This is a genomic window from Acinetobacter corruptisaponis, from assembly GCF_030053775.1.
Lineage (GTDB): Bacteria > Pseudomonadota > Gammaproteobacteria > Pseudomonadales > Moraxellaceae > Acinetobacter > Acinetobacter corruptisaponis.
This window is the reverse complement of record NZ_CP125669.1, coordinates 3,631,783-3,689,219: the sequence shown is the minus strand read 5'-3', so window position 1 is coordinate 3,689,219 and position 57,437 is coordinate 3,631,783. Positions and strand designations below refer to the sequence as shown.

Annotated in this window: 65 protein-coding genes (2 of these 65 only partly in view); 31 read left to right on the top strand and 34 right to left on the bottom strand. The window is 42.0% G+C overall.

The features are described from left to right. From terL to QLH32_RS17470, 12 genes are all read right to left on the bottom strand, one after another. Nucleotides 1-900, bottom strand: partial view of a phage terminase large subunit gene (gene terL / locus QLH32_RS17525; RefSeq protein ID WP_283267320.1) — the 5' portion only. 714 nt of this gene lie to the left of the window's left edge; the window shows 900 of its 1,614 coding nt (coding positions 1-900); the start codon lies at nt 898-900; its stop codon lies beyond the left edge, outside the window. Then, on the bottom strand, nt 890-1,399 hold the full coding sequence (locus QLH32_RS17520) for a DUF2280 domain-containing protein (RefSeq protein ID WP_283267318.1): 510 nt from the start codon (nt 1,397-1,399) through the stop codon (nt 890-892). The genes terL and QLH32_RS17520 overlap by 11 nt, the downstream gene beginning before the upstream one ends. 35 nt (nt 1,400-1,434) lie before the next feature. After that, nucleotides 1,435-2,052: a putative metallopeptidase gene (locus QLH32_RS17515; protein WP_283267316.1), complete on the bottom strand. Its 618-nt coding sequence runs from the start codon at nt 2,050-2,052 to the stop codon at nt 1,435-1,437. Further along, entirely contained in the window at nt 2,049-2,456 is a 408-nt protein-coding gene (locus QLH32_RS17510) for a Mor transcription activator family protein (protein WP_283267315.1), read from the bottom strand. The genes QLH32_RS17515 and QLH32_RS17510 overlap by 4 nt, the downstream gene beginning before the upstream one ends. A 24-nt stretch (nt 2,457-2,480) precedes the next feature. Then, the gene (locus QLH32_RS17505; protein ID WP_283267314.1) at nt 2,481-2,909 is read right to left on the bottom strand and encodes a hypothetical protein; all 429 of its coding nucleotides are present in this window, start codon (nt 2,907-2,909) and stop codon (nt 2,481-2,483) included. Continuing rightward, nucleotides 2,906-3,316, bottom strand: coding sequence for a hypothetical protein (locus QLH32_RS17500; protein ID WP_283267312.1), 411 nt, complete (start codon nt 3,314-3,316; stop codon nt 2,906-2,908). The genes QLH32_RS17505 and QLH32_RS17500 overlap by 4 nt, the downstream gene beginning before the upstream one ends. Nucleotides 3,317-3,404: 88 nt before the next feature. After that, on the bottom strand, nt 3,405-4,799 hold the full coding sequence (locus QLH32_RS17495) for a replicative DNA helicase (RefSeq protein WP_283267311.1): 1,395 nt from the start codon (nt 4,797-4,799) through the stop codon (nt 3,405-3,407). Nucleotides 4,800-4,801: 2 nt separating this feature from the next. After that, on the bottom strand, nt 4,802-5,740 hold the full coding sequence (locus tag QLH32_RS17490; protein ID WP_283267310.1) for an LvrA C-terminal domain-related protein: 939 nt from the start codon (nt 5,738-5,740) through the stop codon (nt 4,802-4,804). 37 nt (nt 5,741-5,777) lie between these two features. After that, nucleotides 5,778-5,960 carry a hypothetical protein gene (locus QLH32_RS17485; protein ID WP_283267309.1) on the bottom strand — a complete coding sequence of 61 codons (183 nt, stop codon included), beginning with the start codon at nt 5,958-5,960 and terminating at the stop codon, nt 5,778-5,780. Continuing rightward, on the bottom strand, nt 5,957-6,229 hold the full coding sequence (locus QLH32_RS17480; protein ID WP_283267307.1) for a hypothetical protein: 273 nt from the start codon (nt 6,227-6,229) through the stop codon (nt 5,957-5,959). Before QLH32_RS17480 ends, QLH32_RS17485 begins: the two co-directional genes overlap by 4 nt. A 17-nt stretch (nt 6,230-6,246) precedes the next feature. Continuing rightward, nucleotides 6,247-6,549, bottom strand: a complete 303-nt coding sequence (locus QLH32_RS17475; RefSeq protein ID WP_283267305.1) for a ribbon-helix-helix domain-containing protein — start codon at nt 6,547-6,549, stop codon at nt 6,247-6,249. A 15-nt stretch (nt 6,550-6,564) separates the two neighbouring features. Beyond that, entirely contained in the window at nt 6,565-6,750 is a 186-nt protein-coding gene (locus tag QLH32_RS17470) for a Cro/CI family transcriptional regulator (protein ID WP_283267303.1), read from the bottom strand. Nucleotides 6,751-6,849: 99 nt separating this feature from the next. On the opposite strand from QLH32_RS17470, the gene QLH32_RS17465 reads away from it, so the two are divergent. The 11 genes from QLH32_RS17465 (at nt 6,850) to QLH32_RS17415 (ending at nt 13,251) form a co-directional block, all read left to right on the top strand. Next, on the top strand, nt 6,850-7,578 hold the full coding sequence (locus QLH32_RS17465; RefSeq protein WP_283267301.1) for an XRE family transcriptional regulator: 729 nt from the start codon (nt 6,850-6,852) through the stop codon (nt 7,576-7,578). A gap of 46 nt (nt 7,579-7,624) precedes the next feature. After that, entirely contained in the window at nt 7,625-8,089 is a 465-nt protein-coding gene (locus QLH32_RS17460; protein ID WP_283267300.1) for a hypothetical protein, read from the top strand. After that, nucleotides 8,086-9,126 (top strand): serine/threonine-protein kinase, encoded by a 1,041-nt coding sequence (locus tag QLH32_RS17455; RefSeq protein WP_283267298.1) that lies wholly within the window; start codon nt 8,086-8,088, stop codon nt 9,124-9,126. The genes QLH32_RS17460 and QLH32_RS17455 overlap by 4 nt, the downstream gene beginning before the upstream one ends. A gap of 368 nt (nt 9,127-9,494) precedes the next feature. Continuing rightward, nucleotides 9,495-9,950 carry a hypothetical protein gene (locus QLH32_RS17450; RefSeq protein ID WP_283267296.1) on the top strand — a complete coding sequence of 152 codons (456 nt, stop codon included), beginning with the start codon at nt 9,495-9,497 and terminating at the stop codon, nt 9,948-9,950. A 4-nt stretch (nt 9,951-9,954) separates the two neighbouring features. Further along, complete coding sequence (locus QLH32_RS17445; protein ID WP_283267294.1) at nt 9,955-10,137, top strand: DUF7706 family protein; 183 nt, start codon at nt 9,955-9,957, stop codon at nt 10,135-10,137. Nucleotides 10,138-10,197: 60 nt separating this feature from the next. Continuing rightward, a complete protein-coding gene (locus QLH32_RS17440; protein WP_283267293.1) occupies nt 10,198-10,854 on the top strand; it encodes an ATP-binding protein in 657 nt (218 codons plus the stop codon). An 18-nt stretch (nt 10,855-10,872) separates the two neighbouring features. Beyond that, a complete protein-coding gene (locus QLH32_RS17435) occupies nt 10,873-11,586 on the top strand; it encodes a hypothetical protein (RefSeq protein ID WP_283267291.1) in 714 nt (237 codons plus the stop codon). Nucleotides 11,587-11,744: 158 nt separating this feature from the next. Continuing rightward, entirely contained in the window at nt 11,745-12,023 is a 279-nt protein-coding gene (locus QLH32_RS17430) for a hypothetical protein (protein WP_283267290.1), read from the top strand. After that, on the top strand, nt 12,016-12,654 hold the full coding sequence (locus QLH32_RS17425; protein WP_283267289.1) for a hypothetical protein: 639 nt from the start codon (nt 12,016-12,018) through the stop codon (nt 12,652-12,654). The genes QLH32_RS17430 and QLH32_RS17425 overlap by 8 nt, the downstream gene beginning before the upstream one ends. Then, entirely contained in the window at nt 12,651-12,995 is a 345-nt protein-coding gene (locus tag QLH32_RS17420; RefSeq protein WP_283267288.1) for a hypothetical protein, read from the top strand. Before QLH32_RS17425 ends, QLH32_RS17420 begins: the two co-directional genes overlap by 4 nt. A gap of 1 nt (nt 12,996) precedes the next feature. After that, nucleotides 12,997-13,251 carry a hypothetical protein gene (locus QLH32_RS17415; protein WP_283267286.1) on the top strand — a complete coding sequence of 85 codons (255 nt, stop codon included), beginning with the start codon at nt 12,997-12,999 and terminating at the stop codon, nt 13,249-13,251. Here the strand turns inward: QLH32_RS17415 and QLH32_RS17410 are convergent. Further along, entirely contained in the window at nt 13,226-14,182 is a 957-nt protein-coding gene (locus QLH32_RS17410) for a tyrosine-type recombinase/integrase (RefSeq protein WP_283267284.1), read from the bottom strand. The genes QLH32_RS17415 and QLH32_RS17410 overlap by 26 nt on opposite strands. 271 nt (nt 14,183-14,453) lie before the next feature. Between QLH32_RS17410 and QLH32_RS17405 the strand changes: the two genes are divergently transcribed. Then, a complete protein-coding gene (locus QLH32_RS17405) occupies nt 14,454-15,455 on the top strand; it encodes an LLM class flavin-dependent oxidoreductase (RefSeq protein ID WP_283267283.1) in 1,002 nt (333 codons plus the stop codon). Nucleotides 15,456-15,497: 42 nt separating this feature from the next. Here QLH32_RS17405 and QLH32_RS17400 read toward each other — a convergent pair whose 3' ends face one another. Further along, the gene (locus QLH32_RS17400) at nt 15,498-16,214 is read right to left on the bottom strand and encodes a hypothetical protein (RefSeq protein ID WP_283267282.1); all 717 of its coding nucleotides are present in this window, start codon (nt 16,212-16,214) and stop codon (nt 15,498-15,500) included. 77 nt (nt 16,215-16,291) lie between these two features. After that, entirely contained in the window at nt 16,292-17,128 is an 837-nt protein-coding gene (ppsR, locus tag QLH32_RS17395; protein ID WP_283267280.1) for a posphoenolpyruvate synthetase regulatory kinase/phosphorylase PpsR, read from the bottom strand. 157 nt (nt 17,129-17,285) lie between these two features. Here ppsR and ppsA point away from each other — a divergent pair, with 157 nt between their 5' ends. From ppsA to alr, 14 genes are all read left to right on the top strand, one after another. Then, complete coding sequence (gene ppsA, locus QLH32_RS17390; protein ID WP_283267278.1) at nt 17,286-19,664, top strand: phosphoenolpyruvate synthase; 2,379 nt, start codon at nt 17,286-17,288, stop codon at nt 19,662-19,664. A 68-nt stretch (nt 19,665-19,732) separates the two neighbouring features. Then, nucleotides 19,733-20,506, top strand: a complete 774-nt coding sequence (locus QLH32_RS17385) for an RDD family protein (protein WP_283267277.1) — start codon at nt 19,733-19,735, stop codon at nt 20,504-20,506. 311 nt (nt 20,507-20,817) lie between these two features. After that, on the top strand, nt 20,818-21,870 hold the full coding sequence (gene cyoA / locus QLH32_RS17380; protein ID WP_267979045.1) for a ubiquinol oxidase subunit II: 1,053 nt from the start codon (nt 20,818-20,820) through the stop codon (nt 21,868-21,870). 3 nt (nt 21,871-21,873) lie between these two features. Next, a complete protein-coding gene (gene cyoB, locus QLH32_RS17375; RefSeq protein ID WP_283267276.1) occupies nt 21,874-23,865 on the top strand; it encodes a cytochrome o ubiquinol oxidase subunit I in 1,992 nt (663 codons plus the stop codon). Nucleotides 23,866-23,869: 4 nt separating this feature from the next. Next, nucleotides 23,870-24,490, top strand: a complete 621-nt coding sequence (gene cyoC / locus QLH32_RS17370; protein WP_283267274.1) for a cytochrome o ubiquinol oxidase subunit III — start codon at nt 23,870-23,872, stop codon at nt 24,488-24,490. After that, nucleotides 24,490-24,819 (top strand): cytochrome o ubiquinol oxidase subunit IV, encoded by a 330-nt coding sequence (locus tag QLH32_RS17365; RefSeq protein WP_267979042.1) that lies wholly within the window; start codon nt 24,490-24,492, stop codon nt 24,817-24,819. The genes cyoC and QLH32_RS17365 overlap by 1 nt, the downstream gene beginning before the upstream one ends. Nucleotides 24,820-24,829: 10 nt before the next feature. Beyond that, the gene (gene cyoE, locus QLH32_RS17360) at nt 24,830-25,708 is read left to right on the top strand and encodes a heme o synthase (protein WP_283267270.1); all 879 of its coding nucleotides are present in this window, start codon (nt 24,830-24,832) and stop codon (nt 25,706-25,708) included. Nucleotides 25,709-25,795: 87 nt separating this feature from the next. Then, nucleotides 25,796-27,910, top strand: coding sequence for a PA5441 family protein (locus QLH32_RS17355; RefSeq protein ID WP_283267269.1), 2,115 nt, complete (start codon nt 25,796-25,798; stop codon nt 27,908-27,910). A gap of 9 nt (nt 27,911-27,919) precedes the next feature. Then, entirely contained in the window at nt 27,920-28,654 is a 735-nt protein-coding gene (locus QLH32_RS17350) for a DUF3142 domain-containing protein (RefSeq protein WP_267979039.1), read from the top strand. 132 nt (nt 28,655-28,786) lie between these two features. Beyond that, a complete protein-coding gene (gene rpsF / locus QLH32_RS17345) occupies nt 28,787-29,170 on the top strand; it encodes a 30S ribosomal protein S6 (protein ID WP_004676984.1) in 384 nt (127 codons plus the stop codon). A gap of 11 nt (nt 29,171-29,181) precedes the next feature. After that, a complete protein-coding gene (gene rpsR, locus QLH32_RS17340) occupies nt 29,182-29,409 on the top strand; it encodes a 30S ribosomal protein S18 (RefSeq protein WP_004676982.1) in 228 nt (75 codons plus the stop codon). A 9-nt stretch (nt 29,410-29,418) separates the two neighbouring features. Then, nucleotides 29,419-29,865 (top strand): 50S ribosomal protein L9, encoded by a 447-nt coding sequence (gene rplI / locus QLH32_RS17335; RefSeq protein ID WP_004757753.1) that lies wholly within the window; start codon nt 29,419-29,421, stop codon nt 29,863-29,865. A 180-nt stretch (nt 29,866-30,045) separates the two neighbouring features. Continuing rightward, entirely contained in the window at nt 30,046-31,491 is a 1,446-nt protein-coding gene (gene dnaB / locus QLH32_RS17330; RefSeq protein WP_267979038.1) for a replicative DNA helicase, read from the top strand. 177 nt (nt 31,492-31,668) lie between these two features. Beyond that, a complete protein-coding gene (alr, locus tag QLH32_RS17325; protein ID WP_283267267.1) occupies nt 31,669-32,739 on the top strand; it encodes an alanine racemase in 1,071 nt (356 codons plus the stop codon). Nucleotides 32,740-32,752: 13 nt separating this feature from the next. Here alr and QLH32_RS17320 read toward each other — a convergent pair whose 3' ends face one another. From QLH32_RS17320 to QLH32_RS17290, 7 genes are all read right to left on the bottom strand, one after another. Next, nucleotides 32,753-33,076 carry a type II toxin-antitoxin system HicB family antitoxin gene (locus tag QLH32_RS17320; protein ID WP_267979036.1) on the bottom strand — a complete coding sequence of 108 codons (324 nt, stop codon included), beginning with the start codon at nt 33,074-33,076 and terminating at the stop codon, nt 32,753-32,755. Between the two features lie 8 nt (nt 33,077-33,084). Beyond that, a complete protein-coding gene (locus tag QLH32_RS17315; RefSeq protein WP_267979035.1) occupies nt 33,085-33,330 on the bottom strand; it encodes a toxin HicA in 246 nt (81 codons plus the stop codon). A 93-nt stretch (nt 33,331-33,423) separates the two neighbouring features. After that, entirely contained in the window at nt 33,424-33,852 is a 429-nt protein-coding gene (locus QLH32_RS17310) for a BLUF domain-containing protein (protein WP_283267265.1), read from the bottom strand. A gap of 51 nt (nt 33,853-33,903) precedes the next feature. Further along, nucleotides 33,904-34,638, bottom strand: a complete 735-nt coding sequence (locus QLH32_RS17305) for a proteasome-type protease (RefSeq protein ID WP_267979033.1) — start codon at nt 34,636-34,638, stop codon at nt 33,904-33,906. 16 nt (nt 34,639-34,654) lie between these two features. Continuing rightward, a complete protein-coding gene (locus QLH32_RS17300) occupies nt 34,655-35,434 on the bottom strand; it encodes a transglutaminase family protein (protein ID WP_267979032.1) in 780 nt (259 codons plus the stop codon). Next, nucleotides 35,431-36,033: an alpha-E domain-containing protein gene (locus QLH32_RS17295; protein WP_283267264.1), complete on the bottom strand. Its 603-nt coding sequence runs from the start codon at nt 36,031-36,033 to the stop codon at nt 35,431-35,433. Before QLH32_RS17295 ends, QLH32_RS17300 begins: the two co-directional genes overlap by 4 nt. Nucleotides 36,034-36,124: 91 nt before the next feature. Then, nucleotides 36,125-37,687 (bottom strand): circularly permuted type 2 ATP-grasp protein, encoded by a 1,563-nt coding sequence (locus QLH32_RS17290; RefSeq protein ID WP_283267263.1) that lies wholly within the window; start codon nt 37,685-37,687, stop codon nt 36,125-36,127. Nucleotides 37,688-38,165: 478 nt separating this feature from the next. On the opposite strand from QLH32_RS17290, the gene QLH32_RS17285 reads away from it, so the two are divergent. Then, nucleotides 38,166-39,167, top strand: a complete 1,002-nt coding sequence (locus tag QLH32_RS17285; protein ID WP_267979029.1) for a helix-turn-helix transcriptional regulator — start codon at nt 38,166-38,168, stop codon at nt 39,165-39,167. Between the two features lie 13 nt (nt 39,168-39,180). Here the strand turns inward: QLH32_RS17285 and QLH32_RS17280 are convergent, their stop codons facing one another. The 6 genes from QLH32_RS17280 to gap form a co-directional block, all read right to left on the bottom strand. Further along, the gene (locus QLH32_RS17280; RefSeq protein WP_279960341.1) at nt 39,181-39,456 is read right to left on the bottom strand and encodes a DksA/TraR family C4-type zinc finger protein; all 276 of its coding nucleotides are present in this window, start codon (nt 39,454-39,456) and stop codon (nt 39,181-39,183) included. A gap of 517 nt (nt 39,457-39,973) precedes the next feature. Continuing rightward, nucleotides 39,974-41,293 (bottom strand): adenylosuccinate synthase, encoded by a 1,320-nt coding sequence (locus tag QLH32_RS17275; RefSeq protein ID WP_283267262.1) that lies wholly within the window; start codon nt 41,291-41,293, stop codon nt 39,974-39,976. Between the two features lie 61 nt (nt 41,294-41,354). Then, nucleotides 41,355-42,521, bottom strand: coding sequence for an ATP phosphoribosyltransferase regulatory subunit (locus QLH32_RS17270; protein WP_283267260.1), 1,167 nt, complete (start codon nt 42,519-42,521; stop codon nt 41,355-41,357). Between the two features lie 196 nt (nt 42,522-42,717). Further along, nucleotides 42,718-43,773: a carboxypeptidase regulatory-like domain-containing protein gene (locus QLH32_RS17265; protein WP_283267259.1), complete on the bottom strand. Its 1,056-nt coding sequence runs from the start codon at nt 43,771-43,773 to the stop codon at nt 42,718-42,720. Nucleotides 43,774-44,043: 270 nt separating this feature from the next. Next, nucleotides 44,044-44,358, bottom strand: coding sequence for a hypothetical protein (locus QLH32_RS17260; RefSeq protein WP_283267258.1), 315 nt, complete (start codon nt 44,356-44,358; stop codon nt 44,044-44,046). A 24-nt stretch (nt 44,359-44,382) separates the two neighbouring features. Next, entirely contained in the window at nt 44,383-45,420 is a 1,038-nt protein-coding gene (gene gap / locus QLH32_RS17255; protein ID WP_283267256.1) for a type I glyceraldehyde-3-phosphate dehydrogenase, read from the bottom strand. A 182-nt stretch (nt 45,421-45,602) separates the two neighbouring features. On the opposite strand from gap, the gene alaS reads away from it, so the two are divergent. The 3 genes from alaS (at nt 45,603) to csrA (ending at nt 50,382) form a co-directional block, all read left to right on the top strand. Then, the gene (alaS, locus tag QLH32_RS17250; protein ID WP_283267255.1) at nt 45,603-48,251 is read left to right on the top strand and encodes an alanine--tRNA ligase; all 2,649 of its coding nucleotides are present in this window, start codon (nt 45,603-45,605) and stop codon (nt 48,249-48,251) included. A gap of 67 nt (nt 48,252-48,318) precedes the next feature. Beyond that, entirely contained in the window at nt 48,319-49,599 is a 1,281-nt protein-coding gene (locus QLH32_RS17245; RefSeq protein ID WP_283267254.1) for an aspartate kinase, read from the top strand. A 519-nt stretch (nt 49,600-50,118) separates the two neighbouring features. Beyond that, nucleotides 50,119-50,382 (top strand): carbon storage regulator CsrA, encoded by a 264-nt coding sequence (gene csrA, locus QLH32_RS17240; protein WP_004799412.1) that lies wholly within the window; start codon nt 50,119-50,121, stop codon nt 50,380-50,382. 80 nt (nt 50,383-50,462) lie between these two features. Here the strand turns inward: csrA and rnhB are convergent, their stop codons facing one another. Together rnhB and QLH32_RS17230 are read right to left on the bottom strand one after the other, a co-directional pair. After that, a complete protein-coding gene (gene rnhB, locus QLH32_RS17235; protein ID WP_333660929.1) occupies nt 50,463-51,029 on the bottom strand; it encodes a ribonuclease HII in 567 nt (188 codons plus the stop codon). A gap of 40 nt (nt 51,030-51,069) precedes the next feature. Next, nucleotides 51,070-51,453, bottom strand: coding sequence for a hypothetical protein (locus QLH32_RS17230; RefSeq protein ID WP_267979021.1), 384 nt, complete (start codon nt 51,451-51,453; stop codon nt 51,070-51,072). Nucleotides 51,454-51,668: 215 nt separating this feature from the next. On the opposite strand from QLH32_RS17230, the gene QLH32_RS17225 reads away from it, so the two are divergent. Then, nucleotides 51,669-52,223, top strand: coding sequence for a cytochrome b (locus QLH32_RS17225; protein ID WP_267979020.1), 555 nt, complete (start codon nt 51,669-51,671; stop codon nt 52,221-52,223). A gap of 44 nt (nt 52,224-52,267) precedes the next feature. Here QLH32_RS17225 and QLH32_RS17220 read toward each other — a convergent pair whose 3' ends face one another. From QLH32_RS17220 to QLH32_RS17205, 4 genes are all read right to left on the bottom strand, one after another. Next, nucleotides 52,268-53,266: an adenosine deaminase gene (locus tag QLH32_RS17220; protein WP_283267251.1), complete on the bottom strand. Its 999-nt coding sequence runs from the start codon at nt 53,264-53,266 to the stop codon at nt 52,268-52,270. Between the two features lie 64 nt (nt 53,267-53,330). Continuing rightward, nucleotides 53,331-54,650: an NCS2 family permease gene (locus QLH32_RS17215; RefSeq protein WP_004676959.1), complete on the bottom strand. Its 1,320-nt coding sequence runs from the start codon at nt 54,648-54,650 to the stop codon at nt 53,331-53,333. A gap of 330 nt (nt 54,651-54,980) precedes the next feature. Next, a complete protein-coding gene (locus QLH32_RS17210; protein WP_267979018.1) occupies nt 54,981-55,178 on the bottom strand; it encodes a hypothetical protein in 198 nt (65 codons plus the stop codon). 337 nt (nt 55,179-55,515) lie between these two features. Beyond that, nucleotides 55,516-57,437, bottom strand: the 3' portion of a protein-coding gene (locus QLH32_RS17205; protein WP_283267250.1) for a TonB-dependent receptor. Its footprint extends 271 nt past the window's final position; only the last 1,922 of its 2,193 coding nucleotides appear in the window; its start codon lies off the right edge, out of view; its stop codon occupies nt 55,516-55,518.

The window sequence follows — 57,437 nt, the reverse complement described above, 5'->3', positions numbered from 1 at the left end:
TTGGGTAATCTTTTCCTGTTTCCAATGTTCAGGGCTAAACCATTCTGTCCAAAGCCATTCACCGATCTGCCGCCCTAATGGATCATTTTCGTGTTCGCACTGTGCCTGTAGGCAAACTACATACCACCACTCGCCATCCTTTGCCTGTATCCAGCCTGATTCGCCATCATAATTGGCGGGTAAAATACGGCCAGATAAATCGTCCTCATGCCAGCGGGTCTGGATAATTGCAATAAAGCCGTTCGGTTTTAAACGGGTACGCAATGAACTCTTATATTCATCCCAAGTTCTTTCCCTGATTGTTGGTGAGTCTGCATCTGCCCGTCCCTTAATCGGGTCATCAATGATTAGGCCGTCTGCGCGGTTCCCTGTGATACCAGACAAAATACCACCAGCCATGTATGTACTGCCGTTGGTAATGGCCCAGTCATGGGCTGCGCGGTTGTCTGCCACAAGATCAGCGTCAAATATCTGTTTGTATTTTGCACTTCTGGTGATGGATCGACACTTACGCCCGAATTTTGTAGCCAATTCATCGTTATAGCTTACACTGATAATATTCTTTCTTTTAAACTGGCCCATGAACCACGTAGGGAAAACCACAGTGGCATAGGTGGACTTTGCACTACCTGGTGGCATAAAGAACATGACACGCTTTTTAATCCGTCCCTGCTCATCTGGCGTTTTATACGCCATTTCCATAAGTGTTTGATTGATCAGGTCATGGTGCTTGGCTGGCGTGATATTGTCAGGGTAAAACTCGTCACAATCGTCATTGTCGTTGAGTGGTGCGCCTGGTATTTCGATTGCACGGCAAAACTTATGCAGGTCATCACGGCACTGCCGCAATAACTTTTGCTCAAGTAGTGCGATATATTCCGCCTTTGCATTACTGACCATGTTTAGCGTCCAGTTTGGACTGTAACTCGGCAATGCGCCTGTCTGCCTCCTCCTCTGTCATGTTCAGATTGACATTGAGGTTTTCAGTCTGGATTGCTCCGCCGTTGGGTCCTGAATGTACATGAATACGGCGATTGTCATACATTCCGCCCTGTTCCTTGGCAATCTGTTCCAAAAGCTGGGCAGCAAGTACCAGGTTGCCGCTTTGCTCGGCCATATCCACATACCGCTGCAAACGCCGTAAGCGAACCGCACGTAAAGCCACAGGGATTTTAGAGATTTCCGCCTCAAAATCCTCTCGTGTCTTATTGAATATCGCCGCCCATTTTTGCGCCGTATTCTTTCCCGCTGCCCGTGTGCAGTTATAGCTTTCAACCTGCTGGCGGGTCACAGTGATCTTAAATTCATCTTTGACGGCGGCAACCACCTGCGATGGGGTGTCATGGCACGCCAATGCTTGCACAATAAAGAGTTTATGCTCATCGGTTAATACTGCCATCTACTCCATCCGTCTATATTCTGTCTATATTCTGACTATGCAATTCGTAGTGATGAGCATGTGCCGCATGCATGTCGCAGGGCAACCCGCGATACTTCTGGTTTCTGCATTGCCGCGTCAATAAGACGCTGTATATCATCCTGACTGGCACCGTAACGGCGCACCACACCAACAAACTCCTCAACGTCATGGGACTGAATCGCCAATATGGGTTTACCTGTGTCCCTGCTGTATTTCGGCATACCAAACTCGTTCTTGGCGTGTGCGATATGGTAAAGCTCATGCTCAACCAGGGCACAAAACTCCACGTCAGAATGATCCCGACAAAAACTTGCGCTCAATGTGATGAGAAAATTAGGAACAAAGCCAAACCATTCCACCATCTGTGCTTCCTGCCGTTCCTTTTTCCAGCCACCCGCATTAAACATTACCTTTTCAGTCGTTCCTATTACCGTTTTACCACCTCTTTTATAGCCACACTCAGCCCATACAATTGCAATATCACCCCAGTGCTGGGGTAATAGGTGCTTATGATCAGGGTTAAATATTTTATGGTCAGGATTGAGTATTGTTAGTTTCAGCCAGTCCCAAACCTCCTTTGCGGGCGCAAATGCTGGCATATCATCTGGTGGCATTGGTCGCTTTATTTTCATGGGCCGTTCACCCAGTCAATCTGGTTATTATTGGCATCGGCTGGCGTTGCCTCTCGTAATCCTGACTTGTCCAGAATCGTTTGTACAAGCTTACGGTCCACGCCGTAACGCTTGGCAATGCTTGAGATCGACTCGCCCGCCGTGAACTCATCCGCTATCGCCTGATTGCGCAATTGAAGCAGAGCATTTACCTCAATTGGCAGTTTTAGCGATTCGCCCCTAAACTCCTTACACATTGTAATGGCATTGTCCATACCGACCTCTACAACAAGCCAGTGCAGGTAATGCAGATTCCCCACCAGTGGAAAGGTAATATCCTGCCCACCCTTTAAACGAACAAGCCTGATTGCCGCATGGACACCGATTAAATCAATCACTTTTTGAAATACATGACTATGTGACATTCAAACCTCCATCACTATTTTTTCTCATTTTGTCCGTCCATAAACCAACATTGCTGCATCGCGGCTGTGTTCATTGGTTCTACCAGACCATCCTGTTATTTTTTTAAAATAATCGCTTTTGGTTTTGGTGGCGTTGGCTGCTGGGTGAACAAGATCATACTTAATGCCCTGCTCAATACAGAACTGCTCCCAAATAGAACAATCCCTTTTGACTGACCCCACACCCTCACGTATTCCAGCACCCGACCTAGCCTGACGTGTATCAGCATTACCAAACCATGTGCGCTTGCGTGCATCCTCAATGCGTACAACAATATTTTTATATTTACTGTGCAGGTCCTTAACAGCCTCCATTGCTTTCGTGATGGTCAGTGACTCAACGCGCAGCAAAGCCCCATTTTCGGCCACAGCAAAACCTGTATTAACACCGCAGTCTATACCGATACGAATCATTGGTTTTGCTCCTTAGGACGTTGTTCAAGTGACTCGCGCCAATCACCACGGAAATGGTTTAAATAATTATTCCTACGGTTGATGTAAAAATATGCAGAAAAATGTGCCTGATGTCTCCATGCATCACCCAAGATTTTTGGCTCAACCAACCAACCGCAAGCTATACCATCCTCATCAGTCGCCATGAATTGCACATGCTCTGGAATTAATGACCAGTTGTATTTAGATACTGACTTCACAACATCACCAACCATACAGGTGAATGGCTGACCATCGTCTAAACGTCCATACACACGGCCATCTTCAACACGATCTAAAATACCCTCTCCATAAAAATGTATTTCAGGTCCGTTTTTCTCTAACTGGTGAATAAAATCAACTTTCACCTGGTCGCCTTTTTTGATCATGCGCCACACCCTCTTACAGCCACGCAAAACAGCACCAATAAGACAAACAACAAAACTTTATTAATCGACTTTGAAACATCATGTTCAATCATGCTGCACCATCCATTTTTTCAAGACTTGCCAGTTGATGACTAGCGACATTAGAGAAGCGGCTATATTCAAGTTCAGCGCAAAGGAATGTTTTACCAGTCACACCGTCACGACACTTGGCTGTGTCAACTTCTAAAAGACCAATGAATTTAGATTTATCCTTGTTGTAATATTCATCCCGATATAGGAATAAAATCACATCGGCATCCTGCTCCAATGCACCAGAACCGCGTAGATCGGACATGACAGGACGTTTATTAGGGCGCTTCTCCACATCACGGCTTAACTGCGACAAAGCGAATAGTGGGCAATCAAACTCCATTGCAATATTTTTCAAGCCTTTTGACACATAGGTTAAACGGGCATGTTCGGATGTGTTCTCAGGTAAATTTGGTGTATTGATTAATTGCAGGTAATCAACAAAGATTGCCCCAAGTGATCCATATTTCTTTTTTGCCTGACGTGCATGACGGCGAATGTCTGAAAGGGTTACATCCCCATCGTGTAATTCAATGGGTGCCTTTTCTAAAATCATTGTGGCGGTCTGGATGCCCTGCCAGTCCTCTGAACGCAGTTCCGCCGTATGTAAGCGCTTCAATTCAACATTGCCCATCGCAGCCATGAAACGGCGTGCAATCTTAGCTTTCTTCATTTCGCATGATTCAAACAGTATTGGCTTTGCCAAATTGGTCGATATATGCGCAGCAATATTTTGGGCAAAAGCTGTTTTCCCCATTGAGGGCCGTGCAGCAATCAAAATAAGATCACCTGGCGCCGCCTCAATAAGTTTTGTGTCCAGACCAAAGAAACCAGTGGTTACACCACGTACCTTATAAATGCCCTTTTCTTTTTCTTCCTGAATCTTGGCAACTTCACTAAAAACATCAATCGTGGCATGAACAATATGTTCAATACTGTCTGACTCATTGCCTGTGCCAATATCTCCCAAAAGGCTTGTAGCTTTCGCAATCGCCTCGTCAGCATTGCCATTGCTAAGATCATTTGCTAATACTTTGGTTTTCTCCGCAGCATCGCGTAATGCCCTACGTGCCGCCAATTCCTGCAATTTTCTTACATAGTCAGGAAAGTGATGCAACCATGCTGGGGCCTCTGCCAATAAATCTATGACGTATTGCTCATTCACACCAAAGGCATCACCGCCAAGCGATTTAATACTGTCAAGAAGCATCACACCATCAACGGCAGAACCAGCATCATGTAATTTTTTAATCGCACGAAACATAATTCTATGGGTATGCATCGTAAACAGGCTTTCATTAAGCTGGTCAATATCCTCACGCGCCGCAACGTATGTAATGATTGCAGCCAACACCCCGACTTCACACTGGATGTTTTTCAGGCGGTCATCAAATAAGTTCTCTACTGCACCCATGATTACACCAACCCTTGCCCAAACCGCATAGGTTCAGGCGTAAAACGTTGTGGTTGTTGCTGGTCTTGTTGTTGTTCAGGGGTTGAATTGTTTTGAGTCTGGTTGATGCGATTAATCCAAAATTCATTTTCCCAATGTTTCTTGTTCAACCATGAACTTGGGGCTGGGATAAAATCGCCGTCCTGTTTTATCCAGTCTTGATCCAACTTGAACAATTCAAGAATTTTGTTGATCAGATCAGCATGGGATTTATATTTTTGAAAAATTTTAAATGCATCGGCTTTTGATCCTTTGCGCTTGGTGGTCGGATAGGCTTTCCAGAAAATATCAAATTCTTCCGAATACACAGGTTGTTTTTTCTCTGTAGTAATCTCTGTATGTATTCTCTGTATATGTCCCTCGTTTGAACATGGGAGGTCATCAGTTTGAACATGGGAGGGTGGCACGTTTGAACTAGGGAGGTCCCCCGTTTCATCGTGGGAGGGTGTTACGTTTGAACGTGGGAGGGTGTCCCCTGAGTCCACTGATTTAATGCTTGAAAATTCAAGTAATTTAATCGGTATAAGTTCTATAAATAGAACGTTGGATAAATTGCCCACTGTCCTGAAATGTTTCTTAATGACTTGGCACTTCTCCAAACGATCAGTCGCCTCTTTTACCTGCAACTTAGATAGTCCAAACTGATCTGAAAAACTCTCATATGAGCGCTGCAACATATCGTATTTAAAACGTTTTTTTATGCCCAACTGTCTGCCAGTATTTTCACAGCGTATAACTGCTGGACGATACCAGTACACAATTTCAGACAATATGATTATCGCATTGAGATCAGGCTTGCCATTTTCCATTTTGAATGCCTGATACCAATTGACAGGAATAACATTACCCTCAATATTAATATCAGCCATTTGGTCTACTGCTGGATGTCCTGTGCTATGCATAGCCCACCTCCAATAAATAGCTTCTGAGAACCGTATCTCATACTTCACCCACCATTATCGGTCTACGTGTATCTAAAAAATTCTGGTTGACTAAACCGACATAGGTACGCCACCTTTCAAAATGATGATCGTAAAAAAACCATTGGTTCTTTTCGGTTTTCCAGAATGTGCCATCTGATTCAGTATGGGTCGCACCCACAGGAATATTTTGATTACTCATGAAACCTCCTGTTGAGCTTTTAACGCATTGGCAAGATGTGCAGCCTCATCACTGGTTAGACGTTTGCCCGCATAAAGCTCAATGGTCGTGGCGGGGCGAATATCATTTTTATAGGCAAGAGATTCACAATCCAGCCAATAATGATCTGTTGGTTGGTATGCCTTGATAGTGAACAATTTATCGCTGTGACGCTCTGATACACACACCACCACGTCACCCACAACAAAATCACTGTTGTTGGCTGCCACTGGTTTTGATATATTTATCATGTTCTTGATCCCTAAAATTAATGAACATTGCCAAAAGCTCGAATCACTACTTCGGGCTTTTTGCTTATCTGGAATACAGAAAAAATACTTTTGAATACATTCATGTATTCGCTTGAATACGCTGTATTCATTGAGTTTTTGATCAATTGAGTTGATGATTGGCCCAATTCCACTTCTAGCTTTAGCTCTATGGCCTCACGTATCCACTTGCCTCTGGTGCTTCCATTTGACTTGGCCAACTCATCAATCAAATCTTTGATTTCCATTGGCACCCTTGCGCTTACTGACTCCAAAAGCTTAGGTTTAACTGCACTGTGCATCTGTCTCCATTCCTACTATGAAATTGCCGAGTTTCGTTGAATGGGCTGTTTGCCATTTGCCAAATCAAGAATTTGATACTCGCGGGCTATAGGGATTCGTTTCTCATCCCATTGACTAACAGCGTTATGTGAAATTCCAAGCTTTTCGGCTAATTGTGTGACTGAGCAATTAAGCATTGCTAAAGCTTCAGACTTTGTCATTTAACTTACCATTAAGTAATTTAACTTACTTAATTAAATAGCATAAAACTTACCTTGTCAATTGGTAAGATAACTTACGTGTCAGATTGAGTGTTTGTAATGGAAACTCTAGGAATTCGCCTTAAACAATTGCGAAAGAATTTAAAGCTAACTCAACAACAGTTAGCAGATAAGGTTGGTGTTTCAAAGACTTCTATTATTTATTGGGAAAAAGATGAAAATGTACCTAAGCATGAAAGTCTTATGGCTCTTTCCAATGCATTAGAGACAACACCAGATTGGCTCCTGTCTGGTAAAAACGAGGCTTCATTAGTTTCACCGCCCTCTAAAGATGAGGTCTATATGTCGCCCTTAAGATTCAAATCATCTTATGAAAACAAAAACACAGTAAGAATTCCTATACATAAAGATGTAAAAGCATCCTGTGGTGATGGTGCGGTTAATTTTCTGGAAGAAATTACTGGTTATGCAGAGATTGATCCAGATTTATTAAAAATGCTGGGAGTAAAAACCAAACCTGAAAAGTTGAGAATAATTTACTCAACAGATTATAGTATGTGGCCTACTGTCGCGCCCGATAGCCCGTTATTTGTTGATACCACTCCAGTTGATACAACAGCGATGATTAGTGGGGATGTTTATATTTTTCTTCACAGTAACTTTCTACGCATGAAACGAGTTTTCGTCAGTTATGGTGATGAAAAAACTGTACGCTTACAAAGCGACAATCCTGATAAGAAAAAGTATCCAGATGAAGTAATAACCAAAGAACAGTTAAATGAATTGAGCTTCGTTGGTCGATTAGAATCTGCATTAGTTAAGCCATGAAAATTAAAATTGCAAACCCACACCACTGTATTATATGGAGCATATAGTGAGATCTTTAGGTATTAGAGTTGAACCCAAAAAAGTTACCTTTGTTGTGATTAATTATAATGATAATAAAGTAGACATTCTGAATGTTGAAAATATAAAGATACCTGTATCTTTGGATTTTCCATCGAAACTAAAATATGTCAGAAATACCGTTCTTGATATTATTCGAGAATACAATGTGTGTGTTGCAGGAATTAGGATTGCTGAAAGCAGTTCTCAGAATATTGATACTGATAGATTACACATTGAAGGTGTGATTCAAGAGGCATTTTCAAGCAGTACGGTAAGTAATTATTTTACTGGTAGGCTGCAAACTATCTCAAAAAAATTATCCATAACAAACAGCCAATATAAAGATTTTTTAAAACCTAACTCTGTATACGAAAATGTGGGCAATTGGGAACTTTGCACTAACAAGGAAAGTAAAGAGGCTGCATTGGTGGGATATGGAGCATTACTATGATTTATCCTTGTCAAAAAGCTCAAGTATCATTTGAGTATCGCAATGAAATTGGTCAAGAGGGGCGAAATTCTAAGGTCTATCTCGCTAAAGACAGTAATCTTGATGGTGAAATTGTTATAAAAGAAATTACAAAAGCCAGTTTTGATCAACCAGAATCATATTTCGATGAAGCACGCAAACTTTATAAAAGTACTCACCCTAATGTTGTTCAGGTTTCTTATGCTTGTGAGGATGATGAAAACATATACATTGCAATGCCACATTATAAAAATGGCTCTTTAAAAAAATTGCTAGAATCCAGAAACTTAACTGTTCGGGAAATTATTAAATATGCAACAGAGTTTTTAAGTGGATTACATAATATTCATTCAAAAAATTTAATTCATATGGATATCAAGCCAGATAATATTCTTTTGTCAGATAGATGGGAGGCTCTATTGTCTGACTTTGGCTTATCCCAACACTTAAATCCAGATGGCTTGACTGAAATCGAGAGTGCTTATCCTAAAATTTTACCTCCCGAATATTTTTCTGCTGATCGAATTGCGGACAGAGCCTATGATATTTATCAGGCTGGTTTAGTCTTGTATGTGATGTGTGTGGGTTTGCAAAGCTTCAATGAACAATTTTTTTCACACTGGCATGAAGATAAAAGCATTTTAGCCAGAGCAATAACCTCTGGTAGATTTCCAGTTAGAGACTCACACCCTCCTCATATCCCTAAAAAGTTGATTAGAATCATTAACAAATGTCTAAACATACAACCGCAAAGTAGACCTAAATCAGCATTAGAGATTATTAATGTATTGGCTGATATAGACGGGAATATACTTGATTGGGAATACTTTATTGATATTACTGATGGCTCTAAAGTATGGCAGAAACAAGTAGATAATAAGCTCTTGCAGTTACGTGTTATGACTGACCATTCATCAAAGGCAACAAAAACTACCAATGACAAGACAACACGTATTAACGCATACTGTAAAGACCGAATAAGTGTTGAGGATATCCTTAACTTTTTGGAAAACTATTAAATGCGTAAGGTGAGAAAAGATAAAGATATGTTGTCTAGAGAGAAATTGTTACCCCCCACAAGACAATCAAGTGTTGTGTTTCTCTCAGAGGATGAAATTCGAAATAAATTTAAAGATGTAGATTTTTTTGCATCCAAACATATATCTTTGCCTAAAAAATAGCTCTATCTTTCACATCAACCCACCCCTACGGTGGGTTTTCTTTTGCCTATTAAAACATAAAAAGTAGGTTATATATAAAAATAAGTAATTTTTATTACCATAACTATTGACCAAAAAAGTAAGTTAGCTTACTATTTTCTCATACACAGCAAAAAGCCCCGCCGACTCTCACATCAAACAGGGCTTTTCACAACATGAGGTCCATTATGGAACAAAACACCTTAAATCACAACCGCAGTTATACGCTAGGCAAATCTTTATTTGTCGGTAGCGTATTTTCAGTAGCGACCTTAGCTGGCTTATCTGGCGCTTATGCACTTGTAACCAAGCCTATTCAAATCAACCCTGTTTACACGTATGCCAATACAAATTCTTTGTACGGCGTTTTATCAGTTCAAATCACTTCTGATTCTACTGGTGAAGCTGTTATTAATCTTAATGGTTACCACGTTTTTACCAGCTTCGATTTTGAGTTGGTTCCTGATTATAACAGCGCGTTGGGTAGCGATACAAAGGCCGTATTCATTACAAACTTGGCTGTAGACCGTGTCCTGAAATCAAACGGCGGCTTTTATAACGATTTCACCAATGCTGATGACATTCGCAACATGATCTCAGTCATCACAGCCCACATCGAACGTAACCATATGGTTAAGTGGTGATGTTATGGAATTAGAACTACAAAATCTTTCAGAAGCGCAGGCAATGGCTTTGGCTCAATTCGTTAAACGTGTTGGATGGAACGAAATCCGTGTAAATGCTGTAAACGATGATGAGGCGTATCTCATGCGTGATGCAATTTCAAAACTTCAAGACGCATTGGCTCGCCAGGGCTATGCGCCACGTTAACTATACATATAACCAACAGCCAATATTGATTACTGCTAACTGAGAAATGAGGACTGAGAAATGAGTATTGCCACTTTTATTTTAGGCCAGTCTGGTACTGGCAAATCATCAAGTTTAAGAAACTTGGACCCAAGACACGTTTTGTTGATTCAAGCAATCAAGAAACCCCTGCCTTTTCGCTCTGCTGACTGGTCTTACATTTCACCAGATAACCGTATTGGTTCAATTCTGGTGACGGATCAGCCTCAGGACATTATTAATGCAATTCGGGCAACAAAACGCCCTATCGTTATCGTTGATGACTTCCAGTATGTCATGGCAAATGAATTTATGCGCCGCAGTATTGAACGCGGTTTTGACAAGTTCACAGAGATTGGCCGCCATGCCTGGGATGTTTTAAATGCCGCTATCACAGCGCAGCCACATAAGCGCATCTACATACTCAGTCACACTGAGGAAAATGACGGGCGAACAAAAATTAAAACCATTGGAAAAATGCTGGATGAAAAAATCACCTTGGAGGGCATGGTAACAATCTGCCTGCAAACCGCAGTCATTAACGAGCAATACGTTTTTGTGACCAAAAACAACGGTAACACAACAGTTAAATCCCCAATGGACCTTTTCAAAACCGATCACATTGAAAATGACCTGAACGTAGTAGACCAGGATATTTGCGAATACTACAACATCCCATCACACCGTACACAAGCTTAACTTTTGAGGTAAACAATCATGAATTATCAAACTTTTAATTTCAATCAGGATTCAGCTAAACAGGCAGACAATGGTGGCCGTATTGAACAGGCTGGCAAATACATTGGGGTTATCAAATCAATGGAATTTGTCACATCCAGAAATACTGGGACAACAGGTTTCGAAATCAATTTTGAAACTGACAGCAAAGAGTCAGCGACAATATCAATATGGACCCAAAAAAATGATGGTACACCCTTATCAGGCTCACACAAAATTAATGCATTACTAGCCTGTGCTGGTGTACGTGCCTTGACCCCAACCGATCAACCGTTAGAGAAATATGATTACGATACCAAGCAACGGATCAACCAGCGTTGTGTGGTCGCACCCGAAATGACTGGCAAGCGCATTGGTCTATTGCTACAACGTGAAAACTATAAAAATGGTAATGGTCAATCCCGTCATAGAATGAATTTTTTTGCGGCCTTTCATGCGGGTTCAGAGCTAATGGCGAAAGAATTAATTGACAAGAAAACCGTGCCAGAAGCCCTACCAAAAGCATTAGAACGACTGATGCAGAACCCAGTTACTGATAATACGTCCAACTCCAATAATTCAAATGGTCAGGGCGGCTACCAGCAACAAAGCAATGGTTATGGTCAAAATAACCACCATTCACAAAACAATGGGTTTGCTGAACCAGCCTATATGAATCAGGGTCCTAGTTACGATGACGGTTATCCATTTTGAGGCAACTGCCCTATGGGATTTAGGTACTCCACCCTGACCCGAACACTGACCGTGTTTGGGTCCAAAATGACTCATATTTTTGAAAATGTTGGGATTGGTGAGATAGATGCACTCATCCTAAATGCAAAGTTTAAGGAAGCACATTGGAGGCGGTAAGCATGAATACAGCAGCAGATTTACGCAGATTCAATGACAACCAGGCTTTAGAAAAAGCGATAACAAATGTCATGGCAGCTTTAGAAAAAGAACCACTAGGCTTGGAAATCTCACAACTGATGACAGTGTGCAGACTAAGCAACAAAACAACAAAAATTGTTTTGGGTGTTATCAGGGCTGAATGTTCGGATGGTATCTGGTTTTTGGACCCCAAAAGAAAGTTAGAAGCTGAAAGCTCACTTAAAGCCCAAACTATTTTAGCAGGTGATCAAAATGTCTAAAGAACATGAAGCCTTTAATATATTTTTCACAGAACGGCACGGCGAAATGCCACTTGATACTACATCAGAAGAATTTGCGAATAAATCATATTTAAGACATGAGATGCTTAAGGCATGGCAAACAAAATCTGATGTGCTTGAAACCCAAATTACCCAGTTAAAAGCAAAACTGGCAGAAAGCGAACGTGGCATAAGCAATGAGTATGATGAGAAAGAATACTACCAAGGTCTATGCGATAAATTTGTTCAATATACAGCCGATTTATTCCAAAAAGATTTTGGTGAGCATAGCAATGCTAACTGCCCTTATCGCAATGCATTAGATGAGCTTAACGCAATTGTTCATCATGAAACTTTTGGGAAGCTGCATAGCGGCAAAGCTGTTTTATTTCCAACCGAAATCACACCAGAGCTAGACGAAATCTTAGGGATGCAGTGTTTTGTGTTTATTCGCCCTGCCCAGATTTACCGTCACATTGGTATCGACATACCACCTAAGGCTGAAAAAGAGCAGGCTTTCTTTATGTTTAAGCTTTTGCATTTAGCACTGGTACACGGCGAAAAATGCTTTGATGTGTTTGAGGATGAAATAAATGCAATGATTAAATCAATACGGGAGAAAGATCAATGATCAAGCAATTAAAACCTGTATCAGTGCCAGATAATTTTTATTGCTGGTCACATCCTGACATGCATCTTGTTGATCCGCGCTGGAATGATGGTGACGAACGCCCATATTCAGATGAGGAATTTGAGTTATTACAAGCCAATGCAGGTGTAAATATTCAAATTGAAACATTTGACCCATTCGATGAGATTTCAGAAATATCAAAAATTGATTATTCCGACTGGTCAAAGTGGAAACCCCAACCTCCAACACCCGCCCATTTTCTAATTGGCGCCTATGACACTGAAGATGGTCCAGTTTTGTGGTGGGCTAAAGAAGCAAAAACAGATAATGTGGAGAACTGATATGTCACAAGTAGCAAGAGTAGCTATGATTGATGAGTTTGAGCTACGAGCAATTATGCGTGAAGAAGCTGCAAATGCTTATCGTGAAGTGCTTGCAGAACAACAAGATGAGTTGCTAACAATCGGCCAGCTTTGCGAAAAGATACCAGGTATGACACGTTATGTTTTTTCGAAGTTGCAAAAAACCGCGCATTTAAAAAATGTGCGCGGTAAGTATTCATTAAAGACAGTCAAAGCCGCGATGCAATCTCAGTAGCGGTTGCATTGTAATAGACCATCGCCTGTTTAGGATTAGACCATCCAAACATTCTACATAAATCTAGCACCTGAATCTTCTGAGCAATGCGCGTAGCGGCAGTGTGACGCGCATCGTGGAATGTAAATCCAGACATTTTCCCCTTTTCCTTTGCCTCAATGAAATCATTACAAATTTCAGCAGGATCATCATAACTAAATACACGCCCTGTTTTTTTAGCCACCTTATACCGTTTAAGGATTTCTTTAGCCGCATTACTTAAGGGTACTTCCCTAGCCTTGCCATTTTTAGTGACTTCCAGCCTTAAAAAACTTCTCTCAATAAATACACGGTCCCATGTAAGTCTACATATTTCCGACTGTCTCATACCTGTTTCGAGTGCAAGCAAAAATATATCTTTTAACTCATTGCTCATGTACTTAGTTACCTCGCTCACCTCCTCATCTGAAATCACACGTTCACGATGGTTTGATGCCTTTGGTAGCTGCATACCCTTTACTGGGTTTTCACCCAACCACGATTTCACATCTATGCACCATGTAAAAAAGCCCTGCAATAACTTAAGTTCACGGCGGGCTGTCGCACCCTGAACTTTTTCTAGCCTGACTTCACGCCACTTTATTAAAAAATCCTTAGTCACATCCTTTAAAGGAATATCGCATTTCATAATCCTTAAGAGATTATTGATTTTATATGTTTCATACTTAGCTCCTTTTTTCTTGATCGTAACTGTATCTCTATACTCGATTAGAGCATCTTTAAAGATGATATGATCAAAAACTTGTATTTTTTCATTTCTTAATTTGACTTCTAACTTTTGCGCCCAAGCCTTAGCATCACGCATAGTGTCAAATGTTTTTGATTTAACTGGATGCGGCTTAATTCGCACCATTGCAGTTATTCTGCCGTTTCTTTTTTGATAAGTAGCCATATTAAAAACCCGTTGCACTCTTGTTACACCAGCTTTTTAAATCCTTTTAAAAACAGTTGCAATACTTTTAAAATATTGTTAATAATTAACAACTTAGTAAAATTCATTATATGAAAAAAACTATAATTTGACAATAAAAAGGCACTTTCGAGTGCCTTTTTTTATTTATACATTTTCATCTACAAATATAGAAACATTAAATCGAATAAAAACGATATACAAAACCAAACTTATATCGTATTATTTCGATATATAGTTTTGAGAATCAGCAATGAAAGTATTAAAAGATATAAAGTTCTCCATTCTAGAGTTGGCGCCTGTTAGAGAGGATAAAAATATTGAGTTTTCTCTACGCCACGCACTTGAATTGGCTCAACATGCTGAAAAGCTGGGATATGAACGTTTTTGGCTAGCTGAGCATCACAACATGGATGGCATCGCCAGTTCGGCAACTGCCGTTCTCTTGGGCTTCATTGCCGCCCACACCCAGAAGATTCGCCTGGGTTCAGGTGGTGTCATGCTTCCAAACCATGCACCTTTGGTGGTGGCTGAGCAATTTGGTACACTGGCGACACTTTACCAAAACCGTTTTGAGCTTGGCTTAGGCCGCGCCCCTGGAACTGATCCACTGACCATGCGGGCCTTACGCCGTGGCCGTCAGGAAACTGAAGATCAGTTCCCGCAGGATGTGCTGGAAATTCTGCAATATTTTAAAGACCCGCAACCCAACCAGAAAATCATTGCCACTCCAGGCCAGGGCACCCATGTACCCGTCTGGTTACTAGGTTCAAGCCTGTTTAGTGCGCAGCTTGCCGCAAAATTGGGACTTCCCTATTCCTTTGCCTCACATTTTGCGCCAAGAATGCTGGGACAGGCCATCCAGATTTATCGGGATAATTTCCAGCCATCTGAATATTTGGATCAACCTTATGTTTCAATGGGTGTACCCACCGTTGTTGCCGCTACAGATGAAGAGGCACAATATTTAGCCACCAGTTCTTATCAGCGTATTTTAAACCTGATTCGGGGGCACAGTCTAAAACTCAAACCGCCAATTGAATCAACACAAGGGCTGGCAAGCAGTGCTGAGCAACTTGCCATTCAGAATTTCTATGCAATGGCTCAAATTGGCTCGCGAGAAACCGTCAAAGCAGGACTGGAAAAAATTGCCACGCAATATGATGTGGATGAGTTTATCTTTACCTGTGATATTTACGACACACCTAAACGTCTGGAAAACTTTAGCCTGCTCATGGAGCTAAAAAACCAGTAGGCAATCCTATTTTGAAATAAGTATTGCCTTGTTCCACAATGCTTATTTCACCACGCCCATGTATTGATAGTAGGTATTCTTCTTGCTGTAACGTAAATACTTGCCTTGCGGTTTATAGTTTTTATCCAGCAACATAATATCAATATTATTCAAGTTTTTATCTGTACGGATGTAATCAGGTGCCTCATCCGAGCTTTCATTGTTTTTACAGTCAAAATCGACCTGAATGGCATCAAGCTGCACCTTTTTGGTTTGGAAAACCTTGAACGTCTGAACTGCACCTGTTGGTGTTGGCTTAAAGGCATTCATTGCATAGGCTCCCATACAACTGCTGGCTTTATAATAATTTTCCACAAGATAAACAGGTTGTTGAGATAACTGGATTTGTTTGACATCCAGAATGAAACCTGTGTCAATTGGGGTTAAAACCGTTTTGCCTGCCTTTTGAGTCTGTACATAGGAAGAAAATTCTCCCATTGTGCCGCCACTGCCAATATCGAATGTATAAAACTTTAGACTTTTGTCAGGGGAAAAATGAATGCGTAAATTATAATGGTCCTGAAAAGCAGGAAAGGAATAATTAAAACTGGATGGATCTTGCTTAATCTTGTTCACCACAGCCGATTCAATCTCCTGATTGACTTCATAAAAAGCTTTCTGGTCGTATTGTTTTACCAGTTGCTTCTCAAATTGGGCCAGTGTCTCGGCATAAGCTTGTGACATGAAAATAAATGGCAATAACAAAACAAGTTTTTTCATTATGATGTTCCCAGTTTTATTTCTTCAAAATAAAAAAGCGTAGCCCATCACCCACGCTTCTCATTTGAATATCATATTTAGCCAATACGACGTTTTAAACCTGTCATTTGTAAAATACGGGTTGAGATTTCCTCAATCGACATTTCAGTGACATTTAAATATTTAATGCCTTCTGAAATATAAATCCCCTCAATCGCCCGCAGTTCCATCTGACACTGGCTAAAACTTGCATAGCGGCTATTGGCTTTACGTTCATTACGAATCGCAACCAGACGCTCCGCATCGATCATCAGACCAAACAACTTGTTTTTATGCTCTTTTAGAACTTTTGGTAAACGGTTGTCGTCCAGGTCTTCTTCGGTAAGCGGGTAGTTTGCCACGCGGATACCAAACTGTAATGACAGGTAGATCGAGGTTGGCGTTTTACCCGAACGTGACACACCAATCAGGATAATATCGGCTTTATCGTAGTGACGTGTTCGGGCACCATCGTCATTGTCCAGCGCAAAATGCACCGCATCAATACGTGCCTTATAATATTCAGAGTCAGTCACCGCATGGGTCTGCCCAACCAATGTAGTTGGCGGTGTTCCCAACTCTTCTGCAAGTTTACTAATTAAGCCCTCAAATACATCCAAATTAACGGCTTTGGCGGTATTGATAATGTCGCGTACTAATGGATCGACCAAAGTATCAAAAACCAGTGGCAAAGAACCATCACGGGACTGGCATGCGTTGATCTCTGCAACCGCGACCATAGCAGCTTCTTCAGTGGCAATATAAGGCATGATATGAATGTCAAAATCCACGTTTGGAAATTGCGCAAGTAGTGAATGTCCAAGGGTTTCTGCGGTAATTGCCGTACCATCTGATATAAAAAATACGCTCCGTTTAATTTGTTTACTTTCGGGCATCAAAATTCTCCTTAAACATTTGTCTTAGTGCACTATAATCTTTATAGTAAACTCATCTAACATGACTGTCGCTTAGTAAACACTATATCTAGGCACTTTCGTATAATTTCATACCAATGATAGTCATTCATACTGCAAAAAAAGTGGAGTAAATACTTTGGAAGCGCGCGTAATCGGTCTGGAAAAATTAGGGAAACACGATGTCGAACTCGTAGGTGGGAAAAACTCATCTCTGGGTGAAATGATCAGTCATTTATCCAATGCTGGTGTATCGGTACCAGGTGGTTTTGCAACAACTGCGGCTGCCTATCGTGAGTTCCTGGATCAAAGCGGCTTAAATGCTCGAATTCAGGCTGAACTGGCTCAACTGAATGTTGAGGATGTGCTTGCACTTGCTGAAACAGGTGCAAAAATCCGTAAATGGATTGTTGATACTCCACTGACTGCCGCATTAGAACAAGAAATTCGTGAAGCATTTGCAGCACTTTCAAACGGTAATCCAGACATTGCCGTGGCGGTACGCTCTTCTGCAACCGCTGAAGATTTACCAGATGCCTCATTTGCAGGCCAACAGGAAACATTCCTCAATATTCGTGGTATTGACAACATCCTGATTGCAATTAAGGAAGTTTTTGCCTCCCTTTATAATGACCGTGCCATTGCTTACCGTGTCCACCAAGGTTTCGAACACAGTGTGGTTGCCCTTTCTGCGGGTGTGCAACGCATGGTTCGCTCTGAAACTGGCGCTGCGGGTGTGATGTTTACCCTTGACACAGAATCGGGTTTCCGTGATGTGGTGTTTATTACCGCATCTTATGGCTTGGGTGAAATGGTGGTGCAAGGTGCCGTCAACCCTGACGAATTCTATCTGTCAAAACCACTTTTAAAGGGTGGTAAACACGCTGTACTACGCCGTAACCTGGGTTCCAAGCACCAGAAAATGATTTATGGTGAAGAAGGTGCCGCGGGTAAATCTGTTGTTGTGGTTGATGTTGAAAAGCCAGAACGTCAGCAGTTTGCATTGAACGACCATGAACTGCACGAACTTGCAAAACAGGCAATGATCATTGAAGAACATTATGGCTCCCCAATGGACATCGAATGGGCGAAAGATGGCGATGATGGTCAAATCTATATCGTTCAGGCACGCCCAGAAACAGTGAAAAGCCGTCAGAATGTCGGCACGATGGAACGTTACCTGCTTAAGCAAAAAGGTACTGTGCTTTGTGAAGGCCGCTCAATTGGTCAGCGCATTGGTTCTGGTAAGGTTCGTGTGGTGACCTCAATTAAAGAAATGGACAAGGTTCAGGACGGTGACGTACTTGTATCCGACATGACCGATCCAGACTGGGAACCAGTGATGAAACGTGCCGCTGCGATTGTCACCAATCGTGGTGGTCGTACCTGTCACGCGGCAATCATTGCGCGTGAGCTGGGTGTTCCTGCAATTGTGGGCTGTGGTAATGCCACTGAACTGTTAACGGATGGTCAGGAAGTGACTGTTTCCTGTGCCGAAGGTGATACGGGCTTCATCTATGAGGGTGCACTAGACTTTGAGGTTCAACGTAACTCGATCAACTCGATGCCGAAGCTTCCGTTCAAGATCATGATGAACGTGGGTAACCCTGACCGTGCATTTGATTTTGCCCAGATTCCAAATGAAGGAATTGGTCTTGCCCGTCTTGAGTTCATTATCAACCGTATGATCGGTGTGCATCCAAAAGCCTTATTGAACATTGAGAGCCTGCCGCGTGAAACTCGCGCTGCGGTAATGACACGTACTACAGGTTACTCTTCCCCAATCGAATTCTATGTTGAAAAACTGGTTGAAGGCATTTCAACGCTGGCAGCCGCATTTGCTGAAAAACCCGTGATTGTGCGTATGTCTGACTTCAAGTCAAATGAATACGCAAACCTGATTGGTGGTAAGTTATACGAACCAGAAGAAGAAAACCCAATGTTGGGCTTCCGTGGTGCCAGCCGTTACGTTTCTGACAACTTCCGTGACTGTTTCGAACTTGAATGCCGTGCGCTGAAAAAAGTCCGTGATGAAATGGGTCTCACCAATATTCAAATTATGATCCCTTTCGTTCGTACGGTTTCCGAAGCAAAGCGTGTGATTGAACTGCTTGCCCAAAATGGCTTGAAACGTGGTGAGAACGGCTTGAAAATCATCATGATGTGTGAATTGCCAACCAATGCATTATTGGCTGAGCAATTCCTTGAGCACTTTGATGGCTTCTCTATCGGTTCAAATGACTTAACACAACTTACACTGGGTCTGGACCGTGACTCTGGTATCGTATCTCACTTGTTTGATGAGCGTGATCCAGCGGTTAAGGCACTTCTTTCCATGGCAATTCATGCCTGCCGTAAAGCGGGCAAATACGTGGGTATCTGTGGTCAGGGCCCATCTGACCACCCTGACCTGGCTAAATGGCTCATGGAACAGGGTATTGAATCTGTGTCACTGAATCCTGACTCAGTGCTTGATACCTGGTTCTTCCTTGCTGAAGAACAAATCAAGAAAGCCTAGTCTTTTTTTAGAAAAAGGCCCTCTTTCGCAGGGTCTTTTTTATCTTTAGTCATTGAGATTTTAAAATTATGCAAATTTACTTGGCTCGTAACAACCAACAAGCTGGACCTTATAGTTTAGAACAAGTGAACCAAATGCTTGCCAGTCAACAAGTTCTACTCACAGATTTGGCCTGGCATAAGGGTATGGCAGAATGGAAAACGCTTGGTGAACTCACACAAGGTAAACTGGTATACGAACCTGTAGGTTACGCTCCCTTTAATGCCCAGATTAAAACTGAGACTCATCCTAACTCAGCATTTAATATCAAAGTCGAACAAAAGACATCTCAGTTGGCCCCGATCCATTCACGTTTTTTTGCAAAACTGATTGATGTATTTTTGTGGTTTCCCGCAACATTCCTACTCACCGCTTTTTTTACACCCGAACAGGCACAAAAGTTTACCCAGTTGAATGAACAACTATTTCGACTAATGGCAGACCGCTCATCAGACATTGCCCTAGCCCAGAAAGTCCAGACTGAAATTCTTGCGATTATTCCCACCCAAGCCTGGATGGCCATGTGTGTCTATATTATTGCAATGCTCATGGTACAGGCTTTCCTGATTGGAAAATCAGGTCAAAGCATTGGTAAGAAATTTCTAAAAATCAAGATTGTGGATGCTGAAACCTCTGCTCCTGTCAGCTCAGTAAGGGCATTCTGGCTCAGAAGTATGGTTTTTGTTATTTTAAACATGATCATTGTGCCGCTGATTTCCGTGATTGAATCGCTGTTTGCCTTGGGGAAAAATCGTCAGGCATTACATGACAAATTGGCAAAGACCAAGGTGGTTCAGAAATAAGCCTCATCAATTATTTGAATAAAGCTGTATATAAAATACATTTTATACAGCCTTTTAATATAGCGTGTTGATATATAAAAAAAAGATAGGGCTTTAATCCAATCCCTACAAAATAAATCGGGTTTTAAAACAAGTATTTCAGGCTACTTTATCAGTAGCTTAGTTTTTCAATATGAGGCATAATGCCCTACAACGTAGCGGTGTCGCATGATTGCTAAGCAATTCACAATTATTTCTTATCAATCATGCGACACTTTAATCGCTATCCCATAATTTATTTAGGGAATGGGACTCTTCACCGAGGTTGTAAAATGAGACAAACGATTTTAGCTGTATTGTCTTTATCAACGATGGCTGCGCTCTTGACAGGGTGTGGCGGTGATATGGTACTTCTAAACAATAAAGGTCCAGTAGGTCAAGGTCAAAGTAGCCTGATGATGACTGCGATCTATTTAATGCTGTTGGTGGTGATTCCGTCAATCGTGATGGCATTATGGTTTAGTTGGAAATATCGCGCATCGAATAAAGATGCAGACTATAAACCTACTTGGGCACACTCTACGACAATTGAGATCGTTGTTTGGGGTGTACCTGTCATTATTATTGGTATTTTAGCTTGGTTAACTTGGTGGGGTTCCCACAAGTACGACCCTTACCGTCCGTTAGATTCAGACAAAGCCCCATTAACTATTCAAGCCATCGCTGAACAGTTTAAATGGATCTTTATCTATCCTGAGCAAGAAATTGCAACGGTAAACGAAGTACGCTTCCCAGAAAAAACACCTATTAGCTTCAAGATCACCTCTAACTTCACAATGAACTCATTCTTCATTCCACAGTTAGGCGGTCAAATCTATGCTATGGCGGGTATGCAGACTCACCTTCACTTATTGGCAGATGAACCTGGTGTATTCCGTGGTTTCTCAGCAAACTATTCAGGTTACGGTTTCTCTCAAATGCGCTTCAAGGCACATAGCGTGACTGAGCCAGAATTTGCACAATGGGTGGAAGCAGTTAAAGCTGGCAATGGTACAAGCATTAACCCTGAAGCTGTGCAGAAAGGTACGCTTGACCAGGCTGAGCTAGCAACGCTTAAAGATGGTGATCGTTCTAAACACCAGATCGAACACTTGGTTAACCGTGCCAAGGCTGCTGGTGATGAAGAAGCACTTGCCAAGGCTGAAGCGATGAAACCGTTCCCAACCAAGCCTCACCCTGTGACGTATTACTCTTCAGTTGAGCCAAAATTGTTTGAAACAATCATCAACCACTATATGAGTAACTATCACGGTGCTGACCACTCTGCTGGACATGCGACAGCAGAAACTCATGGCGCGGCAGAACATGCTGCTCAAGGGGAATAAGACATGGATATGATTTTTGGTAAACTTGGTTGGGACTCTATCCCAACAGAGCCAATCGTACTTGTCACCATGGTCTTTATGGCACTTGGTGGAATTGCAGTGCTTGGCGGTATCACCTATTTCAAAAAATGGGGATATTTGTGGAATGAATGGTTTACCTCTGTAGACCATAAAAAAATTGGTATCATGTATATCCTCGTATCTGTGGTCATGCTTTTGCGTGGTTTCGCCGATGCGATCATGATGCGTCTACAGCTTTTCCTCGCCAAAGGCGGCGGTGAAGGTTACCTGCATCCAGACCACTACGACCAGATCTTCACCGCGCACGGTGTGATCATGATCTTCTTCGTGGGGATGGGTCTTGTTGTAGGTATGATGAACATCTCTGTACCTTTGCAGATTGGTGCACGTGACGTTGCATTCCCATTGTTGAACTCTTTAAGCTTCTGGTTATTCGCTGGCGCTGCTGGTTTGATGATGGCATCACTGGTATTAGGTGAGTTTGCTGCGACAGGCTGGATGGCTTATCCTCCTCTGTCTGGTATTCAGTACTCTCCTGGTGTTGGTGTTGACTACTACATCTGGGCACTTCAGATTTCTGGCCTTGGTACGCTATTAACGGGTGTTAACTTCTTTGTTACCATCATCAAGATGCGTACTCCTGGCATGAAACTGATGGACATGCCAATCTTTACCTGGACTTCACTTTGTACGGCAGTACTGATCATTGCATCATTCCCTGTATTAACAGGTACGCTTGCAATGTTGACGCTAGACCGCTACTTCGGCTTCCATTTCTTCACCAATGAGCTTGGCGGTAGCCCAATGCTTTACGTGAACCTGATCTGGACATGGGGTCACCCAGAAGTATACATCCTGGTATTACCAGCATTTGGTCTATACTCTGAAATCGTGGCGACGTTCTCTCGTAAAGCGTTGTTCGGTTACAAGTCTATGGTGTATGCAACAATTGCGATTACTGTACTTGCGTTTGTTGTATGGCTTCACCACTTCTTCACCATGGGTGCTGGTGCGAACGTGAATGCGTTCTTCGGTATCATGACCATGATTATTGCGATTCCTACAGGTGTGAAAATCTTCTCCTGGTTATTCACCATGTATAAAGGTCGCATTAGTTTCACCACACCAATGTTATGGACAATTGGCTTCCTTGTAACATTCGGTATCGGTGGTTTAACTGGTGTACTTATGGCTGTTCCACCTGCGGACTTCCTTGTACACAACTCACTCTTCTTGATCGCTCACTTCCATAACGTGATTATCGGTGGTGTGGTGTTCGGTATGTTTGCTGGCATCATCTTCTACTGGCCAAAAATGTTTGGCTGGAAGCTCAATGAAGCATGGGGTAAAGCTGCGTTCTGGTTCTGGTTCTTCGGTTTCTATTTTGCATTCATGCCACTTTATATCCTTGGTTTCATGGGTATGACTCGTCGTTTGAATACATATGACAACCCAGAATGGGACCCATATTTGGCAATCGCATTGTTCGGTGCAGTTCTTGTTGCAATCGGTATTGCATGTTTCCTTATGCAAATCATCGTTGGTTTCCTACAACGCAAGGACAACATGGACTATACAGGCGATCCTTGGGATAGCCGTACAGTTGAATGGGCAACGTCTTCCCCTGCTCCGTTCTATAACTTTGCGCATCTTCCAGCAGGTGACGGTGTTGACCGTTTCTGGACTGACAAAGAAAATGGTGTAGCATACGCTCGCAACACGAAATATGAAGACATCCATATGCCGACAAACCGTGCTGCTGGTGTCATCATTGCAATGTTCATTACTGTTATGGGCTTTGCACTGATCTGGCATATTTGGTGGCTGGTCGTTGTTTCATTCCTTGCTGCTGTCATCAGCCTGATCGTAAGCTCATTCACCAAGAATGTTGACTACTACGTTCCTGCCGCTGAAGTGGAGCGTATTGAGAATGAACGCTATGCGTTACTTGAAAAACACTTGAAGAAGGACTAAGGAAATGGCTGAAGTACTTCATCACGACAACCACGGTCATGACGATCATCATGAACATGATGATACCGACTTAACGGTCTTCGGTTTCTGGACATACCTGATGAGTGACTTGATTCTTTTCGGATCACTCTTCATCGCGTTTGCCGTACTAAGCAGTCATGTTCCGCCTGGCACACCAAGTGCAAAAGACCTATTCAGTGAATCATTGGGTTATGTATTAGGTGAAACCTTTGCACTCTTGATTTCTTCTGTGACTTTTGGTTTTGCAGTGCTTGCATCATATAAAAAGAATGTCAATCAGGTGATTACCTGGTTATTCATTACTTTCCTTTTTGGTGCAACGTTCATCGGTATGGAAATCAACGAATTCCATCACCTTGTACATGAAGGTCATGGTCCAACGCACAGTGCATTCCTATCGTCGTTCTTCACTTTGGTTGGTACACACGGTATCCACGTAACCTCTGGTTTAGTGTGGATGCTGGTATTGATGTACCAGATCAAGAAGAATGGTTTGACTCTACCGAATACACGTCGTCTGGCTTGTCTAAGCTTGTTCTGGCACTTCCTTGACATCGTTTGGATCTGTGTATTCAGCGTCGTTTACTTACTGGGAGTTCTCTAATGAGTAGTCATGACCATAATGCTGCTGGTGCATCACACGGTAACTTTAAGCAATACACGGTTGGATTTATCCTATCTGTCATCCTTACCATCATCCCATTCGGGATGGTGATGGCAGGTGGTTTCGGTCGTGGCATTTTAGTTACTGTGATTGCAATCACTGCTGTTGCTCAGGTTATTGTACAGCTTGTGTATTTCCTACACATGAATACCTCATCTGAACAACGCTGGAACCTGATTGCATTTATCTATACGATTCTTTGTATTGCGGTACTTTTAGTCGGTTCTGTGTGGGTAATGAACTACTTACACTACAACATGATGATCTAAACTGGTCGTCATGTTTAAAAAGTATTTATTCCTGACTAAGCCAGGAATTCTCTTCGGTAATTTTATTACCACCTTGGGCGGCTTTTTCCTAGCCGCCCAAGGCTCCATAGACTGCCTCTTATTATTACTTACACTGATTGGAACGACTTTTGTGGTTGCGTCTGGTTGTGTCGTAAATAATGTAATTGATCAAGACATCGATCAAAAAATGCAACGCACCATGAACCGTGCCCTTGTTAAGAGAACCATCTCCCCGACCATTGCACTGCTTTATGCATTTGTGTTGGGTATGATTGGCTTTGGCATGCTTTGGTTCTATGTCAATGCGTATGCGTTTTTATTCGCTGTGATTGGTTTTGTCGTCTATGTCGGTTTCTATAGCTTGTGGACCAAACGTACCACAATCCATCAAACCGTCATTGGTAGTATTTCTGGAGCGAGTCCACCTGTCATTGGTTATACGGCTGTAAGCCACCATTTCGATATGGCGGCCCTACTGATTTTTGTAGCCTATGCCTTATGGCAAATGCCACATTCATGGGGAATTGCAATCTATCGTTTTGATGATTATAAAAATGCAGGAGTGCCGATCTTACCTGTAGCTCGCTCTATCCATAGAACGAAAATAGAATCACTGATCTATGTGGTTTTATTTACCTTTGCCATGAATGCGCTATATGTTTATGGATACACCAATGTTGTTTTTCTGGTGATCTGTAACCTGCTTTGTGCCTACTGGTTCTACATTGGTATTTTAGGATTCAAGGCTGAGGATGATCAGCTTTGGGCAAAACGCTTTTTCTTATTCTCCGTGATTCTCATCACTGTCATTAGTCTGAGCTTTAGCTTTACCTTTAAAAGCCCTGCACCATTCCTCCCTATTTTTTAAAAAGATAGAGAACGCTCTATCTTTTTATTCTCTTCCCTGCTTGTTATCATTTCCCACCATAAAAATATTTAATCCCTTGTCATTCAAATGAAACTGCACAATATTTTATCCATTAAGCCAATTTTTTATTCCAGTTTACTCATCATCTGTGGTTATGGTTCAAACATATATGCAGGTGTTGAGAATATCTGCGAACCCAACCTTGCAATGGATGATCGCAGCCTGAGTAGTTGTAGCAATCTGCCTGTCCTGGTTCCACTCAATGATAGTCAAACCAATATGCTGTTGCTGCTCAGTGATCTGGGACTTGCCACACTCAAGCCTATGACAGCAGATAACAATTTATGGGACGCAAGCTACGGTACGGTGCCTTTTGATGCCGCAAATATTTCCGCTTTGACTGAAAACAGGATTTTAAATCAGCGAGAAAAATTATCGCAAAAAGATGAAATCATTTTTGATGAACGTTGCTACAGTTTTAATTCTGGCAATGCTGCTTTTATTAGTCAGGTTAAAATCAATAAGAATATTCCAGCAAATGAAAAACAATTGCTGATCAATGAACGTCAAAAAATGAATCAATGTGGTGATAAAATTGCATTGATTGCTGTTGATCCCAATTGGTCAGCCACAACACGTCAATACGCCTCTTACTTAAACGCCAGTATCCTGTTTTATAATGCAAACTATACTGCCGCGACCAAAATTTATACGGTGTTAAGCACTGTTGAGGACACATGGCTAAAAGAAACTGCATTGTATATGTTGATTCGCACCAGCCTCAATTCAGCTTATGCAACAGGTGTGGATCAGTATGGTGATGTGTATCTGGACAATATCAACCAAAATCTACTAAAACAATTTTTAGATCATATCACGGTTTATTTAAAAGCCTATCCAAATGGGCAATATATCGCGAGCGCACGCGGCCTTATGCGTCGGGGACTATGGCTTTCAAAACGTCAGGATTTACTGGTCAATGAAATCATTTGGCAAATCCAGAATCCTAAATCAAAATTTTATAATCTGGAGATGAGTCAATTACCTGCCGAAATTGACCGTCGGGTATTTAACAGCCAATATTTCAATGTTAAAAATTTAACAGATCCATTTTTTCTGACGACTTATGACTTGATGTATATGCGAATGCCTGCATCTGACCCTTATCGTCCCATAACATGGGCACAACTGACAGCTCAAAAAGAATTTTTTAAGGCCCAGCCTGAGTTATTCCAATATTTACAGGCAGCTCATTTGGTGTTTGTCCAAAATAAGCCACAGGAAGCCTTGAGCTATTTACCTAAGGACAATATCAAAACCAGCAATTATTTGCAGCTAAGCCAAAGCTTTTTAAAAGGACAAATTTTAGAGAAAACTGGACAGAAACAGGCGGCCGAACAATATTGGAACCAACAGTGTGCCCAAGCAAGAGATAGTTTTCAAAAAGGCCTGTTTGAAACGGCTTTATCCAATCATCTCGCTGCCAAACAGGACTATTCAGCTTTTATCGGTAAAAAAGCCAAAATCAGCCAGTTAAATTTGCAACGAAATTTTATTACCCAAGTGGCAAATGCAGACAGTTTACAAAAAATCATCCAGTCGAATGACAGTACCCTTGATCAAAAACAGGCAGCCACCTATACCCTGTTAAGCAAAAGTTTAGTTCATCAAAATTTTGACTTATTTAAACAAAGCTTTGCTTTTTTACCTAAAAATGCAGATCAATATCAAGGTTATAGTAGTAAAGATGAACAATTAAAAAATAAGCCTGATTTCTCCAATTTTATCTGGAATGGCGCAACTATTACCTCGCAGTTTAAATGTGCAAATTTACAAACTTTAGTCAGCCAATTGTCACAAGCTCCTCAAGACCCTTTATTGAATGTCTGTTTAGGTGAATATTTCCGTAGTGAACAAGGTTATTCACTACAACAGTTGGCTTATGCTGAACAGCAAAAATCCAGTTTTTCGGGAAAAATATTTGCCCGTGGTCAGGTGTATAAAGACATTCTAAAATCATCCAGTAAAGATGATTTACACGCCTATGCCTTATATCGTTCAATTCAGTGTTATGCACCCAGTGGAATCAATGATTGTGGTGATGCAGAAGTGGGTAAGCCAGTTCGTAAACAATGGTATGACCAGATCAAAAGAGACTATCCAAATAGTACTTGGGCAAAATCACTTAAATATTATTGGTAACTTTTAGCCATGAAGTTGCTTAAAACGGTTTTCTGTATTTTTCTGGTTTTTAGCCTGAATGCCTGCCAACCGACACAATCAGCAACTTCAAAAGTTGATGCCAATGATTTTGCTTCTTTCTGGATTTGGGGTGATATTCAGACAGCCCCTTATCTGGTTCATGCACAGGAATTGTATATTTTACAGGGTGAAATCCATTATTCCAAAACAAAACAGACTTTAACTTTCACACCGCAAGGTGTATCCATACTGAAGTTACCCCATCAAAAAATATGGCTGGTTTTCCGAACCCATCATTTGGCGTGGAATGAACAAAATTACCAAACCATTCTCAATCGATTGGAACATTGGAGAAATCAGGGCAATCAGGTTCAAGGCATTCAAATTGATTTTGATAGTAAAACCAACAGTTTGAAAGACTATGCCATTTTTCTGCAAAAACTCAGGCAGAAATTACCCCAACAATATCGGCTCAGTATTACAGGCTTACTGGACTGGACCAATTTTAAAGACCAGAACACCTTAACCCTTTTTAGGCAAAATATTGATGAACTGGTGATCCAGACTTATCAGGGCACGGCCACAATCCCGAATTATCCTGAATATTTAAAACGTATCTCTGCCCTGCGCTTGCCCTATAAAGTTGGGCTGGTACAACATGGAACATGGTTCGGGAATAGTACAAAACAAAAAGATCCCTATTTTAAAGGCTATGTGGTGTTTTTACTTCGATCAAAAGCGTGAATTTGCTTGCGATTTAAGCCAAACATGACTAGAATTGTCGCTTCGCAATTTGCGACATAACTAAATTAGTTATGACTCCTTGCTTCTGGCTTTATACAAGTTAGGGGCTGCTTAAACCGTAAGGAGCTGACAATGCGTCACTACGAAATCGTACTATTGGTACACCCAGACCAAAGCGATCAAGTTGTAGGTATGGTTGAACGCTATATCTCTCAGATCAAAGAAGCTGAAGGTCAAATTCACCGTTTAGAAGATTGGGGCCGTCGCCAATTGGCTTACCCAATTAACAAGATTCATAAAGCACACTACATTCTTATGAATGTTGAATGTGGTCAAACGACTCTTGATGAACTCGAAGAATTGTTCCGTTATAACGACGCGATCATTCGCAACATCATCATCCGTCGTGAACACGCAATCACTGAAGAATCTCTACTTGCGAAAAGTGCTGAAGAAAAACGTGCCCGTAAGGCGCAACGTGAAGAAGCACAACACGCAGTTCAAGAAGCTGAATAAGGAGAACATCAATGGCACGTTTTTACCGTCGTCGCAAGTTCTGCCGCTTTACAGCTGAGAAAGTTGCGTACATCGACTACAAAGATATCGACACTTTAAAACAGTACATCACTGAAAACGGCAAGATTGTTCCTAGCCGTATTACAGGTACTAAAGCTCGTTATCAACGTCAATTAGCGTTAGCGATTAAACAAGCGCGCTATTTAGCGTTGATTCCTTACACTGACAATCATAAGTGAGGTTGAGCCGTGGATATTATCTTATTACAACGCATTAAGAACCTTGGTAAATTAGGCGACAAAGTATCAGTTAAAGCTGGTTACGGTCGTAACTTCCTGATCCCTCAAGGTAAAGCTGTAGCTGCAACTGAAGCAAACACTGCTGCTTTTGAAGCTCGTCGTGCTGAACTTGAAAAACAGGAAGCTGCTATTTTGGCTGCTGCAAATGCACGTGCTGACCAATTGAACGAAGTGAATATCGTGATCACAGCTAAAGCTGGTGATGAAGGTAAACTATTCGGTTCGATCGGTACTCGTGATATCGCTGATGCCTTGACCAATGCTGGTCTTGCTGTAGACCGCGCAGAAGTTCGTTTACCGAACGGTGCGCTTCGTCACACTGGTGAATTCAACATCGCAATCCAATTGCACCATGATGTTGTTGCTGAAGTTCTCGTTACTATCGTATCTGAGTAATTTTTGCAAAGAAAAGGGCATGTTTTTACATGCCCTTTTTTACGTCTAGAGTTTGCCAAAACCATCAAGCTGTATTTTCACCACTTACACAATTTTCTTCCAATTAAACCCTCCTGTCTGCATCCATTTGGATTAAGATAGTCACTCTTTTACGGTTTCATCTTTTTATTGGGTCTTGTTATGTCACAGGCAAATGCCAGTTTTGCGAAAAATACTCCAAAAACAGAGAGTAACGTGAATGACTCAGGTCAATTGAAAGAATTTAGAACGCCACCGCATAATCTTGCGATTGAACAGGCGGTGTTGGCGGCATTAATGACGGTTGCCGAGTCATTTGAACAGGTCGGTGACCTGCTTAAGGAAAATGATTTTTACGCCACACGCCATAAATATATTTACCGTGCCATTGAAAAACTGGCACAGGAAAACTCCCCTTATGATGCCGTCTTGGTCAATGACTGGCTACTCAAACAGAACCTGCTGGATGCGATTGGTGGTGAAGAATATTTAATGCAATTAATGGCGGATTCTCCATCAAGCTTCTATAACCTCGAAATCTATGCCAGTAAAATTAAGGAATTTTCAACCTTACGCAGTATGATCAAGGTCAGCAGCGACATCTTACAAAATGCCTATGACACCAAAGGTCGCCCTGTCAGTGAAATTCTGGATCTGGCTGAAACCAATATTTTCTCTTTGGCAGAACAGCATAACAACAATAAAAAAGATTCAGGCCCGAAATCAATCAGTTCAGTCACCGCAGATGTAATTAGCAAACTGGATGAGCTGTCTAAAATGGATGGCAATATCACAGGTCTTTCCACAGGTTTCCTTGAGCTGGACAATAAAACCTATGGAATGCAGGCTGGTGATTTAATTATTGTGGCGGCCCGTCCCTCTATGGGTAAAACCACATTCGCCATGAATCTGGTTGAGAGCGTTTTATTTAACAGCAATCTCCCTGCCCTTGTTTACTCAATGGAGATGCCAGCAGATTCCATCGCCATGCGTTTGATTTCCTCTTATGGCAAAGTGCATCAGGGCCATCTGCGTTCAGGTAAGCTGGATGGTGATGAATGGTCAAAGGTTACAGGCACGATTTTGCAGTTACAGGAAAAACATCTTTATATTGATGATTCCTCTGCCCTGCCACCAACGGAGGTTCGGGCACGTGCCAGACGTATTGCTAAAATGCATGATGGCAAAATTGGCTGCATCATGGTCGATTACTTACAGTTGATGAAAGTGCCAGGTATGGGTGATAACCGTGTTGGCGAGATCTCGGAAATTTCCCGAAGCCTGAAAGCATTGGCAAAAGAAATGCAATGTCCAGTGATTGCCCTGTCACAGCTTAACCGTAGTCTGGAAAACCGTCCCAATAAACGCCCTGTTATGTCTGACTTACGTGAATCGGGTGCGATTGAGCAGGATGCTGACTTGATCATGTTTATTTACCGTGATGAGGTTTATAACAAAGAGTCTAAAGAAGCAGGGACGGCTGAAATTATTATCGGTAAACAGCGTAACGGCCCAATTGGTACTGTGCGACTTGCATTTGAAGGGCAATATACCCGTTTTAGTAATCTCTCACCTGAGTTCTATGCACAGTATGATGATGAGGAATAAGATTCAAATCTACCATTGCAAGACGACAACAGGTCATTCCTTGCCAAGGCTGATCCTTAACTACATTTTGAATAAAGGCGAACATAGTTCGCCCCTACGTTGATATCATCTTTCATGTAGGGGCGAACTGTGTTCGCCCTATAAGAGGATGGAGGTTTTTTCAAAGGAGATCTTCTGGTGCGCCAAGCAACAGTTTATATTGACAGTGAAGCGCTGCAATATAATTTAAATCGTGTCAAACAACTTGCACCACATTCAAAAATTGTAAGCATGGTTAAAGCCAATGCCTACGGACATGGAGTCAAGGACTGTTTAGCGGCCTTAAGTGCCACGGATGCCTTTGGAGTCGCCTGTCTGGAAGAAGCGCTGGAAATTCGGCAATTGGGGTATACCCAACCCATCACATTAATTGAGGGTGTTTTTTCTGAAGATGAAATGACTCAGGTGATTGAACAAAAACTTGAATGTGTCGTTCATCAAAACCAACAGATTGAATGGTTAATTACCCATAAAGAACGCTATAACGCTTTAGGTCTAAAAGTGTGGGTCAAACTAAATAGCGGTATGAATCGCTTGGGTTTTAAAGCGACAGAAATTATTGAAGTGATTCAACGCTTAAAATCACATGATTTTACCTGTGTACTCACCATGCACTTTGCCAATGCAGATTCAGATCATCCATTAAATGAACAACAAAAAAACCAGTTTCTACAAGTAAAACAAGCCTGTGAACCGATTCTGGCATCTTGCTGTAATTCTGCCGCGATTTATAAATATCCTGAACTACATTTCGACTTTGTCCGTCCAGGTATCATGCTTTATGGCGCGACACCTTTTGCAGATCAAAACGTTCACGCACTTGACCTCAAACCCGTCATGAGCTTTGAGGCAGAGATTATTGCCTTAAACAAGATTCAGGCAAATGAATGTGTAGGCTATGGATCGACCTTTACTGCCACACAGCCTATGAATATTGCCATTGTCTCAATTGGCTATGGTGATGGTTATCCAAGAGCTTATATCAAACCAAATTTTGTGGCGATTAATCAACAGTTAGTTCCTATGATCGGACGTGTCAGCATGGATATGATTGCAATTGATGTCACTCATATTCAGGCAGAGATCGGCACTAAAGTCGAGCTTTGGGGCAAATCTCGTTTGGTCGATGATGTCGCTGCCGCAAATGGCACCATTGGCTATGAACTGCTATGTCGCTTGAGTCAGAGACCAAAACGGCAAGTCACCTAATAAGATGACGTTACTACATAGCCAGTTTTGCCGATACTAAACGATTCATGCTTACGCCTCGCTCTGCTGCTTCCAATGCCAGTTTTTGATGAACCATTGATGGAACACGAACAGCAAACCGTCCGCTATACTTTCTTTCAGAGAGTGGTGTAGGCACTTTCTCACTATTGCTGCTCATCTCTGCTACAACCTCGGCAACAAGATCAACAATTCCTGAAAACGCTTTCAGTTGATCGGCATCAAGCCAAGATAATGATGGGAATTCTGCACATAAACCAACATATTCATTATCTTCAACCGACCATATAACACGGTAAGTATATTGTTTACTATCCATTTGACACCTCACAATGCTTTAAGTTTATCCAGTGCAGCCAATACTTGCTTCACCTGATATGGTTTGGCTTTTCCACTATCATCTTGAATATTAATACGAGGGTCGCCTTGCCACGGTGTTTTAAATACAGTGTGACTACCACCTGTTTGCCTTGGTTCACCAAAATATTGCTTACAAACCCTGACTAAATCAGCATAACGAACATTTTTAGGATTATTCCGCATTTGCTCGATGAGTTGATCAAGGTTTGCCATTCGGATACTCAATTATACCAATAAATTTATAGTATCAATATTAATACTACCGATCAAGACGATGCAAGTAGATAAAAATAGCAAAAATAACTTCTAGGCAACCTCATCCATTTGTATATCCGCAAGCAATGGAATCAATGCTGCAATCGAACCCTCATTTAACAAGTAGGGATTAAACTCGGCCTGTTGTAGATGCTGCTGGAAAAATTCTGAAACCTGACTATTTTTACGTACAAATTTCATTGACCAATCTTTAAAATGACCTTGTGAGATGTGTTGAGGATTAAAAACATAAATCTGCTGATGGCGAGGATCTTGCTTGATTTTATCAAGCAGTTCCAAAATAGCCTCCTGCTCCCCCTCCAGACACTGGAAAAAATAACCATCTGCAAAGTACAGCACACCATGTATATTATTCACATAATTAAAATGGTGTGCCTCATTTAAAACTTCTCTTAAATCAAGTGGCAAATGTGATTTTTCAGAAGTACTGGTGCTGGCATAACAAAGTTGAAATATCATTTTTTCTTACACTTATAAAGTATATCAATTCATTATGCCTGTCTTTGCTGACTAGACCCAATAATCTTCTGTTGGTTTTGGTAATTCCTGCAAACCACGGCGCAAGGTATCAGACCACTGTTTACTAATTTGGGTAAAGTAAGGATCTTCCTCACTGATACGCTTGCCCCCTGGAATCACAAAACTGTCTTTATGGTAGACCACCACATCCAGAGGCAACCCAACTGAAACATTTGAACGTAAGGTGGAATCAAAGGAAATGAGCGTGCAACGCAAGGCATCATCAAGCGGCATGGTGTAATGCAGAGCACGGTCTAAAATTGGCTTGCCATATTTACTTTCACCAATCTGGAAATATGGGGTATCTGTTGTCGCACAGATAAAATTGCCTTGTGGATAGACATTATAAAGCTGCATTTCCTCACCCTGAATCTGCCCACACACCAGAATACTACACGAGTAGTTCATCTGTTCCTGCGTATCCGTCGTGATGTCTTCCAATACCTTACGCAAGGTTTTACCCACCAGTTCAGCAACTTCAAACATGGTATTCGCACTATACAAATTCGGTTCTTGATGCAGAGCCAACGCATTTTGCAAATGTCCAATCACCGCCTGTGTGGTGGCTAAATTGCCCGCAGTCTGCAAGGCGATAAAACGCTCGTTTTCAACACCAAATGTATGCAGTTTACGGAATACAGAAATATGATCGACCCCAGCATTGGTTCGTGTATCACTAATCAATACCAAACCCTGCTCCAATCTTAATGCACAACAATAGGTCATCTTTCTCTCTTCACACTCAACAAGCCAAAACCTGAACACTGGATGTCATACTTTCAACACCACCCTGTTCACGCACCCCCCGTACGGGTGCAACATCCAGATAATCACGACCGATTGCGACATAGATATGACTTTTGGGCGTAAATATCTGGTTACTGATATCAAAACAATACCATTCATTTTCCACAAAAACTTCTGCCCATGCATGACTGGCAAGGTGTGGCTGGTTTTGGTCATATAAATAACCAGACACATAACGGGCTGGTAATTGTAACGCACGACACATGGCGATGAACACATGCGCATGGTCCTGACACACCCCCTGCCCAGCATAAAATGAATCTATTGCAGAAGTCGTTACAGATGTACTTTCAGGCTGGTAAGGGATGTGCTGTAAAATCTGCTCTGCTAATAAAATAAGGTGGTGGCGGTCTTTCACTTTTACAATCGTCTGGGCAAAATCCCGCATCATCAAATCACAACAGGTCATTTTTGTGCCCTGTAAAAACAATATTGGTGAAACACCAGTGTCCACATAACCTAGCTCAGTATCATACAAATCAACAACACCCTGCGCCATAATGGTGAGGTAATGGTAATCATGTCGCTGGGTTGCCGTGATCCATAGGTTATTAAAGGCATCACGTTTGCTGGCATGTTGTCCTGGAACGCTAATATGCCAGGACTCAACCAACTGGTGCCGTGAACTTTGCGGTATCATTTTAATCGACTGCACACTATTTCGTGCAGCCTGCGTATAATGATAATGCGTTTGGTGATTCACCATCAGTTTCATGCGAACGCCTCAAATTGATTTTCCAGTTTATAGGTAAATGCATAAAACTGGTTCAAGTCAGGTTGAGTTTTCAATATTTTCCAACTTGGTTGCAAGTCCTCCCAACCTAAATGAAATAACCGTTCAATCACTGGATCAATCGTATCCAGCACATCATGAATATTATGCTGAAACCGAAAATAGGTATCGATTTGCTCCATACCCTGTCCAATATGGAAAAATAAGGAAATATCCTCTTGCTCTGTTTTCAGGGTTGAACAACTTTCCTTTACGATGTTCTGGATAGTTGCCACATCAGGTATAACATTTTTTATTAGATGGTTCAGTTCGGCATAAGTTTCAGAACTCAATAGTCCCCTCAGTTCCTGAATATTATCCCGAGCAATCTCAAGCTGGCTCATCAAGGAATATGGCTGCTGCCGATCCAGCATAAATTGGTTCAAACTTTCGGCATCATCAATATGCAGACACAATGCCTGTGCAAATCCTGCCGCCTGTTGGTCATCTGTAAAGGGTAAATGACTCACCATATACTCAATACGAAATAAATAACGACCTAACCAATATATATGTTGAGCACTTGAGCTAAGTAAAAGCATAAATATCCTCCCTTATTAATCATAAATTCCTGTGAAATACCCCACTACACACAAAGGATATGTGCAGTGTTATCGCTGCTTAGGAAAGATGTTAGGAGTGCAGCGATTCCACCACCCAGGTATCCTTAATGCCACCACCCTGAGAAGAGTTGACCACCAGCGAACCTGCCTGCATGGCCACACGTGTTAATCCCCCTGGCACAATTTCAGTACGGTAAGGTGAACTCAATACAAATGGGCGTAAATCAATATGTCGCTCAGCAACGCCCTCTATGGTCAATGTCGGTGCAACTGACAGTGCCAAGGTTGGCTGTGCAATATATAAATGTGGGGTCTGCATGATTTTCTGCCTGAATTGCTCAATTTGCTGTTGATCTGCCTGAGGGCCAATCAACATGCCATATCCACCAGAACCCTGCGCCTCCTTAACCACCAGTTTTTCCAGATTGTTGAGCACATAATCCAGTTGTTCACTGTCTCGGCATTGATAGGTTGGCACATTGCTCAAGATAGGGTTTTCACCCAGATAATACTGAATCATTTGGTCAACATAAGGGTAGATCGACTTGTCATCGGCAACCCCTGTTCCTGGTGCATTGGCAATCACCACATTGTTCTGTAGATAGGCTGACATCAAACCCGCCACACCAAGCGTACTGTCAGCACGGAATACCAGTGGGTCTAGAAAGTCATCATCCACACGGCGATAGATCACATCCACCTGCTGGCGGCCGCGAATGGTTTTTGCAAAGACCTGGTCATTCTCAACAAAAAGATCACGGCTTGTCACCAGCGGCACATCCATTTCACGCGCCAAAAAGGCGTGTTCATAGTAGGCACTGTTAAAACGGCCTGGGGTCAGCACCACAATAAAGGGCTGGTCAACATAGGCATTCTCTTCCAGAATTGCCCTTAATAAAGTTGGGTATTGTTCAATCCCCTGTAAATTATTGCTGCTGCACAAATCAGGCATCAGTTTTTGGCTGATTTTTCGGCTTTCCAGCATATAAGATACCCCTGATGGCGTTCTTAAATTGTCCTCAAGCACAAAGAAATCACCCCGCCCATCCCGAATAATGTCGATGCCACTGATTTGTGAATAAACCTTGCCTTTAAGATGATGCCTGAGCATATGCGGCTGAAAGGCTTCATGTGCCATCACCTGATGTGCGGGAATCAACCCATCCTTAAGAATGTTTTGTTCATGGTAAATGTCATCCAGAAATAGATTCAGCGCCTTAACACGTTGTGCACAGCCTGATGATATTTTCTCCCATTGTTTTTTCTCAATGACACGCGGGATTAAGTCATAAGGAATGGTCCGCTCTGTTCCTTCCTGATCCCCATACACATTAAAGGTGATGCCCTGATACAAAAAATGCTGCTTTGCCTGAGCACCCAGAACTTTTAACTCATCAAGGCTACGGATACTTAACCATTGTTCAATCTTTTTTGATGCCTCTCCGTTAAAGCTTTTATCATCCAGCATTTCATTAAAAAACTGTGATTTGAGTTGTTCAAACAGATTGGTGGTAATACTGCTCAGCTCTGGAATATCTGGAATAAATGTGGACGAATGTACCGAAACCGCTGCCGTTTGATCTGGAGAATAATAATCTGTACTGATATTTAGATTGTGTTCTTGTTCTGACATAGAAACCTCATCTCATCATTTATCTATTAGGGTCTGTTGACGTTTCAGCGATGCATTGCGTTATCGGCTAAAATAACGCAAACAAGGCATGAAACGCAGGCAATGGCGACTCCCTTGTCAAGTTTCATAACGAAGTTTGGGGCAGTTTTAGCCATAACCCTTTGGGACAGGGACATTTTTTGCTGCTACTGCGTTATGTCTTGCTCATTTAGAATGGCTAAATTTCGCAAAACATGCCTTGTATCAGCTAAAAAATGTCCTCTGTCGCAAGCACCCATGAAATGTCACCAGACCCTATGAATAAGCAATTTCAATGCCACTTATATAAAATGATCATTTTTGAAGCAGTTTTAAAAGTTTTAAGCAAATCTGCATTGGTTTCAGTCGTAAATACGTAATCTAAATGTGATGTACTTGCTAAATAACGGGAGTTTTTTTATTGTGTCAGCTCTAGCTCATTGAATTGCATATTACGCCTATGTCATCCATACAAGAAAAAGAAACGTCAAATAGCCTTTATCGTCAATGGCAAATCTTGTCCCGCCTTTCTACGGGTAAATGGATGGGTACACGTGAATTGCAGGAAATTCTGGAGCGTGAGGGTATTGAGATTAGTCTGCGTACCATTCAGCGTGATTTAAACCAGATTGCACAACGCTTTCCCATTGAAAGCAATAAAACGGTTCCGCAAGGCTGGCGCTGGCGTTCAGACGCGCCCATCCAGAGTTTGCCGCACATGACGAGCTCACAGGCGGTCACCTTTATGATGGTGGAAGAACATTTACGCCATTTGCTTCCACCCAGCTTGCTTGAAGAAATGATGCCGTGGTTCGACTTGGCAAAACGTAGTCTTTCCACACAAAACAATGTCAGACAATGGATCAACCGTGTGCGTATTGTTCCAGCGACACAGCCGCTCATTCCACCAATTGTGGATAAACATGCACAACAGGCAATTTATGAGGGACTGTTACAGGACAAGCAAATTGAGTGTATCTATCGTGCCAGAACCCATCAGGGAGAAGATAAAACCTATATCCTCAATCCTCTGGCACTGGTACAAAAAGGTGCAGTGATTTATTTAATCTGTACCAGAAATGATAAAACTGAAGTGCAAACTTTTGCCCTGCACCGTTTTAAGGCAGCCACGGTTCTGGATAGTCGGGCACTGCATCCTGTCAATTTTGATATTGATCATTACATTGACTCAGGCGCACTGGGTTTCCGTGTGGATTACAGCAAACCAACTGAACAAATTCAATTAAAGCTGACCATGACGGAAAATACAGCCAAAAGCTTTTATGAAAGTCAGCTCAGTAAAGACCAGACCATTACGGCACTAGAGGAAAATATTGTTGAAGTGAGCGCAACTGTTCCCTTTACGTCTCAACTGGTGTGGTGGTTACGCAGCTTTGGTAAAAAGCTGCTCAATATTGAACCAAGCGTTGTATATAATGCTGTGAAAGAGATAGAAGATTAACAAGGCAAAAGATTTAACGTAATTGGCTATCCTTACTTCCCCGCCGATTAAATAGTTCCAGTGCCTTACTCTTTTCCTCAAGTTGTTGCTGGCAACGAATACAATATTTCACGCCTTTCATCACTTCACGGCGGGCTTGAGGAATGGGCTCGCCACATTCTTCACAATATAATGCGGCTTCTCCATCTTCATTATGAGAAAGACCTTGTCTTGCTTTTGCAATCGCATCATGAATTGTTGCATCAATCTGCTCCTGCTCTGCACCGTCACGCGCCCAACCACCTGCCATTGCTGATCCCGTTTCATTTTTATATCTTGTCAATTTAAAATTCTAAGACCATTTTATTTAGCTCACAATACGATTATTTATACTGATCACAACTGCTGTGCTATCCACTCCAAAGCACAGGAGTTTTTATTTTTAGAAAAAATAAGGGAATCAATAGATTCCCCTAGATTTCTTATTCGTTTTTTATTTAACATTTAGGATTATTCTTATTGTATTAAAATGTTCAAACCAATTCCTTTCCCCGCCTGATCAGAACTGGTTTGTACCCTTTTAATCGCCTTGATACAATCTAACATTGGCATGCCAGTTCATATCCATTATAGCGAATCGTTTTTTTCGTCATGGTTAAAACCCTCTTTGTTTGAACGTAGAGTTAATATAACGGGGATTTTCCATGCTGTGAAATAACAATGACTGGAATAAAAAGCTGATTTTTTGCTAGAGCTTTTTGCTATATAAATCCATAAAAATAAAAAAGCCCCTTTTAAAAAGAGGCTTTTGACGTTATCTATTCAGTTTAAGCTGAAAATGGATGACGTAAAATAATGGTTTCTGCACGGTCTGGGCCCGTTGAGATAATGTCAATTGGACACTCAATGAGCTGCTCAAGACGTTTCACATAAGCCAAGGCATTTGCAGGAAGCTGGTCAACCTGAGTCAGGCCAACAGTCGATTCACTCCAGCCAGGCATAGTTTCATAAATCGGCTTTAAGCTTTCAAATGAAACTGCATCAGAAGAACCTGCACATCCTGAATCCACATCTTCATAACCTACACAGATCTTGATCTCTTCCAAACCATCCAGAACATCAAGCTTGGTTAGGCAGATACCAGACAACGAATTCACTTCAACTGAACGGCGTAGAATTTCCGCATCGAACCAACCGCAACGACGTTGACGACCAGTAGACGCACCAAATTCATGACCTACTGTACCCAAATGACGACCAATCGCATCACCTGTATCTGTCGCAGCATCATAATGCAATTCAGTTGGGAATGGGCCAGCACCTACACGTGTTGTGTAGGCTTTCGTAATACCCAATACATAGTCTAAATGTAAAGGACCCATACCTGAACCAGAGCTTACGCCACCCGCAGTTGTATTCGAACTGGTTACATATGGATAGGTACCATGATCGATGTCGAGCAATGAACCTTGTGCGCCTTCAAACATAATTGCCTTACCCTCTTTACGGTAATCATGCAACACTTTGGTCACATCAATCACCAACGGGGCAAGAACTTCACGCCATTCGTTGCAAAGTGCCAACACATCTTCAAACTTAACTTCTTCAACGCCATAGAATTGAGAAAGTTGGAAGTTATGCAGCTCAAGCATTTCCTTGAGTTTTTCTTCCAAATTAGCGCCACCACGAACCAAGTCTGCAACGCGTACCGCACGACGGGCAACTTTATCTTCGTATGCTGGGCCAATGCCACGACCTGTTGTACCAATCTTGGCATTACCACGTTTTTTCTCACGGGCCTGATCAAGCGCAATATGGTTTGGCAGAATCAACGGACAGTTTGGAGAAATACGCAGGCGCTCTTTTACAGGTACACCTTCCTCTTCCAGAATCGCCATTTCCTTGATCAGTGCTTCAGGAGAAAGAACAACACCATTGCCAATTAAGCACAATACGTTGTCACGTAAAATACCTGATGGAATGAGGTGTAATACAGTCTTCTTACCACCGACCACAAGCGTATGTCCCGCATTGTGTCCGCCTTGATAACGTACGACCGCAGCCGCTTGATCTGTGAGCAGGTCGACGATCTTGCCTTTACCTTCATCGCCCCATTGGGTACCAAGTACCACAACATTTTTGCCCATAATAGCCTCATTACATCATGCTGTTAGAATTGGAAACCAAGTTGTTTTTTCAACTCGGCAATTAAATTTTTTCAATGATCCATTGCCCATTTTGCAACACCATTTGATGGGTCGCATAAGGCACTGAACTTAACTCATCATTACCCAACAACTGCACCACACGCGAACCATTCGCGCGAGCATCAGCAATTGCATTTAATAGGTCTTGTTGATTACCTTTGGGAGCGACTACAGTCTCAATTTCAGCGAACTGTGTAGCACCCAGCGCATATAAGTCACAACTAAAGCCTGTGGCTGGACGCGCACGGCCAAAGTGTTCACCAATACCATCATAACGTCCACCCTGTGCAAGCGGCGCAGCGCGATTTGGCGCATAAATGGCATACATCAGACCCGTATGATAGTGATAACTACGCAGTTCAATGACATCTATACCAATATTCAGGTTAGACCAACGAGATCGTATTTCTGCAAAAGTTGTTTTCAGTGCATCAAACGCATTTTTAAAATCAGTATCATTTAAAATGTCCTGACTCAAGTGGGCCTGTAATGCATCAAGGTCACTTGCATAACGACCAAGTGCATAGAAATCCGCACCCATTGTCAGGTCTTTGGTAAATGCTTCCAGCTCTGGCAATGCCTTACGTTGATATAAATCAGAAAGCTGGCTTTCAGTGTTTTTATTTAAACCAGCACGTTTCACCAAACTACGGAATAAACCGACATGACCTAAATCCAGATGAACACCTTGCAAACTGCCAGTTTTCTCCAACAGCCCCAGCATGACATCAATCATTTCCACATCGGCTTCGATGCTGTCATGGCCATAAAGCTCAGCACCCAACTGCAAAGGTGCGCGTGTTGCATTAAAATTCTGTGGTTTGGTATGCAGCACTGTACCTGCATAGCAGTAACGGGCAACGCCTTCAATTGGGCGAACATGCGCATCGATACGGGCGACCTGTGGAGTCATATCCGCGCGTACACCAAGCAAGCGGCCTGAAAGCTGGTCAATCACCTTGAATGTGACCAAGTCTAAATCTTGATTGGATTCTGAAAGTGAAGACAACGATTCGATGTATTCAATAAATGGAGTATATACCAGTTGATACCCTCGAACAGCGAGGAAATCTAAAGCTTCCCGACGCAGGGTTTCAACCATTTGCGCTTGTTCGGGTAATACATCTGCTACCCCGTCAGGGAGCAACCATGTCTCTGAAATGGTCATGTTTCAAACCTAAAATCTGTTTAATGTGGAGGCATCCACATAAAAGCAACCACATAAAAAAATCGGGTGAATGCCCGATTCAGCATAGTGTAACATGAAGATTTCTATGATGCACCTGAGAATTTTAGTAAATCCCGCATAAAAATAGGCAACCCAAATGATTGCCTAAAATCAATTCCAAGTTTTTTAAATTTGATTATGCTGGGCTATACTCGTACTTAATGCTATATGAAATACTACCAACTGGAGAAGCAATCGTTGCATTAATATTGCCTACTGTCCCATTAAAACTGCAAGAGTTGATGGTAAATTGCCCCTGTTCTTTTAATGCTTTCATTACATCATCAGAAGCACAGAATTGATCATTATTGTCTGGTTTTGGAATATTTTGAATATTAACGACTGTCGCCACTCCCATAACAGTGGTTGTTGTTTTCAAATTATAGTTTCCTGATGGAATGTTTGGATTATTATTACTATTTAAATCAACAACAAGTTTTAGACCTGTTGTATCAACACTATAATTCCATGCAAAAGGCTGACCATTTACAACATACTGGACATTACAGTTATAAGTGCTACCAATCCCTGTACATTTAGTATTTAAGCCATTGATCTTCACTTGATCCAAAACTTTATCTAAACCCATAGAGTTTGCAGTAAACGCTGTTTTAAAGATGTCTGGATAGCCTTTTGTTGTATCTACATTTGCATCAAATACAGTTTTTAAGTTTGCAACAACTTCTTTAGCTGCCTGATTAATCGCAGCATTCATTTCATTAGTAGTACTGTCTTTAGCCAGTTTTGCCCAATTGGTATAAATTTCTGCCAATGAGTTGTAATCACGTGTTTCATCCGCTTTGTTGGCAGCCAAAATTGCCTGTGTGGTTAATTGAGTTACATTGACATTACCAGCAGCCGAAGCATAGGAATATAAGGTAATCTGGGATTCACCTGTACCTTTAGTTGCCTTTAATAAATAAGGTGCTCCCTTTTCAACATCAATGCTGAATTTACCATCTGTCCCTGCAACAACTGATTTAGTTGTGCCATTTTTATTGACCACTTCAATATTCGCACCAGCCAGAGCAGCTCCAGTTGCAGCAGTACCTGTAAGCTTTTCGGTTGTCGTTTGTTGCTGTCCAGAATTATTACTGGATGAGTTGTCATCATCATTACACCCCGCAACCATGACAACAGCACTCAATAAAGCTGAGCATATTGCAGTACGTTTTAAAGTTGTTTTATTCATTATCAGACATCCCTATGTGTTTTTCGATCAATGCTTTATGAAGCACAAATTCATCATAATGAGCGTTCTAAATACACATCAAGTGGGATTGTAATCAAAACGGATAGTTAAAAAATATTTAACCATCCAACAAAAATTAATAATTGTTTTTTATAGATTTTATGTATTGGAATATATTGCTTATTTTTTTTAAATTTGTATCAAAATATTTAATAAAAACAAATAGTTATACATATTAATTTGTCAATCCCCTATTTAAGGGGGACAAATTTAGGGCATATTTTTCCCATTTTTAACAACCACTTCCAAAACATTGACCAACTCAACATTTTGCTTTTCCAACGCGGCAATGTTTGCAACGGTCCGATCCAACACTTCTTGCTGGACGTGCATTTTCTTTGCCAAATCCTGCATAATCTCCAGACTCTTTTTAAGGTGGGATTCCAGATGCAGGACTTTTTCTTCCAGATACAATACTTGCGGATCAGTAGCAGGTTGCTGTTTATTTTTAAACTGAAACCAAAACAAGAAAGTAACTGCAATCAATAACAGACCAATAAAACCCCAAATCAACATCAATATCATTCCGCTCTCCAAATCCGTTGTTATTTATTTAATATTTTTTGAATCAAATGATTCACATAAATCAAGTAAGCGATTCGCATAACCCCATTCATTATCATACCACGCAAAGACCTTGGCCTGATGTCCAACCACCATGGTCTGGGTTAAATCTACAATTAAGGAATATGGCGAGTGGTTAAAGTCGCTTGAAACAAGGTCTTCATCTGTGACCTGCATAATCTGGGCATAATCCAATTGTGCAGCCTTAGTCAGGACTTCATTGACTTTATGTACGGTAATAGGTGACTGGGAAATAAAAGTCAGGTCAATCGCTGCAACATTAATTGTAGGAACACGAATGGAATAACCATCAATACGGTTTTCCATTTTCGGCATCACCTGTTTTAATGCACCTAATGCACTGGATGTGGTTGGAATAATATTTTGTCCCGACGCACGCGCACGACGCAAATCACGATGGGCATGATCAAGCACAGATTGATCCGCAGTGACCGCATGGATTTCAGTCATCAATGCTGTTTCAATACCAAAGGCATCATCAATAATTTTCACCAATGGCACCAAAGCCTGTGTGGTACAGGACACACTGGAAATAATCTGGTCTGTAGCTTTGACTTCGGCATGATTAACACCATACACAATTGCGGCATCAACAGAGTCAAAAGGCGCTGCCCCAATAATCACCCGCTTTGCCCCTGCCTGTATATGACGGGTTGCATCGGCTCTGGAACGAAACAATCCTGTACATTCCAGTACCACATCAATATTCAGATCTTTCCAGGGAAGTTGTTCTGGCTGGGCCTGTTTCAGTACCTGTAAATGTAAATGACGCTGATTGGACTGAATATTCAAGAAAATCTGTTCATCTTCTATCTGGATTTCAACCTGACCTGCAAAACGCCCATGTGTGGTGTCATACTTAAATAAATGTGCCAGTGTCTGAACATCAGCAATATCGTTAATTGCGACAATTTCAAACTGGAATTGTTTGGGATTTTCAAACCATGCCCGTAGCACATTGCGGCCAATTCGGCCAAATCCATTAATCGCGATACGTTGCATGTGGCGCCCTTAATTCATCAAAACATCATCTTTTCTATGCTATATGGTAAAACATGCAAGCCAGCATTGAATATAGATTTTTAGCCTAAACACAGTTTTATCTAAGATTGCTTGTAAAATCGTTGGTCGGGCACACATTTTCCGCTATAATTTAGCACTTTCAAAATTATGGACGCTTGGTTGTGAGTACTCGTTTTATGACATCCGCTGAAATCCGTGAAGCATTTTTGCGTTACTTTGAATCGCAAGGGCATACACGTGTCGCTTCGAGTTCTCTTGTCCCTGCCAACGATCCAACCTTACTGTTTACCAATGCTGGTATGAACCAGTTTAAAGATTGTTTCCTGGGTTTAGAAAAGCGCGATTACGTGCGTGCCGTTTCATCACAGAAATGTGTGCGTGCTGGCGGTAAGCACAATGACCTAGATAATGTCGGTTATACCGCACGTCACCACACATTCTTTGAAATGTTGGGCAACTTCTCTTTTGGTGATTATTTCAAGCGTGATGCGCTCAAGTTTGCATGGGATTTCCTCACTAGCAAACAATGGCTGGCGCTGCCTAAAGAGCGTCTGTATGTCACGGTTTACCATACCGATGATGAAGCATTTGATATCTGGAACAAAGAAATTGGTATCGATGCTGAACGCATTATCCGTATTGGTGACAATAAAGGCGGTCAATACGCTTCCGACAACTTCTGGGCGATGGGCGATACAGGTCCATGCGGTCCTTGTTCTGAAATTTTCTATGATCACGGCGACCACATCTGGGGTGGCTTACCAGGGACACCTGAAGAAGATGGCGACCGTTTCATTGAAATCTGGAACAACGTTTTCATGCAGTTCAACCGTACTGCGGATGGTGTGATGCACCCTCTTCCAGCACCTTCTGTTGATACAGGTATGGGCTTGGAACGTATTTCTGCGGTATTGCAACACGTCAATTCAAACTACGAAATTGACCTGTTCCAACACCTGTTAAAAGCTGCGGCTGACATCATTGGTATTGAAGATCAAGGCCAGCCATCTTTACGTGTAGTTGCCGACCATGCCCGTTCTTGCTGCTTCCTGATTGCTGATGGTGTCAATCCATCCAATGAAGGTCGTGGTTATGTATTGCGCCGTATTATTCGTCGTGCAGTCCGTCACGGTAACAAGTTAGGTGCAACAGGCACATTCTTCTACAAGATGTTACAACCGCTGATTGAAGTGATGGGTGAAGCTTACCCTGAACTTGCTGCGCGTAAAGATGTAATTGAAGCAACCTTAATTCGTGAAGAAGAACAGTTTGCCAAAACACTTGAGCAAGGTTTGAAATTGCTTGAGGGTGAACTCGCTCAGCTCAAAGGTAACGTCATTGCAGGTGAAACAGTATTTAAACTGTATGATACCTATGGCTTCCCAACTGACTTGACTGCGGATATTGCCCGTGAGCGTGACCTGACCATTGATGAAGCTGGTTTTGAAGTGGAAATGGCGGCACAACGTCAACGTGCCCGTGATGCAGGCAAGTTTGCAGTTGACTATAACAGCATTGTCAAGGTTGAGGGCGAAACCCAGTTTGATGGCTATGACGCAACTCAAGGCCAGGGTCAAATTGTTGCGATCTATAAAGATGGCGTACAGGTTGATGAAATCAACGAAGGTGATGAAGCACTGATCGTATTAAACCAAACCCCTTTCTATGCTGAAAGCGGTGGTCAAATCGGTGATACAGGACTTTTCAAGAACGATACAGGTATTTTCGAAGTTCAGGATACCAAAAAATCTGGTGGTGCATTTGTCCATCAGGGTATCGTGACCATGGGTAGCTTAAAAGCGACACAGCACGTTGAAGCAACTGTAAAAGCAGACATTCGTGCGGCAACAGCTCGCAACCACTCTGCAACGCATCTTTTACATGCCGCTTTACGTCAGATTCTAGGTTCACACGTTCAGCAAAAAGGTTCACTGGTTGCCAGCGACATTCTACGTTTTGACTTTGCCAATGACCAACCTGTTTCATTTGAACAATTGCAGCAGATCGAACGTTTGGTGAATGCCGAAGTGATTGCCAACACACCCGTTAGCACTGAATTGCTTGATATTGAGTCAGCAAAAGCCAAAGGCGCAATGATGCTGTTTGGTGAAAAGTATGGCGAAGAAGTTCGTGTACTGTCTATGGGTTCTGTAATTGAAGAGAAAAACTTCTCCATCGAGCTGTGTGGTGGTATTCACGTTAAGCGTACAGGTGATATTGGCCTATTCAAGATCACTTCCGAAAGCGGTGTGGCTGCGGGTATCCGTCGTATTGAAGCAGTTACTGGAACTAAGGCACTTGAAGTGGTCCAAAAGGTTGATACTGACATTCACAGCATCAACGCCTTGTTAAAGGCGCAGAAAGATCAAACTGTAGAGAAAGTGGAAGCGATTGTTGAAACAACTTCAAGCCTACAGAAGCAAATTGAACAACTAAACCAGAAACTGGCGAGCTTTCAGGCGGCTGACCTGCTTGATCAGGTGAAAGAAATTGCAGGTCGTCAAACCCTGATTACCACTGTACAAGGTTTAGATGCAAAATCATTACGCAACCTACATGACAGCGTAAAATCAAAATTAGATGATGCAGTCATTATTTTAGCTGGCGTTGAGGGCGATAAAGTGAGTTTAATCGCCTCCGTTGCTAAACAATATACTGCACATCTAAAAGCGGGTGACATCATCAAACATCTGGCTCAGGAGCTGGGTGGCAAAGGTGGTGGTAAACCTGACTTGGCACAAGGTGGCGCGCCACTCAACGAGAAGTTTGATCAAGTGATTGCAGCCCTGCCTGCTTGGCTTGAACAATAATAAACACTTCACTTTTTGTGTAACTGACCCTGATGCCTCTCAGGGTCATGGCTTATATGGAACAACTATGGCATTAATCGTTCAAAAATATGGCGGCACCTCTATGGGTACTCCTGAGCGCATTTTAAATGTTGCTCGTCGTGTCAAGCGCTGGCATGATCACGGTCACAAGGTGGTCGTGGTTGTGTCTGCAATGAGTGGTGAAACCAACCGCCTGCTTGCGCTTGCAAAAGCCATTACCAGCACACCTGATCCACGTGAACTTGATCAAATGGTATCAACGGGTGAACAGGTTACGATTTCCATGTTAGCAATGGCACTGAACTCGATTGGTGTGGAAGCTAAATCCTATACAGGTCGTCAGGTTGGTATCAAGACTGACAGCGCATTTACCAAAGCCCGTATTGAATCCATTGATACTGACGTTATGTCTGCTGATCTTGATGCAGGCCGTGTTCTGGTTGTTGCAGGCTTTCAAGGTTTTGATGCCGATGGCAATATCACAACTTTAGGGCGTGGGGGTTCTGATACCTCTGGTGTTGCGCTCGCTGCGGCATTAAAGGCAGATGAATGCCAGATCTATACCGATGTGGATGGTGTTTATACCACTGACCCTCGTGTTGCACCTAAAGCTAAAAAAGTGGATCGTATTTCATTTGAAGAAATGCTGGAAATGGCATCTTTGGGTTCAAAGGTTTTACAAATTCGCTCTGTTGAATTCGCAGGTAAATATCAGGTTCCATTACGCGTATTATCAAGCTTTGATAATGATGACGATGGCGCATTCGATGAAGAATTTAAACAAAACGTAGGCACACTTATTACCACTGAGGCAGAAGACGACATGGAACAACCAATTATCTCAGGTATCGCATTTAACCGTGACGAAGCAAAATTAACAATTTTGGGTGTTCCTGACGTTCCAGGTGTTGCATCCAAAATTTTGTCGCCAATCGGTGCCGCAAACATTGAAGTGGATATGATTATCCAGAATGTGGAAGAAGATGGCACAACTGATTTTACTTTCACAGTGAACCGTGGCGAGCTTGCGAAAGCGAAAAAGATTCTGGAAGAAACGGCCACAGCCATTGGCGCACGTGAAGTTGCTACACGCGACGATATCGTAAAAGTGTCCATTGTGGGTGTAGGCATGCGCTCGCATGCAGGTGTGGCAAGCAAAATGTTTACTGCACTGGCTGAAGAAGGCATCAATATCCTGATGATCTCCACTTCTGAAATCAAGATTTCAGTGATTATTGAAGAAAACTATTTAGAGCTTGCGGTACGTTGTTTACATACTGCTTTTGGTTTAGACCTTGAACATGGCGAAAGTAGTGCACGTGCTTAATATAGGGTCTGTTGACATTTCACCTTGCGAGCTTTCAGCTCTCATTGCGACAGAGGACATTTTTTAGACGGTACAAGGCATGTTTTGCGAAATTTAGTGACTCTAAATGAGCAAGACATAACGCAGTAGCGGCAAAAAATGTCCCTGTCCCGTAGGGTTATGGCTAAAACATTCCTAAACTGCGTTATAAAACTTGCCAAGGGGATCGCCATTGCCTGCGTTTCATGCCTTGTTTATGTCGTTTTAGCCTATAACGCAATACATGGTTGAAATATCAACAAACCCTTGCTGCTTAAACATATTTACTTTCAAGTAAATAGTAAAAAAATAAGAGCCACTATAGTTTTTACTACAGTGGCTCTGTTATATTAACCCATGAGGTTTTTCAGAGCATCTCAACAGAACTTACGAAAAAAAATATTGTTTTTACTTATTTCTGTTTAGATTTTTCTGTATATTAAGGCTGTGCTTTCAAACAATTCCCTGTTGCAAGTTTAAGCGTTTAGCAAGGAGATAAACATGCTGATTCTGACCCGTCGTGTCGGAGAAACATTAATGATTGGGGATCAAGTCAGTGTCACTGTGCTTGGCGTAAAAGGCAATCAGGTGCGTATTGGTGTAAATGCTCCTAAAGAGGTTTCTGTGCATCGTGAGGAAATTTACCAACGTATCCAACATGAACGTGCCATGCATGAGCATTTACAACATCTTGATCAAGATTATCAAGTTTCCTATGAAGAAGATAATAACGATTTTCCTCGACATAATAACTTTAATCGTTAATACGCAGAATTCTTCTCCAATAATTAAAGCGACTCATATTAGTCGCTTTAATTATGTTTGGAATGCGTATTTTATACCTATTATAAACCCAGTGCTTTTTTCACGGGTGCATAACTACGCCGATGCTCGTTAATAACACCATGTGCAGCAATTGCCTCAAAGTGAGCCTTGGTTGGATAGCCTTTATGTTTGGCAAACCCAAAATCAGGGTAGATTAAATCCAGAGCCTGCATTTGTCGGTCACGTGTCACTTTCGCTAAAATACTGGCAGCACTGATTTCAGCATGACTGGCATCTCCCCCAACAATAGCCTCACATGCAATGCTAATACCCTTTGGAATTTGATTACCATCCACAATGACTTTTTCTGGCTGAACGTTCAAGCTTTCGACCGCACGGCGCATGGCAAGAAACGTTGCCTGTAAGATATTCAACTCATCAATTTCAGCATGTGTTGCCTCAGCAATTGACCAGGCCAACGCTTTTTCCTGAATCTCGATAAAGAGTTTTTCACGCTTCTTTTCAGTCAGTTTCTTGGAATCATTCAGGCCCACAATCGGATTGTCTGGATCTAAAATGACCGCGGCCGCCACAACAGAACCAACCAGTGGTCCTCTTCCAGCTTCATCTACACCTGCTATTCTCATCTTCATCTCACAAAAGGCTGATCTCTCAGCCTGCTCTTTGTTATTGCACTTGTTTCAAGGTTTCAGCAACACAGGCATTCACCGTTTGTGAAACCACCTGATTGACAATTGTTGCGCGTGCGGATGGGTCAATGGCAGCGGTTGCAAGTTCAACAGCAGTTACACTGTTCGGTGCCTTGTCACTGACACAGCCACAGACATTGGTTTGGATGTTGTCACGCTGGTCAGCCGTCATATAACGTGTCGCTGTTTTCCATGCAGGCAATGTATTGATCTCATTCAGGCATTTCGCATTTACAGCGATTTTAAGCGCAGCCATACCTAACTGCTGTGAAGTTGTGGTTGCTGGACTCGTTCCATTCGGGGCAACACATCCAGATAGCGCTAAAACAAGGGGAGCAGCAATCAATAATAACTTTTTCACGATTCTTACCTGTATCTCAATTTTGTCAGGCGTATTGTGCCTAAATGGCTTATTTTATGAAATAACCCACAGTCATCTTTACATAATATAACAATTACAAATTGAGGCTTTATCGGGACTGTTGCACACATAAAACGCTCCGTTACAGCGATGCTGTATCAGTCAGAAAAAGCCCTATTTAAAATCAGTTCATTTCTAACAGCCAGGATGTTGCAATGTCAACCTCAGCACAGTATTACACCCGCACAGCACAAGTGTTGCATTGGCTCATGGCCGCTATTTTCATTATTGCCTGGCTGATTGGTTTCTATAGCGGTAATTTTCTCAGTTATGATGTGGATGGTAGTTTCAAAGGCAATGTGATTACCCTGCACAAGAATATTGCCACCACAATCATTTTTCTGGTAGTAATTCGTATTTTTTGGCGTTACACCCACCCTGCACCCAAACTGCCAGATAGCATGTCACCCATGATGAAAACACTGGCACACATTGGACATTTTCTACTTTATTTAATGTTGCTGGCCTTGCCCATCACAGGCTGTTTATTTAGCTGGAGTGCTGGCCACCCTGCACCTGTGCTGTACTTATTTGAAATTCCACGTCTGGTACAGGACAATCCCGAACTGCTTGCCATCGTCAAACCCTTGCATATTTACCTGTCATGGTTTGCTGGTTTATTGATTGCTGGACATATTCTGGCAGCCATTAAACATCATGTGATTGATAAGGATAATGTCTTGCTCAGCATGTTGAGACAACCTAAATAAAATAACAGCTATAAAAAAACCGCTTCACGCGGTTTTTTTTAAACTTAAAGCTTTTTAATCTCTGCAATCCACTTCTGCTTTTCCTGATCAGGAATAAATGATGCCTCAAAAGAGTTGATCGCAAGTTGCTTTAATTCATCATTGCTCAAGTCTAAAGCTTGCTGAATCGCAATAAAATTGTCATTCATATAACCACCAAAATAAGATGGATCATCTGAATTGACCGTGACATGCACACCTTGCTGCAACAAACGGCGAATATTATGCTCTTTCATGTCATTCACAACACACAGCTTTAAGTTGCTGAGTGGACAAACCGTTAAAGGCATTTTCTCTGCAATCAGGCGGGCCATGAGTTGCTTATCTTCCTCTGAGCGCACGCCATGATCAATACGATTCACTTTCAATAAATCCAGCGCTTCCCAGACATATTCGGGTGGCCCTTCTTCACCTGCATGTGCCACAATCAGGAACCCTGCCTCACGGGCTTTGGCAAAGACACGTTCAAACTTCGCAGGTGGATGTCCGACTTCACTTGAGTCCAGACCAACCGCAATAATCTCATCCTTAAATGGCAATGCCTGCTCAAGAGTTTCAAACGCTTTTTCTTCACTTAAATGACGCAGGAAACACATGATCAGTTGAGAACTAATCCCCAGCTTTTGCTGTGCATCCTGACAGGCACGTTTTAAGCCCGCAATCACCGTTGCAAATTCCACCCCACGCTCAGTATGCGTTTGAGGGTCGAAGAACATCTCTGTATGCACTACACGATCTTCTGCACATTTCTCAAAATATGCCCAGGCAAGATCATAAAAATCCTGCTCATATACCAGCACATTGGCGCCTGCGTAGTAGATATCCAAAAAAGACTGAAGATTATGGAAGTTATAGGCCTGCTTCACTTCTTCAACAGATTGATATGGAATCTGAATCTGGTTGCGTTGTGCGATGGCAAACATCAACTCTGGTTCAAATGTCCCTTCAATATGCACATGCAATTCAGCTTTTGGTAAAGCCTGTATCAGTTCAATTGCATTCATCATTTTTCTCCAAAGAAAAAAGGATGTCGCCAGCCATAACGACATCCTTTTATTGATTGATATGTTAACCGCCAAAGGCAATAAACTTAAATACCCAAAGTGCCGCAATAATCCAAACCATATAGGGAACGGTCTTTGCCTTGCCCGTGAATAATTTAACCAGCGCATAGCTGATAAAGCCCATCGCGATACCATCTGCAATTGAGTAGGTAAATGGCATAAATACGATGGTTAAAAAGGCAGGAACCGCTTCGGTAATATCTTCCCAGTCAATATGGGTGATGCCCTGAATCATCAACACGCCAATGAACAGCAATGCAGGTGCCGTCGCAAAGCCAGGTACTGACTGCGCCAAGGGTGCCAGAAATAAACAGCCAATGAACAACAAGGCAACCACAACTGCGGTTAAACCTGTACGCCCACCTGCCGCAACTCCAGAGGCAGATTCAATATAAGGTGTGGTGGATGATGTACCCAAGGCCGCACCCGCAACAATTGCGGTTGAGTCTGCGAACAAGGCCTTTTTCAAACGTGGCAATTTTCCATCCTGCAACAAACCAGCACGATGTGACACGCCCACCAGTGTCCCCGTACTGTCAAACAGGTCAACAATAAAGAAGACAAAAATCACGCCCACCATACTTGCGGTGAACAGGCCCTCAAAATCCATTTGCATAAATGTCGGTGCGATGGATGGAACCTGTCCAACAACACCCTTGAACTCGTTTAGGCCCAAGGCTGTCGCAATTCCAGTAATCACCAGAATACTGATGATGATGGCACCACGCACCTTAAACTGATGCAAAACCACAATCATCAGGAAGCCAAACAGCGCAAGCAATACCGTTGGCTGCTTGATGTCACCCAGCCCAACAAGAGTCGCAGGGTTATCCACAATAATTCCTGCATTTTTAAGCGCAATCAAGGCAAGGAATAAACCGATACCGCCCCCGATGGCAAACTTCAGCGACATGGGAATGGCATTGACAATCGCTTCACGGATTTTAAAGAAGCTAATCGCTAAAAACACAATTCCTGAAACAAAGACCGCCGCAAGTGCGGTTTGCCACGGCACCCCCATTCCCAGACAGACAGAATAGGTAAAATAGGCATTCAGACCCATCCCAGGTGCAAGTGCAATTGGATAATTCGCAACAAGCCCCATAACCAAACAGCCGATTGCGGCAGCCAGACAGGTCGCAACAAACACGGCACCATGATCCATACCCGTTTCAGACAGGATAAGCGGGTTTACAATAATGATGTAACACATGGTCAAAAATGTGGTTACACCTGCTAGAACTTCGGTTCTAAAGCTGGTTTTATTTTCGCTCAGTTTAAATAAGCGTTCCAACAAACCAGCCGAAGCATGAGGCGTTGTCATAACATGGCACCTGTAAAATCCAAGATCGTAGAATTGAAATCTATACGCTTGTGTTCAAACATTTTTTCAATGGACACAAAACGGCATATCATGCGACAAAGCAATCTATATGCCAGTTTCATACGTGTTACACAAACAATCCATATAAAATTCAATTCCGCTATCAGAACGTAAAAAGCCGCATAACAAGATGCAGCTTTTTATTTAATGGTAAATATTTTAGCAGATTCCATACAAAACTGGCGCATGGCCAGATAAAAAAGCACATGGATTCCTGAGTTCAAAAAATATCAGGCACCTTACCTGCCGCATCATCATAGAACTCCATCCTTAGTTATGGTGTTTTGAGGAGGAGATATGGGTGGAATTTACATAATTAGTATGATGCTGGATTGTATTCAAGCTATGTTCAGCATCATTCACAATTTTAGTAATTTCCTGGCGTTTCTTGTTTTGGGAATCCATATAGGCGGCATACCCTAAAACAAGGACTGAACAGACCATAACCAGTGCAAGCAATATCTTCATTATTATTATCTCTATTGTATGGTTTTCTTTAATACTAACAAAAAGGAACAAAAATGAGAACTATTTAACATTTAATAATCACAAACCAAAAACAAGTCACAATTATATGATCATTTAAATATTAATTTTGTACATTTTTCACCCACTTAGATACTAGAATATTCCATTTTTTAAATCAATGACTTTTTATATTATTCAATAAGATAGATATCAAATATTTTAAAAAATTTACCAAAAGGTTTATTTTTAAACACTTTATCAGGGCTTTAATTGATAAAAAAAGCATCTTTGCACAGGTAAAGATGCTGAACTTTTATTGGCAAAACCTACCGTTTTTTTAGAATTGATAGTTTAATCGAACTAGGAAACTACGTGGTGTCCCAGGCATGGACTCAGAACGCCAATATTCCTTATTGCCCAGGTTGTTTACAGCAACTGTCGCGCCCCAACGCTCATCCTTATAACCAATCGCAGCATCTACACGGTTAAAGCCATCCACCTGCGTCAGGTTGTTCAGATTGGTATAGTAGGCACCGACATAGGTCACACCCACTTCACCATAGAGCTTTTCAATCGGTAAATAACGAATGAATAAGTTGCCTGTATTTTTTGAGTTGTAGGCTAATTCATGACCCACATTGGCAGGTGTCTTCACATCTTTTCTTACCGTTGCGTCGGTATAGCCATAACCACCACGAATAAACAGATTATCTAGCACACGTCCAATAAAGCTGACTTCCACCCCTTTAGACTGATGCTGTCCAGCGACAGCCCATTCATCGGTCTTTTCTGGATTTGGCAGATAGCGAATATTGTTTTTACGAATGTCATATACTGAAAGCTGGGTATTTAGACGGTCATCCAACCAGTCACTTTTTACACCCACTTCATACTGCTCATTATATTGTGGCTCTGCATCAAATACCTTGAGGTCAGCGCTAGCGGATACAACACTGACACCCACCTGCCCGCCAAATGGTGCAAAACTTTTACTATAAGAGGCATAGAAACTATGCTGATCTGTCGGTTGCCAAACAATACCCACATTCGGACTAAAGGATTCGTCATTAACGGTTCTTTTACGTTTTAATGGATCAACATTCGGCAACTTGTTGGTTGTGGAAAAATCATAATGATCATAACGCATGCCCAACATCAGCTTTAGCTGATCACTTAAGCCAATCAGGTCTTGTACAAACAAGCCATAATTTGTGCCCTGATTGTAGTTGTGGGTATTAATAATCAAGTCACCTGTTCCACGAGAACTTGTACGCTGCCCTGTAAGTGGATTTACATAACCATAAATTGCTGAACCATTCTGATTTTTATTGGCAAGCAAGGGTTCCCGCTGCTCATAAGTCCAGTCCGCCCCAACAACGACATTGTGCTTTAAACGGCCTGTATCAAACTCACCCTTAATATCAAAGGTATTGCTGGTGGTTTTATTGCTGGTTTCTTGCCAGTAATACACCTGCGAAATTTCACCAACATGGCCGCTACAGCTACCCGCATTTGAAATTTTGGTGTCATCTGTCAAGCAAAGGCCACCCAAGTAAAAATGGTCAAAATTCTGCTCAGCCTGACGGTGGCTCACCGCCCAATGGAAATTCCAGTTGGGTAAAAATTGATAGTTGAGGTCAGAACGAACCACCTGTAGTACATCATTGACAAAGTCGCCATCCTGGGCAAATCCAGTTTTAATTGAGGTACCCTTTGGAAGTGTGGTAAATGATGGGCCACGGTCGGGAACACGATGCAGCTTGTCGTAGGTATATTGCATGGTCCAGCTTAGGTCATCATCATTCTTATAGGTAAAACTTGGTGAAAGCATTTCAATTTCATTTTCAATACTTGAACGGAAACTATCCGACTGACCATATTCACCTGTTAAACGTACAGCAAGGTTGTCATTTAACACCTGATTAAAATCAACGGTTGTTCCATAATTATTATAAGAACCACCATACACACCTACTGAGCTTTTTGAATCAAAGTTGGCAAACTTGCTCACCATATTGATCACACCACCACCCGCACTACGTCCATACAGCACAGAAGCTGGCCCTTTCAATATCTCAATGCGTTCAACATTGGCCGTGCTACGGCGCACCTGCCCACTTTCACGAATACCATCGCGATAGACATCACCCGTATCGGCATTAAAACCACGCAGGCTAATTCCATCCCCACGCATGTCATAGTTGGTGGATACACCTGGTGTACCCTGCAACATTACGCTTAAATCATTTGAACCATAGA

Excerpts from the sequence above, each read along its gene's own strand:
- QLH32_RS17520 (WP_283267318.1), bottom strand. The coding sequence starts at position 1,399 with ATGGCAGTATTAACCGATGAGCATAAACTCTTTATTGTGCAAGCATTG.
- QLH32_RS17515 (WP_283267316.1), bottom strand. The coding sequence starts at position 2,052 with ATGAAAATAAAGCGACCAATGCCACCAGATGATATGCCAGCATTTGCG.
- QLH32_RS17510 (WP_283267315.1), bottom strand. The coding sequence starts at position 2,456 with ATGTCACATAGTCATGTATTTCAAAAAGTGATTGATTTAATCGGTGTC.
- QLH32_RS17505 (WP_283267314.1), bottom strand. The coding sequence starts at position 2,909 with ATGATTCGTATCGGTATAGACTGCGGTGTTAATACAGGTTTTGCTGTG.
- QLH32_RS17500 (WP_283267312.1), bottom strand. The coding sequence starts at position 3,316 with ATGATCAAAAAAGGCGACCAGGTGAAAGTTGATTTTATTCACCAGTTA.
- QLH32_RS17495 (WP_283267311.1), bottom strand. The coding sequence starts at position 4,799 with ATGGGTGCAGTAGAGAACTTATTTGATGACCGCCTGAAAAACATCCAG.
- QLH32_RS17490 (WP_283267310.1), bottom strand. The coding sequence starts at position 5,740 with ATGCATAGCACAGGACATCCAGCAGTAGACCAAATGGCTGATATTAAT.
- QLH32_RS17485 (WP_283267309.1), bottom strand. The coding sequence starts at position 5,960 with ATGAGTAATCAAAATATTCCTGTGGGTGCGACCCATACTGAATCAGAT.
- QLH32_RS17480 (WP_283267307.1), bottom strand. The coding sequence starts at position 6,229 with ATGATAAATATATCAAAACCAGTGGCAGCCAACAACAGTGATTTTGTT.
- QLH32_RS17475 (WP_283267305.1), bottom strand. The coding sequence starts at position 6,549 with ATGCACAGTGCAGTTAAACCTAAGCTTTTGGAGTCAGTAAGCGCAAGG.
- QLH32_RS17470 (WP_283267303.1), bottom strand. The coding sequence starts at position 6,750 with ATGACAAAGTCTGAAGCTTTAGCAATGCTTAATTGCTCAGTCACACAA.
- QLH32_RS17465 (WP_283267301.1), top strand. The coding sequence starts at position 6,850 with ATGGAAACTCTAGGAATTCGCCTTAAACAATTGCGAAAGAATTTAAAG.
- QLH32_RS17455 (WP_283267298.1), top strand. The coding sequence starts at position 8,086 with ATGATTTATCCTTGTCAAAAAGCTCAAGTATCATTTGAGTATCGCAAT.
- QLH32_RS17450 (WP_283267296.1), top strand. The coding sequence starts at position 9,495 with ATGGAACAAAACACCTTAAATCACAACCGCAGTTATACGCTAGGCAAA.
- QLH32_RS17445 (WP_283267294.1), top strand. The coding sequence starts at position 9,955 with ATGGAATTAGAACTACAAAATCTTTCAGAAGCGCAGGCAATGGCTTTG.
- QLH32_RS17440 (WP_283267293.1), top strand. The coding sequence starts at position 10,198 with ATGAGTATTGCCACTTTTATTTTAGGCCAGTCTGGTACTGGCAAATCA.
- QLH32_RS17435 (WP_283267291.1), top strand. The coding sequence starts at position 10,873 with ATGAATTATCAAACTTTTAATTTCAATCAGGATTCAGCTAAACAGGCA.
- QLH32_RS17430 (WP_283267290.1), top strand. The coding sequence starts at position 11,745 with ATGAATACAGCAGCAGATTTACGCAGATTCAATGACAACCAGGCTTTA.
- QLH32_RS17425 (WP_283267289.1), top strand. The coding sequence starts at position 12,016 with ATGTCTAAAGAACATGAAGCCTTTAATATATTTTTCACAGAACGGCAC.
- QLH32_RS17420 (WP_283267288.1), top strand. The coding sequence starts at position 12,651 with ATGATCAAGCAATTAAAACCTGTATCAGTGCCAGATAATTTTTATTGC.
- QLH32_RS17415 (WP_283267286.1), top strand. The coding sequence starts at position 12,997 with ATGTCACAAGTAGCAAGAGTAGCTATGATTGATGAGTTTGAGCTACGA.
- QLH32_RS17410 (WP_283267284.1), bottom strand. The coding sequence starts at position 14,182 with ATGGCTACTTATCAAAAAAGAAACGGCAGAATAACTGCAATGGTGCGA.
- QLH32_RS17405 (WP_283267283.1), top strand. The coding sequence starts at position 14,454 with ATGAAAGTATTAAAAGATATAAAGTTCTCCATTCTAGAGTTGGCGCCT.
- QLH32_RS17400 (WP_283267282.1), bottom strand. The coding sequence starts at position 16,214 with ATGAAAAAACTTGTTTTGTTATTGCCATTTATTTTCATGTCACAAGCT.
- ppsR (WP_283267280.1), bottom strand. The coding sequence starts at position 17,128 with ATGCCCGAAAGTAAACAAATTAAACGGAGCGTATTTTTTATATCAGAT.
- QLH32_RS17385 (WP_283267277.1), top strand. The coding sequence starts at position 19,733 with ATGCAAATTTACTTGGCTCGTAACAACCAACAAGCTGGACCTTATAGT.
- cyoA (WP_267979045.1), top strand. The coding sequence starts at position 20,818 with ATGAGACAAACGATTTTAGCTGTATTGTCTTTATCAACGATGGCTGCG.
- cyoB (WP_283267276.1), top strand. The coding sequence starts at position 21,874 with ATGGATATGATTTTTGGTAAACTTGGTTGGGACTCTATCCCAACAGAG.
- cyoC (WP_283267274.1), top strand. The coding sequence starts at position 23,870 with ATGGCTGAAGTACTTCATCACGACAACCACGGTCATGACGATCATCAT.
- QLH32_RS17365 (WP_267979042.1), top strand. The coding sequence starts at position 24,490 with ATGAGTAGTCATGACCATAATGCTGCTGGTGCATCACACGGTAACTTT.
- cyoE (WP_283267270.1), top strand. The coding sequence starts at position 24,830 with ATGTTTAAAAAGTATTTATTCCTGACTAAGCCAGGAATTCTCTTCGGT.
- QLH32_RS17355 (WP_283267269.1), top strand. The coding sequence starts at position 25,796 with ATGAAACTGCACAATATTTTATCCATTAAGCCAATTTTTTATTCCAGT.
- QLH32_RS17350 (WP_267979039.1), top strand. The coding sequence starts at position 27,920 with ATGAAGTTGCTTAAAACGGTTTTCTGTATTTTTCTGGTTTTTAGCCTG.
- rpsF (WP_004676984.1), top strand. The coding sequence starts at position 28,787 with ATGCGTCACTACGAAATCGTACTATTGGTACACCCAGACCAAAGCGAT.
- rpsR (WP_004676982.1), top strand. The coding sequence starts at position 29,182 with ATGGCACGTTTTTACCGTCGTCGCAAGTTCTGCCGCTTTACAGCTGAG.
- dnaB (WP_267979038.1), top strand. The coding sequence starts at position 30,046 with ATGTCACAGGCAAATGCCAGTTTTGCGAAAAATACTCCAAAAACAGAG.
- QLH32_RS17320 (WP_267979036.1), bottom strand. The coding sequence starts at position 33,076 with ATGGATAGTAAACAATATACTTACCGTGTTATATGGTCGGTTGAAGAT.
- QLH32_RS17315 (WP_267979035.1), bottom strand. The coding sequence starts at position 33,330 with ATGGCAAACCTTGATCAACTCATCGAGCAAATGCGGAATAATCCTAAA.
- QLH32_RS17310 (WP_283267265.1), bottom strand. The coding sequence starts at position 33,852 with ATGATATTTCAACTTTGTTATGCCAGCACCAGTACTTCTGAAAAATCA.
- QLH32_RS17305 (WP_267979033.1), bottom strand. The coding sequence starts at position 34,638 with ATGACCTATTGTTGTGCATTAAGATTGGAGCAGGGTTTGGTATTGATT.
- QLH32_RS17300 (WP_267979032.1), bottom strand. The coding sequence starts at position 35,434 with ATGAAACTGATGGTGAATCACCAAACGCATTATCATTATACGCAGGCT.
- QLH32_RS17295 (WP_283267264.1), bottom strand. The coding sequence starts at position 36,033 with ATGCTTTTACTTAGCTCAAGTGCTCAACATATATATTGGTTAGGTCGT.
- QLH32_RS17290 (WP_283267263.1), bottom strand. The coding sequence starts at position 37,687 with ATGTCAGAACAAGAACACAATCTAAATATCAGTACAGATTATTATTCT.
- QLH32_RS17285 (WP_267979029.1), top strand. The coding sequence starts at position 38,166 with ATGTCATCCATACAAGAAAAAGAAACGTCAAATAGCCTTTATCGTCAA.
- QLH32_RS17280 (WP_279960341.1), bottom strand. The coding sequence starts at position 39,456 with ATGGCAGGTGGTTGGGCGCGTGACGGTGCAGAGCAGGAGCAGATTGAT.
- QLH32_RS17275 (WP_283267262.1), bottom strand. The coding sequence starts at position 41,293 with ATGGGCAAAAATGTTGTGGTACTTGGTACCCAATGGGGCGATGAAGGT.
- QLH32_RS17270 (WP_283267260.1), bottom strand. The coding sequence starts at position 42,521 with ATGACCATTTCAGAGACATGGTTGCTCCCTGACGGGGTAGCAGATGTA.
- QLH32_RS17265 (WP_283267259.1), bottom strand. The coding sequence starts at position 43,773 with ATGAATAAAACAACTTTAAAACGTACTGCAATATGCTCAGCTTTATTG.
- QLH32_RS17260 (WP_283267258.1), bottom strand. The coding sequence starts at position 44,358 with ATGATATTGATGTTGATTTGGGGTTTTATTGGTCTGTTATTGATTGCA.
- gap (WP_283267256.1), bottom strand. The coding sequence starts at position 45,420 with ATGCAACGTATCGCGATTAATGGATTTGGCCGAATTGGCCGCAATGTG.
- QLH32_RS17245 (WP_283267254.1), top strand. The coding sequence starts at position 48,319 with ATGGCATTAATCGTTCAAAAATATGGCGGCACCTCTATGGGTACTCCT.
- csrA (WP_004799412.1), top strand. The coding sequence starts at position 50,119 with ATGCTGATTCTGACCCGTCGTGTCGGAGAAACATTAATGATTGGGGAT.
- rnhB (WP_333660929.1), bottom strand. The coding sequence starts at position 51,029 with ATGAGAATAGCAGGTGTAGATGAAGCTGGAAGAGGACCACTGGTTGGT.
- QLH32_RS17225 (WP_267979020.1), top strand. The coding sequence starts at position 51,669 with ATGTCAACCTCAGCACAGTATTACACCCGCACAGCACAAGTGTTGCAT.
- QLH32_RS17220 (WP_283267251.1), bottom strand. The coding sequence starts at position 53,266 with ATGAATGCAATTGAACTGATACAGGCTTTACCAAAAGCTGAATTGCAT.
- QLH32_RS17215 (WP_004676959.1), bottom strand. The coding sequence starts at position 54,650 with ATGACAACGCCTCATGCTTCGGCTGGTTTGTTGGAACGCTTATTTAAA.
- QLH32_RS17210 (WP_267979018.1), bottom strand. The coding sequence starts at position 55,178 with ATGAAGATATTGCTTGCACTGGTTATGGTCTGTTCAGTCCTTGTTTTA.